This window comes from Nocardia sp. Marseille-Q1738 (genome assembly GCF_965283145.1).
Genome location: NZ_CBDIMS010000005.1, coordinates 57,672 through 113,366 on the forward strand (window position 1 = coordinate 57,672; position 55,695 = coordinate 113,366).

The 55,695-nt window shown below is 66.6% G+C and carries 54 protein-coding genes, 1 tRNA gene and 1 pseudogene (2 of these 56 running past the window's edge); 30 read left to right on the forward strand and 26 right to left on the reverse strand.

Annotation, left to right across the window (positions count from 1 at the left end; all coding sequences use genetic code 11):
- The 4 genes from ACWPXK_RS19725 to fabG form a co-directional block, all read right to left on the reverse strand.
- Positions 1–614, reverse strand: partial view of an extracellular solute-binding protein gene (locus ACWPXK_RS19725; protein ID WP_454197625.1) — the 5' portion only. Its footprint begins 658 nt before the window's first position; 614 of the gene's 1,272 nt are visible here — the first part of the coding sequence; its start codon is at positions 612–614; its stop codon lies beyond the left edge, outside the window.
- On the reverse strand, positions 611–1,432 hold the full coding sequence (locus ACWPXK_RS19730; protein WP_454197626.1) for a carbohydrate ABC transporter permease: 822 nt from the start codon (positions 1,430–1,432) through the stop codon (positions 611–613). The genes ACWPXK_RS19725 and ACWPXK_RS19730 overlap by 4 nt, the downstream gene beginning before the upstream one ends.
- On the reverse strand, positions 1,422–2,285 hold the full coding sequence (locus ACWPXK_RS19735; protein ID WP_454197627.1) for a carbohydrate ABC transporter permease: 864 nt from the start codon (positions 2,283–2,285) through the stop codon (positions 1,422–1,424). The genes ACWPXK_RS19730 and ACWPXK_RS19735 overlap by 11 nt, the downstream gene beginning before the upstream one ends.
- Positions 2,286–2,349: 64 nt before the next feature.
- A complete protein-coding gene (gene fabG / locus ACWPXK_RS19740) occupies positions 2,350–3,102 on the reverse strand; it encodes a 3-oxoacyl-ACP reductase FabG (RefSeq protein ID WP_454197628.1) in 753 nt (250 codons plus the stop codon).
- Positions 3,103–3,237: 135 nt separating this feature from the next.
- On the opposite strand from fabG, the gene ACWPXK_RS19745 reads away from it, so the two are divergent.
- Entirely contained in the window at positions 3,238–3,714 is a 477-nt protein-coding gene (locus ACWPXK_RS19745; RefSeq protein WP_454197629.1) for an SRPBCC family protein, read from the forward strand.
- Positions 3,715–3,862: 148 nt separating this feature from the next.
- Here ACWPXK_RS19745 and ACWPXK_RS19750 read toward each other — a convergent pair whose 3' ends face one another.
- Positions 3,863–4,045, reverse strand: coding sequence for a hypothetical protein (locus ACWPXK_RS19750; protein ID WP_454197630.1), 183 nt, complete (start codon positions 4,043–4,045; stop codon positions 3,863–3,865).
- 253 nt (positions 4,046–4,298) lie between these two features.
- Between ACWPXK_RS19750 and ACWPXK_RS19755 the strand changes: the two genes are divergently transcribed.
- The 3 genes from ACWPXK_RS19755 (at position 4,299) to ACWPXK_RS19765 (ending at position 6,055) form a co-directional block, all read left to right on the forward strand.
- Complete coding sequence (locus ACWPXK_RS19755) at positions 4,299–4,919, forward strand: TetR/AcrR family transcriptional regulator (protein ID WP_454197631.1); 621 nt, start codon at positions 4,299–4,301, stop codon at positions 4,917–4,919.
- The gene (locus ACWPXK_RS19760) at positions 4,916–5,719 is read left to right on the forward strand and encodes an SDR family oxidoreductase (protein WP_454197632.1); all 804 of its coding nucleotides are present in this window, start codon (positions 4,916–4,918) and stop codon (positions 5,717–5,719) included. The genes ACWPXK_RS19755 and ACWPXK_RS19760 overlap by 4 nt, the downstream gene beginning before the upstream one ends.
- Positions 5,720–5,827: 108 nt before the next feature.
- Positions 5,828–6,055 (forward strand): hypothetical protein, encoded by a 228-nt coding sequence (locus ACWPXK_RS19765; RefSeq protein ID WP_454197633.1) that lies wholly within the window; start codon positions 5,828–5,830, stop codon positions 6,053–6,055.
- 52 nt (positions 6,056–6,107) lie between these two features.
- On the opposite strand, the gene ACWPXK_RS19770 is transcribed toward ACWPXK_RS19765, so the two are convergent.
- Positions 6,108–6,575 carry a MarR family winged helix-turn-helix transcriptional regulator gene (locus tag ACWPXK_RS19770; RefSeq protein WP_454197634.1) on the reverse strand — a complete coding sequence of 156 codons (468 nt, stop codon included), beginning with the start codon at positions 6,573–6,575 and terminating at the stop codon, positions 6,108–6,110.
- Between the two features lie 133 nt (positions 6,576–6,708).
- On the opposite strand from ACWPXK_RS19770, the gene ACWPXK_RS19775 reads away from it, so the two are divergent.
- On the forward strand, positions 6,709–7,176 hold the full coding sequence (locus ACWPXK_RS19775) for an SPW repeat protein (RefSeq protein WP_454197635.1): 468 nt from the start codon (positions 6,709–6,711) through the stop codon (positions 7,174–7,176).
- Between the two features lie 211 nt (positions 7,177–7,387).
- Here ACWPXK_RS19775 and ACWPXK_RS19780 read toward each other — a convergent pair whose 3' ends face one another.
- A complete protein-coding gene (locus ACWPXK_RS19780) occupies positions 7,388–7,747 on the reverse strand; it encodes a cupin domain-containing protein (RefSeq protein WP_454197982.1) in 360 nt (119 codons plus the stop codon).
- Between ACWPXK_RS19780 and ACWPXK_RS19785 the strand changes: the two are divergent.
- Both ACWPXK_RS19785 and ACWPXK_RS19790 read left to right on the forward strand, forming a co-directional pair.
- Positions 7,683–8,030: pseudogene (locus ACWPXK_RS19785) on the forward strand (class II aldolase/adducin family protein); the annotation flags it as partial. The gene ACWPXK_RS19780 and the pseudogene ACWPXK_RS19785 overlap by 65 nt on opposite strands.
- A 26-nt stretch (positions 8,031–8,056) precedes the next feature.
- Positions 8,057–8,944: a dihydrodipicolinate synthase family protein gene (locus tag ACWPXK_RS19790; protein WP_454197636.1), complete on the forward strand. Its 888-nt coding sequence runs from the start codon at positions 8,057–8,059 to the stop codon at positions 8,942–8,944.
- Positions 8,945–9,287: 343 nt separating this feature from the next.
- Here ACWPXK_RS19790 and ACWPXK_RS19795 read toward each other — a convergent pair whose 3' ends face one another.
- Positions 9,288–9,836 (reverse strand): alpha/beta fold hydrolase, encoded by a 549-nt coding sequence (locus tag ACWPXK_RS19795; RefSeq protein WP_454197637.1) that lies wholly within the window; start codon positions 9,834–9,836, stop codon positions 9,288–9,290.
- A gap of 315 nt (positions 9,837–10,151) precedes the next feature.
- Between ACWPXK_RS19795 and ACWPXK_RS19800 the strand changes: the two genes are divergently transcribed.
- Positions 10,152–10,514: a cupin domain-containing protein gene (locus ACWPXK_RS19800; protein WP_454197638.1), complete on the forward strand. Its 363-nt coding sequence runs from the start codon at positions 10,152–10,154 to the stop codon at positions 10,512–10,514.
- Between the two features lie 53 nt (positions 10,515–10,567).
- Here ACWPXK_RS19800 and ACWPXK_RS19805 read toward each other — a convergent pair whose 3' ends face one another.
- Positions 10,568–11,746: a DUF3558 family protein gene (locus tag ACWPXK_RS19805; protein ID WP_454197639.1), complete on the reverse strand. Its 1,179-nt coding sequence runs from the start codon at positions 11,744–11,746 to the stop codon at positions 10,568–10,570.
- A gap of 531 nt (positions 11,747–12,277) precedes the next feature.
- On the opposite strand from ACWPXK_RS19805, the gene ACWPXK_RS19810 reads away from it, so the two are divergent.
- On the forward strand, positions 12,278–12,679 hold the full coding sequence (locus ACWPXK_RS19810; RefSeq protein WP_454197640.1) for a hypothetical protein: 402 nt from the start codon (positions 12,278–12,280) through the stop codon (positions 12,677–12,679).
- 191 nt (positions 12,680–12,870) lie between these two features.
- Here ACWPXK_RS19810 and ACWPXK_RS19815 read toward each other — a convergent pair whose 3' ends face one another.
- The 4 genes from ACWPXK_RS19815 to ACWPXK_RS19830 all read right to left on the reverse strand — a co-directional run bounded on the left by ACWPXK_RS19815 (position 12,871) and on the right by ACWPXK_RS19830 (position 15,364).
- On the reverse strand, positions 12,871–13,269 hold the full coding sequence (locus tag ACWPXK_RS19815; protein WP_454197641.1) for a hypothetical protein: 399 nt from the start codon (positions 13,267–13,269) through the stop codon (positions 12,871–12,873).
- 134 nt (positions 13,270–13,403) lie between these two features.
- Positions 13,404–13,775 (reverse strand): hypothetical protein, encoded by a 372-nt coding sequence (locus ACWPXK_RS19820; RefSeq protein WP_454197642.1) that lies wholly within the window; start codon positions 13,773–13,775, stop codon positions 13,404–13,406.
- Positions 13,772–14,692, reverse strand: a complete 921-nt coding sequence (locus tag ACWPXK_RS19825) for a carbon-nitrogen hydrolase family protein (RefSeq protein ID WP_454197643.1) — start codon at positions 14,690–14,692, stop codon at positions 13,772–13,774. Before ACWPXK_RS19825 ends, ACWPXK_RS19820 begins: the two co-directional genes overlap by 4 nt.
- 39 nt (positions 14,693–14,731) lie before the next feature.
- Positions 14,732–15,364, reverse strand: coding sequence for a TetR/AcrR family transcriptional regulator (locus ACWPXK_RS19830; RefSeq protein WP_454197644.1), 633 nt, complete (start codon positions 15,362–15,364; stop codon positions 14,732–14,734).
- Positions 15,365–15,592: 228 nt separating this feature from the next.
- Between ACWPXK_RS19830 and ACWPXK_RS19835 the strand changes: the two genes are divergently transcribed.
- From ACWPXK_RS19835 to ACWPXK_RS19845, 3 genes are all read left to right on the forward strand, one after another.
- Positions 15,593–16,747, forward strand: a complete 1,155-nt coding sequence (locus tag ACWPXK_RS19835) for an MFS transporter (protein ID WP_454197983.1) — start codon at positions 15,593–15,595, stop codon at positions 16,745–16,747.
- Between the two features lie 127 nt (positions 16,748–16,874).
- Positions 16,875–17,741, forward strand: a complete 867-nt coding sequence (locus ACWPXK_RS19840) for an alpha/beta fold hydrolase (RefSeq protein ID WP_454197645.1) — start codon at positions 16,875–16,877, stop codon at positions 17,739–17,741.
- Between the two features lie 569 nt (positions 17,742–18,310).
- Complete coding sequence (locus ACWPXK_RS19845) at positions 18,311–18,796, forward strand: hypothetical protein (RefSeq protein WP_454197646.1); 486 nt, start codon at positions 18,311–18,313, stop codon at positions 18,794–18,796.
- A gap of 168 nt (positions 18,797–18,964) precedes the next feature.
- Here the strand turns inward: ACWPXK_RS19845 and ACWPXK_RS19850 are convergent, their stop codons facing one another.
- Positions 18,965–24,622, reverse strand: coding sequence for an IPT/TIG domain-containing protein (locus ACWPXK_RS19850; protein ID WP_454197647.1), 5,658 nt, complete (start codon positions 24,620–24,622; stop codon positions 18,965–18,967).
- A gap of 63 nt (positions 24,623–24,685) precedes the next feature.
- Here ACWPXK_RS19850 and ACWPXK_RS19855 point away from each other — a divergent pair, with 63 nt between their 5' ends.
- Both ACWPXK_RS19855 and ACWPXK_RS19860 read left to right on the forward strand, forming a co-directional pair.
- Positions 24,686–25,195, forward strand: a complete 510-nt coding sequence (locus ACWPXK_RS19855) for a hypothetical protein (RefSeq protein WP_454197648.1) — start codon at positions 24,686–24,688, stop codon at positions 25,193–25,195.
- 33 nt (positions 25,196–25,228) lie between these two features.
- Positions 25,229–25,567, forward strand: coding sequence for a hypothetical protein (locus ACWPXK_RS19860; protein ID WP_454197649.1), 339 nt, complete (start codon positions 25,229–25,231; stop codon positions 25,565–25,567).
- Here the strand turns inward: ACWPXK_RS19860 and ACWPXK_RS19865 are convergent.
- Positions 25,531–25,872 (reverse strand): hypothetical protein, encoded by a 342-nt coding sequence (locus tag ACWPXK_RS19865; RefSeq protein WP_454197650.1) that lies wholly within the window; start codon positions 25,870–25,872, stop codon positions 25,531–25,533. The two genes, ACWPXK_RS19860 and ACWPXK_RS19865, sit on opposite strands and share 37 nt — an antisense overlap.
- 284 nt (positions 25,873–26,156) lie before the next feature.
- Positions 26,157–26,843, reverse strand: a complete 687-nt coding sequence (locus ACWPXK_RS19870; protein ID WP_454197984.1) for an alpha/beta fold hydrolase — start codon at positions 26,841–26,843, stop codon at positions 26,157–26,159.
- A gap of 344 nt (positions 26,844–27,187) precedes the next feature.
- Between ACWPXK_RS19870 and ACWPXK_RS19875 the strand changes: the two genes are divergently transcribed.
- Both ACWPXK_RS19875 and ACWPXK_RS19880 read left to right on the forward strand, forming a co-directional pair.
- Positions 27,188–27,559: a hypothetical protein gene (locus ACWPXK_RS19875; protein ID WP_454197651.1), complete on the forward strand. Its 372-nt coding sequence runs from the start codon at positions 27,188–27,190 to the stop codon at positions 27,557–27,559.
- A gap of 14 nt (positions 27,560–27,573) precedes the next feature.
- Positions 27,574–31,314, forward strand: a complete 3,741-nt coding sequence (locus ACWPXK_RS19880; protein ID WP_454197652.1) for an nSTAND1 domain-containing NTPase — start codon at positions 27,574–27,576, stop codon at positions 31,312–31,314.
- Positions 31,315–31,456: 142 nt separating this feature from the next.
- Here the strand turns inward: ACWPXK_RS19880 and ACWPXK_RS19885 are convergent, their stop codons facing one another.
- Together ACWPXK_RS19885 and ACWPXK_RS19890 are read right to left on the reverse strand one after the other, a co-directional pair.
- The gene (locus ACWPXK_RS19885) at positions 31,457–31,813 is read right to left on the reverse strand and encodes a hypothetical protein (RefSeq protein WP_454197653.1); all 357 of its coding nucleotides are present in this window, start codon (positions 31,811–31,813) and stop codon (positions 31,457–31,459) included.
- 255 nt (positions 31,814–32,068) lie between these two features.
- Positions 32,069–32,962, reverse strand: a complete 894-nt coding sequence (locus ACWPXK_RS19890; RefSeq protein WP_454197654.1) for a universal stress protein — start codon at positions 32,960–32,962, stop codon at positions 32,069–32,071.
- Between the two features lie 564 nt (positions 32,963–33,526).
- On the opposite strand from ACWPXK_RS19890, the gene ACWPXK_RS19895 reads away from it, so the two are divergent.
- Positions 33,527–34,210 (forward strand): DsbA family oxidoreductase, encoded by a 684-nt coding sequence (locus tag ACWPXK_RS19895; RefSeq protein WP_454197655.1) that lies wholly within the window; start codon positions 33,527–33,529, stop codon positions 34,208–34,210.
- Between the two features lie 38 nt (positions 34,211–34,248).
- On the opposite strand, the gene ACWPXK_RS19900 is transcribed toward ACWPXK_RS19895, so the two are convergent.
- Positions 34,249–34,974: an SDR family NAD(P)-dependent oxidoreductase gene (locus ACWPXK_RS19900; protein ID WP_454197656.1), complete on the reverse strand. Its 726-nt coding sequence runs from the start codon at positions 34,972–34,974 to the stop codon at positions 34,249–34,251.
- A gap of 48 nt (positions 34,975–35,022) precedes the next feature.
- Here ACWPXK_RS19900 and ACWPXK_RS19905 point away from each other — a divergent pair, with 48 nt between their 5' ends.
- Positions 35,023–35,919, forward strand: a complete 897-nt coding sequence (locus tag ACWPXK_RS19905; RefSeq protein ID WP_454197657.1) for a LysR family transcriptional regulator — start codon at positions 35,023–35,025, stop codon at positions 35,917–35,919.
- Here the strand turns inward: ACWPXK_RS19905 and ACWPXK_RS19910 are convergent.
- Positions 35,916–36,170, reverse strand: coding sequence for a site-specific integrase (locus ACWPXK_RS19910; protein ID WP_454197658.1), 255 nt, complete (start codon positions 36,168–36,170; stop codon positions 35,916–35,918). The two genes, ACWPXK_RS19905 and ACWPXK_RS19910, sit on opposite strands and share 4 nt — an antisense overlap.
- 231 nt (positions 36,171–36,401) lie before the next feature.
- Here ACWPXK_RS19910 and ACWPXK_RS19915 point away from each other — a divergent pair, with 231 nt between their 5' ends.
- A complete protein-coding gene (locus ACWPXK_RS19915) occupies positions 36,402–36,938 on the forward strand; it encodes a tyrosine-type recombinase/integrase (protein WP_454197659.1) in 537 nt (178 codons plus the stop codon).
- On the opposite strand, the gene ACWPXK_RS19920 is transcribed toward ACWPXK_RS19915, so the two are convergent.
- A tRNA-Pro gene (locus ACWPXK_RS19920) sits at positions 36,904–36,977 on the reverse strand. The genes ACWPXK_RS19915 and ACWPXK_RS19920 overlap by 35 nt on opposite strands.
- Before the next feature lie 309 nt (positions 36,978–37,286).
- Between ACWPXK_RS19920 and ACWPXK_RS19925 the strand changes: the two genes are divergently transcribed.
- The 7 genes from ACWPXK_RS19925 to ACWPXK_RS19955 all read left to right on the forward strand — a co-directional run bounded on the left by ACWPXK_RS19925 (position 37,287) and on the right by ACWPXK_RS19955 (position 48,711).
- Positions 37,287–38,939, forward strand: a complete 1,653-nt coding sequence (locus tag ACWPXK_RS19925) for a S8 family peptidase (protein WP_454197660.1) — start codon at positions 37,287–37,289, stop codon at positions 38,937–38,939.
- 172 nt (positions 38,940–39,111) lie between these two features.
- On the forward strand, positions 39,112–39,522 hold the full coding sequence (locus ACWPXK_RS19930; protein WP_454197661.1) for a hypothetical protein: 411 nt from the start codon (positions 39,112–39,114) through the stop codon (positions 39,520–39,522).
- Between the two features lie 159 nt (positions 39,523–39,681).
- A complete protein-coding gene (locus ACWPXK_RS19935) occupies positions 39,682–40,032 on the forward strand; it encodes a hypothetical protein (protein ID WP_454197662.1) in 351 nt (116 codons plus the stop codon).
- 521 nt (positions 40,033–40,553) lie between these two features.
- A complete protein-coding gene (locus ACWPXK_RS19940; protein WP_454197663.1) occupies positions 40,554–42,218 on the forward strand; it encodes a fatty acyl-AMP ligase in 1,665 nt (554 codons plus the stop codon).
- A 30-nt stretch (positions 42,219–42,248) separates the two neighbouring features.
- A complete protein-coding gene (locus tag ACWPXK_RS19945; RefSeq protein WP_454197664.1) occupies positions 42,249–42,515 on the forward strand; it encodes an acyl carrier protein in 267 nt (88 codons plus the stop codon).
- Positions 42,512–46,807 carry a type I polyketide synthase gene (locus ACWPXK_RS19950; protein ID WP_454197665.1) on the forward strand — a complete coding sequence of 1,432 codons (4,296 nt, stop codon included), beginning with the start codon at positions 42,512–42,514 and terminating at the stop codon, positions 46,805–46,807. The genes ACWPXK_RS19945 and ACWPXK_RS19950 overlap by 4 nt, the downstream gene beginning before the upstream one ends.
- A 317-nt stretch (positions 46,808–47,124) precedes the next feature.
- Positions 47,125–48,711, forward strand: a complete 1,587-nt coding sequence (locus ACWPXK_RS19955) for a carboxylesterase/lipase family protein (RefSeq protein ID WP_454197666.1) — start codon at positions 47,125–47,127, stop codon at positions 48,709–48,711.
- Between the two features lie 123 nt (positions 48,712–48,834).
- On the opposite strand, the gene ACWPXK_RS19960 is transcribed toward ACWPXK_RS19955, so the two are convergent.
- From ACWPXK_RS19960 to ACWPXK_RS19970, 3 genes are all read right to left on the reverse strand, one after another.
- Positions 48,835–49,251: a hypothetical protein gene (locus ACWPXK_RS19960; protein WP_454197667.1), complete on the reverse strand. Its 417-nt coding sequence runs from the start codon at positions 49,249–49,251 to the stop codon at positions 48,835–48,837.
- 31 nt (positions 49,252–49,282) lie between these two features.
- A complete protein-coding gene (locus tag ACWPXK_RS19965) occupies positions 49,283–49,795 on the reverse strand; it encodes a DUF2231 domain-containing protein (RefSeq protein WP_454197668.1) in 513 nt (170 codons plus the stop codon).
- 765 nt (positions 49,796–50,560) lie between these two features.
- On the reverse strand, positions 50,561–50,980 hold the full coding sequence (locus ACWPXK_RS19970; RefSeq protein WP_454197669.1) for an Hsp20/alpha crystallin family protein: 420 nt from the start codon (positions 50,978–50,980) through the stop codon (positions 50,561–50,563).
- Between the two features lie 173 nt (positions 50,981–51,153).
- Here ACWPXK_RS19970 and ACWPXK_RS19975 point away from each other — a divergent pair, with 173 nt between their 5' ends.
- Positions 51,154–51,981, forward strand: a complete 828-nt coding sequence (locus tag ACWPXK_RS19975) for an SDR family oxidoreductase (protein ID WP_454197670.1) — start codon at positions 51,154–51,156, stop codon at positions 51,979–51,981.
- 146 nt (positions 51,982–52,127) lie between these two features.
- Positions 52,128–52,814, forward strand: a complete 687-nt coding sequence (locus ACWPXK_RS19980; RefSeq protein ID WP_454197671.1) for a PAS and ANTAR domain-containing protein — start codon at positions 52,128–52,130, stop codon at positions 52,812–52,814.
- A gap of 30 nt (positions 52,815–52,844) precedes the next feature.
- Here ACWPXK_RS19980 and ACWPXK_RS19985 read toward each other — a convergent pair whose 3' ends face one another.
- Positions 52,845–53,921 (reverse strand): Rv2629 family ribosome hibernation factor, encoded by a 1,077-nt coding sequence (locus tag ACWPXK_RS19985; protein WP_454197672.1) that lies wholly within the window; start codon positions 53,919–53,921, stop codon positions 52,845–52,847.
- Positions 53,922–54,243: 322 nt separating this feature from the next.
- Between ACWPXK_RS19985 and ACWPXK_RS19990 the strand changes: the two genes are divergently transcribed.
- Both ACWPXK_RS19990 and ACWPXK_RS19995 read left to right on the forward strand, forming a co-directional pair.
- Entirely contained in the window at positions 54,244–54,444 is a 201-nt protein-coding gene (locus ACWPXK_RS19990; RefSeq protein WP_364329326.1) for a hypothetical protein, read from the forward strand.
- A 330-nt stretch (positions 54,445–54,774) separates the two neighbouring features.
- Positions 54,775–54,933, forward strand: coding sequence for a hypothetical protein (locus tag ACWPXK_RS19995; RefSeq protein ID WP_454197673.1), 159 nt, complete (start codon positions 54,775–54,777; stop codon positions 54,931–54,933).
- 24 nt (positions 54,934–54,957) lie between these two features.
- On the opposite strand, the gene ACWPXK_RS20000 is transcribed toward ACWPXK_RS19995, so the two are convergent.
- Positions 54,958–55,695: the 3' portion of a TetR/AcrR family transcriptional regulator gene (locus tag ACWPXK_RS20000; protein WP_454197674.1), read on the reverse strand. Its footprint extends 519 nt past the window's final position; the window shows 738 of its 1,257 coding nt (coding positions 520–1,257); its start codon lies beyond the right edge, outside the window; it ends in the stop codon at positions 54,958–54,960.

Consider the following 55,695-nt stretch of genomic DNA (forward strand, 5'->3'; position numbering starts at 1 on the left):
GGCAGCTCGATGGATTGGAAGTCGTGGCCCGCGTTGTAGGCCCAGGGTGCGACGGCGGCCAGACGGCGCAGCAGCGGGCGGAACGTGTCGCCGTCGCCCGGGCTCCACCGCAGCGCATTCAGTTCGGCGGGATCGATGTGTGCCGCGGCGAGCAAGTCGCGGTTGTAGTACACCGCCGTGCCCCCGTCCACGAATTGCGGTACGGCCCATAGAGTTCCGTGGCGTGTGTACTGCGCGACCGGCGACGGGTCCCAGGAGTTCGCGGCTTCGGGACCGAGTGCCGCGCCGACGTCGATCAACCGTCCGGCGTCGGCGTAGTCCTCGTACAGATTGGTCCAGAACAGGTCGTCGGCGGTGCCGCCGGCCACGTCCAGCCGCAGCTTCTGCTGATACGACGACCACGGCACGACGGTGATCCGCACCTCGACGTCCGGATTCCCGCGCTGGAACTCCTCCAGTGCGGCACGGTAGCGGGGAACGAACGACTCGTCCCAGATCCGCAGACTCACCACGGTGCGGCCGGACCCACCGGCGCGACCGAGCCACAGCACGGCCGCGACGAGCAGAACCGCCGCGATCCCGAGCGCGAGCACCGCACGGGTCGAGGTCTTCATTTCATCCCCGTCCGCGCGATCGAGCGCAGCACCTGCTTCTGGAAGACCACGAACAGCAGCACCAGCGGGGCGATGGCCAGGGTCGTCGCCGCCATCACCAGGGTCCACTGCGCGTTGTACCGGGTCTGCAGGTTCGCGGTCGCGACGGTCAGCACCTGCCACCGCTCGCCGCTGCTCGCGACCAGCGGCCACATGAAGTTGTTCCACTGCGAGACGATCGTGATGAGCGTCAGCGTGGCCAGGACCGGCCGGCTGATCGGCACCAGCACGTGCACGATGACATCCAGGGTGTTCGCGCCGTCGAGCCGCGCCGCGCCGATCAGCTCCTCCGGAATCGCCCGGAAGTACTGGCGCAGCAGGAAGATCGCGTACGGCGAGCCGAACACGAACGGCAGCACCAGCGCCCAGAAGGTGTTGAGCCAGCCCAGTGTCGCGAACATCAGATACAGCGGGATCAGTGTCACCATGGGCGGCACCATCATCGTGCCCAGGTAGACCCGGAACAGCGCTTCCCGGCCGGGAAACTCGGTGCGCGCGAACGCGTAGGCCGCCAGCACCGAGGTGACCAGCTGGCCGCCGGTGACGAACACCGTCATCAGCGCGGTGACCAGCACCGCTCGCCCGAGCCCATGGTCCAGCGCGGTCCGGAAGTTGTCCGCGGTCACCGGATGCGGCAGGGCCAGTGGCGATCCGGTGGCGAATTGGCCGGGCGTCGTCACCGCGGTGAGCGCGCCGAGCGCCAGTGGCGCCGCGGTCAGCACCGCTCCGGCCAGCAGTAACGCGTACGCCGCGGCCGAACGCAGGCGATCAGAATTCATAGGTGGTCCGATTCCGGAAGTAGCGGTGCTGCGCGATGGTGATCGTGACCATCACCGCAAACACGACGATCGCCATGACCGCGGCCCGGCCCGGCCGCGCGGCGTCGAATGCCTCGGAAAACATCCGCATCGCAATCACATCCGTGCGTTCGCCGGGTCCACCCTTGGTCAACGCGTACACGGTGTCGAAGGTCTGGAAGGCGGTCAGCACGCCGGTGACGAGGACGAAGAACATCGTCGGCCGCAGCAGCGGCAGAACCAGCCAGCGGATCCGGCGCCAGCCGGTGGCCCCGTCCAGCGCGCCCGCGTCCAGGATCTCGCGTGGAATCGCCCGGATCCCGGCCACGAAGAACAGCGCAACGTACCCGAAGTTCGCCCATACGCTCACGGCGGCCACCGACGGGAGCGCCAGCGCCGGATCGGACAGCCATTCGATGCGGCGGCCGAGCACGGCGTTCAACGCGCCGCCGGTCGGCGCGAACATCCACTGCCACACCACGCCCACCGCCACGGGCGCGCACATCCACGGCAGCGCGTACAGCACCCGTAGACCGTGCGCACCGCGCCGGGCCAGCAGCGCCGCGACCGCGAATCCCAGTACGGTCTGCATCGGCACGACGATCGCCGTCAACGCCGACGTCACCAGCAGCGCATGGCCGAACGCGGGATCGCCCAGCACCGAGCGCCAGTTCCGCAGTCCCACGAACTCCATGGGCCCCAGCAGGTTCCAGCTGTGCATACTGAGCCAGGCCACCACCAGGATCGGCAACAACAGGAACGCCCCGACTCCGACCAGGCTCGGCAGCAGCAGTACGTAACTCGTCACGGCACGACGAGCCCAACGCCGTCTCATGTCCTGCGACGCTACCGTCCCGATCCGTCACCACACGGGGACGGGCGTCGATGCGACCGCGCGGTCAGTTGGTGGGGCCGCCCGCCACGTAGATCACCTGTCCGGAAACGAAACCCGCGCCTTCGCTGACCAGGAACGACGCGGTGTGCGCGATGTCCTCGGGACGGCCGACGCGCTGCACCGGAATCTGCGCGGCGGCGGCCTTCTGGAAGTCCTCGAAGGAGACGCCGACGCGGGCGGCGGTGGCCGCGGTCATGTCCGTGACGATGAATCCGGGCGCGATGGCATTGGCGGTGACGCCGAACTTGCCCAGCTCGAACGCCAAGGTCTTGGTGAAGCCCTGGAGACCCGCCTTGGCCGCCGAGTAGTTGACCTGGCCGCGGTTGCCGAGCGCCGAGGTGCTCGACATGTTGACGATGCGCCCCCACTGCTGCTCGACCATGTATTTCTGGACCGCGCGGGTGAGCAGGAAGGCGCCGCGCAGGTGCACGTTCAGCACCGCGTCCCAGTCGTCGACGCTCATCTTGAACAGCAAGTTGTCGCGCAGGATGCCGGCGTTGTTGACCACGACGGTCGGTGCGCCGAGTTCGTTCTCCAGCTGCTGGACAGCAGCGGCGACCGACTCCTCGTTCGACACGTCGGCGCCGAGCGCGACTGCCTGCCCGCCCGCCTCGGTGATCGCTCGGACGGTGTCGGCGCAAGCCGCCGCGTCCAGATCCAGCACGCCGACTCGAAATCCGTCCGCCGCCAATCGCGTGGCGATCGCCGCACCGATTCCGCGCGCGGCGCCGGACACTACTGCAACTCGCTCGCCCATGAGCGCATCCCTTCGTCGATCTGATGTCGGGTTCAGTCATACCGCACCGGGTAGGTCGTGGCGGTGACGAGAGCAATTCCGGCAGTCTCGAGCAGAAGGCTTGCTCAGCGGTTGGCTCGATGTTTCGATCGGCACGTGACCGACCAGACCGAAGTTCCTCGCATTGTCAGCGCCAGCCGTGAAATCGCCGCGGGTGCGGCAGAAATCTTCGAGCTCATCGCGAATCCGTCCCAGCAGCCACGCTGGGACGGCAACGACAACCTCTCGGCGGCCGCGCCGGGGCAGCGGGTGCGGGCGGTGGGGGAGGTGTTCAGCACGACGCTGACCACCGGGGCCGTGCGCGACAACCACGTGGTGGAGTTCACGGAAGGCCGCCGCATCGCTTGGCGTCCGTCCGAACCGGGCAAGGAGCCGCCCGGTCACCTGTGGCGCTGGGAACTGGAACCGGTGGACGACGCTCGCACCCTGGTCACCCACACCTATGACTGGACTTTGCTGACCGACGAGAAGCGTCAGGTCCGCGCCCGCGCGACCACCTCCGAGAAACTGCTGGCATCCGTCGTCCGGCTCGCCGAACTCGCTGAAAGTCAGGCGATTTCATCGCGGCAGTGAACGATGTCGTCGCGGGGTCGTCGTGGGGGAGGCCCCGCGCACGAGGATGGCGCCGCTCAGCGCGCTGCTGAGCGGGCTCGCTATTGCCATCTATGACGCGATGAGCGGCATGTCCGACTGTGCGCGACTTTCCGCTTGATCGGCAACCTCAGATGCAGAAGCTGACACCGACCGACCCCAGCGGGACGTTGAGGCATATCACCACCGGGCCCAACGCGTTGGTGGTCGGTGCGGATGAGGCCGGAGCGGCCGATGCTGCCGGAGCGACGAGGGCGCCGACGAACAGGGTGATGGCGGTTGCGGCAATCGCCTGAGCGGCTTTGGTAAACATGATGACGTTCCTTGGCTGAGCGATTAGTGCGACCGAGTCAGTGGTGACTCTTCTCCGATCATCCGCCGATGTGGTGGCGTAAACAAGGCCGTGGCCGGTGCGAACCGCTCCCTTCGCAACTCTCCAGCGATGGTCTCCATAGCTGGCAGAGGCACACTGTCCACAAAATAAGCGGGGATGGCGAATTTGTAGCAAGTCATCCATTCGCCTAAAACAATTAGCCGGTTGTAAAATTATGGCCTAGTGTGTGCTGGTGCCCGCTCACCGAACCCCCGATCCCGACCATCGCGTCCGTGATGCCGATCGAACGAAACGCTGCCTGCTCGAGGCTGCTTTGGAGGAGTTCGCCGCACGGGGTTACGCGGGCGCTCGGGTCGGCGATATCGCCGAGCGCGCGGGCGTCAACAAGCAGCTGATCACCTACTACTTCGGCGGCAAAGAAGGCCTTTACCAGGCGGTGCGGCAACGCTGGCTGGAGCGGGAGTCCGCGATCAGCGACCCGGCGCTGCCGCTGGCGGAGGTGGTCACCAACTATCTGCGCGAAGCGCTGCACGACCCGCGCGGCGTTCGATTGCTCATGTGGCGGGCACTGTCCGATGTCAGCCCCTCCGTCGACCAGCCGCTGACCGCGGACGACATCGCCGACACCAGGCGCCGCCAAGAGCGCGGCGAGATCGCCGCCGATCTCGACCCGGCTGCCCTTCGCCTGGCTTTGCTCGGGATGGTCGCCGTACCGGTGCTGCTATCCGGCCAGGTTCGCGAGTTGTTCGGCATGGATGCGCGGTCGGCGGAGTTCGAGCGGCATTACGGCGAACAGTTACGCCGCATTCTTGCCCACCTCAGCGATTCCCGTTCCGAAGGAGAAACGTCATGACTTACCTGGTCACCGGTGCCCGCGGCATTGTCGGTCGCACCGTCGTCGATCAGCTGCTCGCGGCCGGAAAGCCGGTGCGGGCGGCCAGTTCTCGACCTGACCGCGCGGCCGCCCCCGCCGGGGTCGAACTGGTCGGACTCGACCTGACCGATCCACACTCGGTCTCCGCCGCGCTCGACGGGGTGGACAAGATCTTCTACTACGCCGCGCGCGAGGGCCTGGACACCTTCATCGACGCCGCGAAGTCGGCCGGTGTCGCGCACATCGTGCTGCTGTCCTCGCTCGCGGCGGTCAGTGACCAGAACCCGATCGGCGCAATGCATCTCGCGGTGGAGAACCCGCTGCGCGAGTCGGGTCTGCCGCTCACCATCCTGCGGCCGGGCGCCTTCGCGGCCAATGCCCGCACCTGGTTTTCCAGTATCAGATCCGAGCGCGTTGTCCGTGTGCCTTTCCCGGGCCTGCAGTTGACTCCGATCCACGAAGCCGACCTTGCCGCCGCGGCCATCACCGCACTCGACGTCCCCGGCCACGCGGGCAAGATCTACCCGCTCACCGGACCCGAGTCCCTCTCGCACCGGCAGCAGGTCGACGCCATCGCCGCCGCCCTCGGAGAACCCGTCGACCTGGTCGAGCTGACCCACGAGGAGGCGGCCGATTTCTACTACCGCCCGGTGCTCGATCTCTGGGCCGCGGCCGGAACCGAACCGAGCCCGGTCGGCCCCACCTCCGAATCGGTGACCGGCACCCCCGCCCGCACCTTCGCGCAGTGGGCCGTCGACCACCTGGACGACTACCGCTGACGGCCGCCGCGGCACGCCGGAGCGACCGAGCGGCCGCACCGGCGAGGCCGCGCGTGCGGCCCGTATCGGCGGGTACCCCGGCGTCACAGGGACTCGAGGAGGGCCACCATGTCAGCGCAACACCGCAGATATCTCATCCTTCTGGATCCAGGGTCCAGCGGCGGCGACGCCACCCCGACGGCCATTCGGAGGAACTTCTTCGAGTGGCTGGAAACCACCGATGCCCAGGTCGACCAGGACGGCGGCGCCAATCGGCTGGTCATCTCCGCTGCGCTGGAAGTAGCCGAACGAATCAAAGACCTCGACTACGTCCTCCGTGTCGAGCCGTACGCGTAGCGGCGGGGTGCGCCTGCACGGATCCCGCCGCCCAGCAGCGCGAACACCCGGCCTATGCCCGAACCGGGCAATACTCACCCGCCTGCGGTACCGCTGGGGGATCGATCAGCGCGCTGATGAGAGGCACCAGCCGCTGAAGCTCTTCCAGGTGTGTGGCGCTGAGCCGGGCCAGGATTTCCTGGCCCGCCTCGGTCAGGGTGAGGTGGACGACCCGGCGGTCCTTGCCCTGCCCTCGGTTGCGGGCGACGAGGCCGAGTTGCTCGGTGCGATCGATCAGTTGCACCACGCTGTGGTGCCGGATGTCCAAATATCCAGCGACTTCTCCGATGCTGGGCCCGTCCGGGCCGGAATGCCCTCGGATCGCCAGCAGCAGCTGGTGCTGAGTGTCGGTAAGTCCAGCCACGGCTGCCCGCCGCTCACTCCCGCGCAGGAACTGGCGAAGCCCGGCTCGGAACGCCAGCAGCCTCGAATACTCCTGGTTGGTGAGGTGTTCCGGCGATGACATGGACCCATGTGTCATAGAGTGATAATATCACAGAATGATATATATCCGAGGTGGTGACAAGGATCGGCGCAGCGTTCCGCCGTGACCGATCGCAGGCCGCCCCGGCTCGAGAGTCTCGATTCGTGCACTTGTCCGAAGGGTGGAAACCATGACCAGTGAGACCGTGAGCATGAGCCGGCATCCCGACATCGTGGAGTTGCGGGAGAAGTACGAGCTCGCCTCGGAGGCGCCGGCCGCCCAGGTGGTTGCCGGCTGCATGTTCCTGACCGGGCTCTACATCGCGATTTCTCCATGGGTAGTCGGATTCAACGGGTTCCCGACCTTGACCGGGAACAACCTCATCGTCGGCATCGCCCTCGCGATGCTGGCTCTCGGGTTCGCCTCGGTGTACGGACGGACCCACGGCATCGTCTGGGCTGCTCCGCTGATCGGCGTGTGGACGATCGTCGCTCCCTGGGTCGTCAGCGGCGATGTCGACACCGCATCGACGATCTGGAGCAATGTCGTCGCCGGCGCAGTCGCCGTACTGCTCGGTCTCGGCTCGATGCTCCTCGGGATGAGGCGGACCGGACGACTGATGGGCCAAGGGCCTTCCGCAGGGGCGACTCGGCCGTAGCAACAGTCCAGGCTTGCGTCGGAGGCTCCCGCAGCGAGATGGGCAGGCTTTTGGATCACCACGCCCACCACGCGAATCCCGGGAGCCGGAAGCCCCACGTGGCGGCCAACCCAGTCCGGGATCAGGTGGCGGCGAACCAGTGTTGTTCGCGGCCACCGGCGACCCGGGACCTCCGGGTTCGGAATCATATGCTCCGGAGAGACTGACCTCCTCATTCGGCGACGACGACCACCAATTGCGCTCGTTCGGGTGAGACCGACCGGATCCGGTGCGGGGTGGTGGCGGCGAAGTAGAGGCTGTCGCCTTCGGTCAGGGTGATGACCTCACCCGGCACCGTGACCTCGACCGTGCCTCTGTGCACGAAGACGAACTCGTCACCGGTGTGCGTCAGATAGTCTGCGCCCTGCTCGGTGGTCGGCCGGACGAGGAAGGGCTGCATGGCCTTCCCGGCTACCCGGGTTGCCAGAGCATGGTAGTTCGCGGCCGGCGAGGACAGGTCGGGCAACGACGACTGCGCGTTCCTGCCGGACTGGCCGGGTGTCCCGATCGGCAACGAGGAGGGCGAGATCATCTCCGCCGCGCTCGGCGACAAACGGGCGATTCTGCTGGCGCATCACGGGCAGCTGGTCGTCGGCTCGACCATCGAGGAAGCGTGCACACTGGCACACCTCATCGAGCGTGCCGCCCGTCTGCAGCTGCTGGCGATGGCCGCGGGCGAGATCAAACCGCTGCCGCCGCAACTGGCCGCGGAGGCGCACGACTGGACGCTCACGCCCCGGCGCAGCCAAGCGAACTTCGCCTACTACGCACGCAAAGCCCTGCGTAATCACCCCGACGCGGTCGAATCCGCCTGAGGCCACAGAAAAAGGACTCGAAACCCATGACCGACACCACCATTTCCGGCATCGTCGCCTACCCGGTGACGCCCTATTCCGCCACCGGTCAGGTGGACACCGCCAGGCTGCGAGCACTGCTCGACCGGATGATCGCCGCCGGTGTCGACGCGATCGCCCCGCTCGGCAGCACCGGTGAAAGCGCCTACCTCGACCGGGCCGAATGGCAAGCTGTCGCCGGCACCTCGGTAGAGCACACCGCGGGGCGGGTGCCGACCGTCGTCGGCGTCTCCGATCTGACCACCGACGGCACGATCGAACGTGCGCGCTACGCGGAGGCGGCCGGAGCCACCGCGATCATGGTCCTGCCCATTTCCTACTGGCCGCTCACCGAGAACGAGCTGCGCACGCACTTCACCGCCGTCGCCGCATCGGTGCGCATCCCGGTGATGGTCTACAACAACCCGGCCACCACCGGCATCGACATGTCACCGGAGTTCCTGGTCGGCCTCGTCGGGCACACCGGCAACATCCGGATGATCAAGGAATCCAGCGGCGACATCGAGCGCATGCACCGAATCCGCGAACTCGGCGGCGGCGCCATCCCGTTCTTCAACGGCAGCAACCCCTTGGCGCTGCGCGCATTCCAGGCAGGCGCGGCCGGATGGTGCACCGCGGCACCATGTCTGGTACCCGGCCAGGTCGTCGACCTCTGGCGACACCTACGCGCCGGCGAAGCGGATCAGGCCGCAGAGCTGTTCACGCGCCTGCAACCCCTCCTGACCATGCTGGTCAGCAGGGGCCTGCCCAGCACCGTCAAAGCAGGTCTGCGTTCCCTCGGGCTGGAAGCGGGTGACCCCCGCAGACCGCTACTGCCCCTGGAACCCGACGCGACACGAGAACTGACCGCCCTGATCGACCGCGTGCGCGGCTGAGGCGCGGGGAAACCGAGCTGCTTCTCGAATCGGTGGGGTGGCTGCGGACAGATACAGGTGTTCGTCTGGCAGCGAATGGGAATTCAAATCTCAGAGGACCTTCCCGTGCGGAGACTCGAGGAGAACGACCATGAACGAGCTGGTGTGCATCGATTGCTGGCGCCGTGACAACCTCAGCTTCGCGCAACGACTGGACCCCGCATTTGTCACTCCCGGTCCTGTGCACCGGTGCGCCATGCACCGGACCCTCCGGGACGATCTTCTCCGCGGACCCGGGAACATGTCGCAGGCCGCGTAGCCGCCGGTCGGCCGCCCACGTTCGCAATGACCCGGCGGTCGGCCGTCATATCTCCGTCGCCAGGAGCTCGCCAAGGTGCTGGTCGATCTGCGGCATGTAGGTTGGCGAGACCGCAAACAGGCCGAGGTGTCCCATGACGTCCTCGACCACGCGCAGCTCGCTGCCGGACACCATCTGCTGACGCGTGAGGTCGGCGACCACGTCGGTTTGTGACTTGTACTCGCCGTTCGACCAGCCAGGATCGGACCAGATGGCCTCGTTCAGCGTCTCAGTGAAGAGACAGTTGTGGGGCGTGTTTCGGGCGGTGCCGGCGATCGGTGCCGCGCGCAGCACCTTGTCGGGAAACCGTACCGCCCACTCGTAGGCTTGTTGCGCGCCCATCGACCCCCCGACGACCAGTGCGAGCGTCTCGATACCGAAGTGCTCGCGCAGCAGCTGTTCTTGGGCTGCGACGTCGTCGCTGATGCGTACCTTTGGGAACTTCGACATCGCGATGTCAGAGCTGGGCCCGTCGGCGTTGTGCGGTGAGGTCGACAGGCCGTTGCCGATCTGGTTGACCCCAGACGATGAAGTACTTGGCCGGGTCCAGAGCATGGTCCACGCCGATGTAAGCATCGCGGAAGGTCTGATGCGTGCCGGAATACCAGGTTGGCACGAGGATCGCGTTGTTGCACCGCGGCCCGGCGGGCATGTATGTCCGGCGCACCGGACGAACACCCACGAAGTGTCCGGCGGGAAGTGGTTCAGGATCGGTCCCGTGCCACGTCACGGTGGAAGTCGTCGAAGCCGCGCGGTGCGACACATCTGCTGGTATCCGAGAACGTGACGTTTGCCGTCGGCCATGAGTGCTATCCGGTAACTGCAGCAGGAGAAAGGGGGTCCGATGGTCCATATCAAAGGAGAACAGCCATGTCTGATCTGGTGCGGCAGAGTTTCGAATCACCCGAGGAGACCAGGCCTTTCGAGCAGGACAAAGGCAGAGTCGATCTCGTCAACCTGGACCGCGGCCCGGTGGGCCGGGCGATCTTCGAACCCGGTTGGCGGTGGTCGGTTCATGTCAAGCCGATAGCCCAGACCGACAGCTGTCAAGCGGCCCACATCGGCTACTGCATCTCGGGTCGGATGGTGGTAGCCATGGACAACGGCGAGCAACAGGAATACGGGCCCGGCGACTTCATGATCGTCCCACCCGGCCACGACGCATGGACCGTCGGAAATGAACCCTGCGTCATGCTCGACTGGCAGGGCTTCGCCGACTACGCCAAGCGGTAGGCGGGCCAGCGATCGAGAAGTGTCGGGTTGGCCTGGGACGCCGGGGAGCGCGGTCAGTCCGCGGCACGCACTGCGGCGGTACTGAAATCATCGACGTCGGCGCAGGCATCGAACGGAAGCGGCGGCCAGCTGCCGTCCGTCGGGTGATCGGGATCGCCGTACTGAGCGAGAGGGACCGCGGTCCAATCGATCGCAAGCCCGATGAGATGACCGTTCATGAGGCCGTCGCTACTCGGCCGGTACGTCAGGCTGACGCCGCAACGCGACGGGACAGGACCGTACACGTTCGAACGGAGAATAATCCCGTTCAGGCCCGCAGCCTGGTAGGGGCCGTTGCCCGGTCCTGGCGATGCCTTCTGCTCCACGTCCAAGCGAAACCGCAGCTCGACCTGCAGGTTGTATTTCGCGCCTGGTTTGCCGAAACCCAACTGGCAGTGATACGGGCCGACCCACCTGACCGAGTTCAAGGTCCAATCGCTGTATCGGGTTTCTACCGCGTCTCTGGCCGCACACGGATCCTTGCCATACAGCACCTTCCCGTCGGCCGGTTTATCGCGGGGCGTAAGGTTGTCCAGCCGATCGACGATCTTGCTGACGTAATTCTTTTCTACATCGCATTTTTCAGGCCACGGCGTATTCTTCGGCGCACCGTCGGGCGGGACCTTGCGCAGCCGCAACCGGTGCGCGTAGCCGGTGTGCCCGGCAGGCACGTAGTAATAGCATGTGTCGGCGAAAGTAGGATCATCAGCCAGGTGGGAGCGGTAGATCGTATGACCGTTGACCGTTTCGGCCTTGTCCCGCGCACGGTCATCGTCGTCGTATACCTCGCCAAGTGACAGTTCGAACAGGTAGAACGGATCCTTCGAGGCGGGTTCGCCAACGTGATCGCCTACCCTGAGTTGGCACCCGGCGAGCCCGCGCCCCTCACGTATTACCGACTTCGCTCCAAGATTCATCGACTTCAACGGCTCATGGTCCAACATCGAGCACGGATCGGTGGCGCGGATCCTGGCCATCAGTGGCTCAGCGTCGGGACTTGTGACGATACTGTCGTGCTTGCCCACCGAACTGCCGGTGGTGGATGGCGTGGAAGTCGTCATTTCGGCTGGCTTTGTACTGGTGCTGCTCGCCGTTACCGGGTTCCCGGTGGCGTTCTTCCCGCAGCCGGTCGCCGCGCCCACCGCACAGACGATTGCCAGCACGGTTGCTGCGGCCAAGGTACGGAGTGTCATTACGTCCTGTCGCAATCTCGCCCGGCTTGGAGCTTTTCAGTTCTACAGTGTGGGTCTGTAGGGCACTGCACACCGGCAGACGCAGCCATCCAACCGCACATGTTGTTGTCGAACAACCGAATCGCCAAATGTCTGCCCATCGGCAGGCGCAGACCGGCGTTGCGAAGCAGCGGGTTTCTGCCAAGGCGGTGTAGTCCGTGGCGAGGCCACGGGCCGAGCGGAGTTGGGTAGGCGGCCAGCAGCCTGTTCGATGCGGCCCTACACTCGACGCACACGCACGCTTCAGACGGAGGTGATCGGCGGTTGAATCCCATGGATCCGCGCGACCAGCACACCACACGTTATGAATCCGGTTATCAACCGGGGAATTACCGTGATCCTGGGTACGGCCAAGATCGCGGGTACAGCCAAGATCACGGATACAGCCACGGCTCCGGATACGGCCAAGGTCACGGATACAGCGCATATCAGCAGTCCGATCCTCCGGACCGGCAGTCTCGGCCACATCAGGGCCCAGATGTCAACATCGGCATGTTCGTCGGTGGTGTGATCGCGGCGGCCGTGGTGACCGCCCTGGCGGCCTGGCTGTGCGCCTGGATCATCGAAATCATCGCCACCCGGGTCACCGAGACCGGCGAGTTCGGGGTGTGGAACCCGATGGCGCAAGATGCGTACTGGTTCGCGGTGGTGGCCTTCATCTGCGCACTGTTGGCCGGGGTGCTCTGGTTTCTGCTTCGCCTGGGCACTCCGTCACCGGAATTGTTCTTCGGCTGGATCGTGGGAATCCTCACCGCCGCGGCGGTGATCATTCCACTGGCACTGTCCAGTCACCTCTGGGTGGGTATCTCCACCGGGATCGAACACCTGGTGATCGGGCTCCCGATCCTCAGCCTGGTGCGCATGGTGGGCGCCAAGAGCATCGTGCCCGAGTGATGCACGGTCAGCGGAGCACTAGCAAGCGTTGGGCGTGATGGCCGCGGTGACGACGTTCCCGCGACGGCCCGCCGGGCAGTACGAGACGCAGTCACTCCGGCCGCCTGCTCGAACGCTGCTGCAACCACATCAACGCTCTGCTGCTGTGCCCCCGGAGGTCCGGACGGCCGGACGAACCCTCAGGATCGATGTCAGGGGCTGCGCGACGGCCGTTCCGGGTCAGCACCCTGCTGCGTCTCACCTGACTTCGAGTCCGGATCGACCTTATCCGCGCGCTTCCACTCCTTGTCCAACTCGGTGCGCGAATCCGCCGCCTCGCTGTGATGCATGTGCGCCTGCTGGGCAAGCTGCTCGGCTTGCGCCACCTTGGCCTCGCCTTCCGCCTTTGCCGCCCGGCTCCTCGCGGCAGTCTCGTCAGCCCGCGCCTTCCGCTGAGCGACCTCGACTTCCCGTTCCGCCGCGCGGTCACGGATACTCTGAGCCTCGATCCGCTGGCGTTCGCGCCGTTTGCGCATCAACACCCACACGGTGGCCAGCAAGATAACCAATGCGGCGACGATAATGATCACGATCAGAATGGTGGTGCTCATCTTTCGACTCCTCGCACTCTCCCCCCTTTACCCTAACGCCACTCGATCGCCCCCGAACTGCGAAAATGCACGGGCCCGCCGGGCAACCAGCCGGCCGGGCGGTACCCCCAGGCACGGTGCGGTGTCGCGGGTGGTCAGCCGATGATGGCAACCGCTGTCAGGCCGCCACTCGTTGCGAGGAAGGCGATCATGCTGGTCGCTCGGTAGCCGAGGGTCCGGGTGAGGTCCTCGCGCCAGGCGAGTGGAAGGAATAGGGCTGGATTCAGCCAGGTGCCGAAGACGACGACCGCCGCTGTCCAGGTGGGTAGCTCGGGAGCGGCGAGGCCGATCGCGACGAGTATCAAGCCCATCATGATGAAGTCGATGTGTGCCTGGAGCAGTCGTCGCGGCGCGATGATTCCGAGCCGTCGTGCCAGATCGGGTCCGGCCAGCTGGATGACCACGATCCATCCCAGCATGGCTCCGAATGCCAGTTCTATCAGTCCGATCCGGGCGAGGGTGTTCATCGGGTGCCGCCATGGCGCGCGTACCAGCGGTGGCCGTGTGTGCGTTGGTAGGTCCATGCCAATGCGGGAAGTGGTCCGCGGCGATGGAGCCAGAAGCGGTTCGGCGGCTGCTGTTGCGGTGGTTGGGCGCCGGGAACGATGTCACCGATCACGTATCCTTCTCCCTGGCTGTGGTGCCGTTGTGCGATGACGTGACCGTGGGTGTCGGTGATGGCGGTGCTGCCCTCGAAATGGCCGCGGTAGCGCAGCGGGAACCAGGGGGTGGGGCAGTCGAGTGGGCCCGCGTGCGCGGCGTGTACGACCGGTGCTCCGACGTAGCGTGCGAAGCTGATGGCGGCGGTCCGCGCCGTTGCCTCGTTGCGTGCTTCCATCAATCGGAACAGCGGTGCGGGCTGCCAGGCGGGAATCGACCACCAGCCCGAGCCTGCGAGCACCAAATCCACCCGGCCACGCAGTCGGTGCGCGGTCTGCGTGCGCATCAATTCCCAGCACAGTGCGACCCCGATGCGATATCCGGGGGCGGTGAGCACGCCATCGTCGGTGCCGCCGATGTAGAAGCTGTTCTCCCACATGGTCGGCAGATCCTTGTCGTGGCGGCCGAGGATGCCGTCGGGTCCGGCGAGCAGGTAGGCGTTGCGGACGTGGCCGTCGCGGTCGCGACACAGAAACGATCCGCCGATGAGGATGTCGTGTCGGGCAGCGAGGTCACACAGCAGCTTGGTGGCCACACCGTCCGGTGGTAACGCCGCAGCCGGCAACCGGTCGTCGAACCCGATGCCGGTGGTGAAGAACTCCGGCAGCGCGACGATTTCGGCGCCGTCACCGACCGCGGCCGTCGCCAGCCGTTCGCAGGCGGCCAGATTGGCGTCGATGTCGGCCGGCACGGCCGTCAGTTGAACTGCTGCTACACGTACCATTCTTGAACGGTACTACAAAACTGAACGAGACTACAAGAATTATGTGGTGAGGCCGCGCAGGAGGATCTCGCGTCCGATCGCCAGCACTCGACGGAGCTCGTCGGTGTCCAGGGCCAGTCGATCCGGCCGCATGTGCAAGGCGAGGACACCGTTCCACGAACCCCAGAGGAAGATCGCGGTGCGCTGTGGGTCAGGGCAGGCAATGGCTCCGGTCGCGGCGGCGCGCACCAGAGCGTCCGCCACATCACCGACCAAGGCTTCGACCTTGTCGGCAATGCGTCCTTCGACCTCGCTGGCGATATCGCCGGGAGGAACATCGAGCACCCGCAGTGCGATCATGCGGAAGTACCCGGGGTTCTCCAGGTGGAAGCGGCAGTAGGCGTCACTGGCTGCGAGTAGTTCCTCGATGGGACTTCGCCCTTGGCCGTATGCCTGGGCCATCGCCTGTTCGTTCACCGTCAACGCGCGTTCCACCAGCGCCAAGTAGAGGCGTTCCTTGTTTCCGTAGTGGTGGTAGATCGACCCGACCGCGATGTCTGCCTCGGCGGCGATGGCGTCCATGCTGACGGCGTGGTAATTGCCCTCGGTAAACAGTTTCTCCGCGGCATCCAGAATGGCTGCGGTGGTGCGCGCAGTCCGCCGATCCATGCGACGCTGCCCAGGTTCTGCCATCCGGTCAGGGTATCGACCCCTCGGCGACCCGGAGTTCGTGCGTGCCGCGGCGGAACCGCAGGCCGGAGCCCGTCGCCTTTCAGGGCGAGGCATCGCGTAGTGATGCTGGCGGCGGGCACTGACTATATTCCCGCATGTCTAACCATTTATATCACATTGACAGGTTAGTTCCACGGCGGCCAGTCTTTAACCATCAAAATCTATTTTGACAGTTAGAGAGTGGTGAGTATGCGGCGCGAGCAGATTGCCTGGGCGGGCTTGGCGGCCATGACGGTGTCGTTCGGGCTGAACTTCTCCATGGGAGTGTTCTTCGCGCCCACCGCCGCCTCGTATGGGGTGAGTGCGACGGCGTTGGCCGTCGCCGCCGCTCTCGGCACGACGGTGACCGGGCTGGCGCAGCCGCTGGTCGGCGGCCTGCTGGATCGGGTCGGTGCGAAGCGGGTGCTGATCGGCGGTCTGACGCTGATCTCGGCAAGTTATCTTGTGCTGGCGGTGGTGCGTACGACGTGGGAATTCGTCACGGCCTACGTGCTTCTCGGTGGGATCGGGTTCGCATCGTCGTCCACGCTCACGGTCACCACCCTGATCGGGCGGACGCTCGACAATCAGGTCGGTCCGGCGCTTGCCAGGGCGGCTGTGGGAATCAACCTGGGGCAGCTGATCGCGCCATGGGTTGCCACAGCTCTGTTCGAGCCCGTAGGTGTTCGCGTCACCTATGCGCTCCTCGGCGGTGTCGGGCTGGTGGTCACTGGTGTGCTGTGGTGGGTGTTGCCTGCCGATCACATCGCCGGCGTCGCACGCCGAGCCGAGTCATTGGCCGGTCGGGGGCGGGTGCTGATCTCCTTCGGTTTGCATTCAGCGACCCTCTACGTGGTAATCCTGATGCTGCCCGAACACGCGGTCGAGACCGACTGGTCGATCGCCGGGGCCGGTCGCCTGGTGGCCGTCGCGGCATTGGCGGCGGGTCTGACATCGGCGGCGATGGCGCGACTGCAGCGCTGGTACCGACCTGAGGCCCTGCTGCGGATCCTCTATGGGATGCGGATAGTCGCGCTGACCCTTGCCGTGTGCGTTCCCGGCCCAGGCGTGCTCATCGCGGTCGCGGCCGTGTTCGGCGCGGCCTCGTTCCCGGTCGTCCCCTTGACCATGGCGATCATTTCCCGCGGCCTCGACCCAGCCCGGATGGGCCGGACCTTGGCTCCCGCATGGGTGATCCATCAGCTCGCCGCGGCCGCCGGTCTGGCGGCCGCCAGTGCGATCCATGCCCGAACAGACAGCTACCGAGGCTATTTCGCACTCGGTCTCGCCTTCAGTATCGCCGCCGCGCTGTTGATCGTCCCGGTGCGCAAACCCGCAACCGGGCTCGTCACCAGTGCGGCGTGACCGTCCATGATTCCTGCTCGGCCGATTCGTACTCGGCACTCCTGCCACGCCGTCCTCGTCGAGGTCATCCGCTGACCTGCGATCGAACCCAAATGTCCGTTCCATCAACATAACTAGGAGAATCCCAATGAACGTAGTGCGTCACAACACCGTCGAGATCCAGGGTCTGCCGGTCTTCTATCGCGAGGCGGGAAATCCGGACAAGCCGACACTCGTCCTACTGCACGGCTTTCCGACCAGTTCGGCGATGTTCCGCCAGCTGCTGCCGCAGCTGGCCGCGGATTTCCATCTGATCGCACCGGACCATATCGGTTTCGGGCAGTCGGCCATGCCGTCCGTGCTCGCCTTCGACTACAGCTTCGAGAAGCTCACCGAGATCACCCTGGAACTGTTGGACACCTTGGGCATCCACCGGTTCGCCCTCTACATTCAGGATTACGGCGCGCCGATCGGGCTGCGCATCGCCTCCCGCAATCCGGACCGCATCACTGCGATCATCACCCAGAGCGGCAACGCCTACCTGGAGGGCTTCACCCCGTTCTGGGAGGTACTGTTCGCACACGCCAACGACCGTGCGGCGCACGAGCCCGAGGTGCGCAAGCTGCTCGAACTCGACGCCACGAAATGGCAGTACACACACGGCGTTCCGGCCGATCGGCTGGCGCAGGTCAGCCCCGACACCTGGACCTTGGATCAGCACTACCTGGATCGTCCGGGTAACAAGGAGATCCAGCTCCAGCTCTTCGCCGACTACAAGCTGAACCTCGACCGCTACCCGGAGTTCCAGAAGTACTTCGCTGAGCACCGGCCCCCGGTCCTGATCACCTGGGGCGAGCACGACGAGATCTTCGGCGCCGACGGCGCCCGCGCCTACCTGCGCGATCTGCCGGACGCCGAACTGCACCTGCTGGATACGGGCCACTTCGCCCTGGAAACGCACGGCTCCGAAATCGCCGCACTGATCCGCGACTTCCTGGGCCGCAAGCTCGCCTGACCGACGCAGAGCGAGCCGGCCGACATCGCGCTGGGGCGAAACCGCGCTGGGCGCACAATAGAGACGGGGCATGCTCAGGGATGGGCATGCCCCGCTTCGGCGCCTGGGTCCACGTCCAGCTCGTCGAGCCGGTGCGGATTATCGGCTGCCCGATCCTGTCGATCCTGGCCAGACGATAACGGTCGAGCGAACCGGGCAGCAGATGTCAGCACAGCATGGACCGAGATCGCCCCACGACGTCGGACTTCAGTCCTTGACGCCGACCGGGCAAGCCTCGCGTTCCCGCTCCAGAGCCGGTGTCACCGTCGCGCTGTGCGTGCGGCTGCTGGTGCTGATAGCGATTGCGGTCGTACTCCTCGCGATGTGAGTTCGCCCAGCGACGGGATCTCGGCGGGCTGGAACAGTTGCCGTTGCCGCCGGATCAGCGGTAGAGCTGAGATCCTCAGAGCTGTAACGACTTTCGGTCCCGGCCGAGGAGATCATCAACAGCATTTATTCCGGATGTTACAGTGATTTCACTAACGCACTACTGTGGTAACAACGGCTGCTGGTGGCCCGACAAACCGGACATGACTTTCAATCGGAAACAGCTGCAACAGTTTTCGGCCCGCGCCGGTGTCATCGCAGCGGTGACCGCCGCCGGGATGGTCGGGCTCGCAGCGCCATCTACCGCCATTCCGCATGACCCAGGCTTTCCGTTCTCGCCGACCCTGACTCGCCTGGTTCCGACCAGCTGCTCCGCGATCATCGACGCCGTCACCGTGCGGCAGGAGAAGCCCGGCACGTTCGGCGTGCGGGTGAAGGTCACCCAGACCGGGGACAGCTGCTCGGACTGGAAGGTCGCTGTGCGCTTCAAGAACCTGGATACCGGGTACGCGGACGGGCAGCAGCACCGCGTCGTGAACGGTGTCGTCCAGAACACGGCGGACGGCGTGATCGTCGGTTTCGGCACGGCGCCGGGCGTCGGCCGGGTGGAGGCTCGGATCGTCGCGCTGGACTCGAACGACAGGGAGATGGAGCAGATCTCGGGTACGGCGACATTCACACTGAGCTGAGAGCGGGTGCCGTGTCCAGTGATCGCTGGACACGGCACACTCGGCGGTCGGTTACCGTGCAGGATCAGCATGGGACGGGATGCGCGCCATTTGCCGTGTGGCCCACGGCCGGGTTGAGAAAACTGGGCCGTCGGCAATACCTGCCGACGGCCCAGTTCGCATCACGCGTTAGACATAGATGAAGCTGAGTCCATTACTCGTTCCTCCTGAGGTCGTGACGGTGACTTGCACGGTTCCCGTCCCTGCGGGCGAGACGGCCGTGATCTGCGTGTCGGAGTCGACGGTGAACGAGGCTGCCGGTGTGGCGCCGAAGTCCACCGCGGTCGCTCCGGTCAGGTTCGTTCCGGTGATAACGACTGTCGTGCCGCCTGCTTGCGGGCCGGTGTTGGGTGCCAGCGAGGTGAGCGCGGGCGCCGGGGTGTAGGTGAAGGCGATGCCGTTGCTGGTTCCTCCTGGGGTTGTGGTGGTGATCAGCACGGTTCCGGTTCCTGCCGGTGCGACTGCGGTGATCTGGGTGGGTGAGTCGACGGTGAACGACGTCGCTGGTGTGGCGCCGAAGTCCACTGCTGTGGCTCCGGTCAGGTTCGTGCCGGTGATGGTGACGGTGGTTCCGCCTGCTTCCGGTTCGGTGGTGGGTGCCGCTGTGGTGAGGGCCGGTGCCGGGGTGTAGGTGTAGGCGATGCCGTTGCTGGTTCCTCCTGGGGTTGTGGTGGTGATCAGCACGGTTCCGGTTCCTGCCGGTGCGACTGCGGTGATCTGGGTGGCGGAGTCGACGGTGAACGACGTCGCTGGTGTGGCGCCGAAGTCCACTGCTGTGGCTCCGGTCAGGTTCGTTCCGGTGATGGTGACGGTGGTTCCGCCTGCTTCCGGTCCGGTGGTGGGTGCCGCCGTGGTGAGGGCCGGTGCCGGGGTGTAGGTGAACGCGATGCCGTTGCTGGTTCCTCCTGGGGTTGTGGTGGTGATCAGCACGGTTCCGGTTCCTGCCGGTGCGACTGCGGTGATCTGGGTGGCGGAGTCGACGGTGAACGAGGTTGCCGGTGTGGCGCCGAAGTTGACCGCTGTGGCTCCCGCCAGACTCGTGCCGGTGATGACGACTGTCGTGCCGCCTGCTTCCGGGCCAGTGGTGGGTGCCGCCGTGGTGAGCGCGGGAGCCGCAATGTAGGTGAACGCGACGCCGTTGCTGGTTCCACCCGCTGTCGTGGTAGTGATTTGCACGGTTCCCGTCCCCGCCGGTGCGACTGCCGTGATCTGGGTGGCGGAGTCGACGGTGAACGAGGTTGCCGGTGTGGCACCGAAGTTGACCGCTGTGGCTCCCGTCAGGCCCGTGCCCGTGAGCACGACTGTCGTGCCGCCTGCCGCCGGGCCGGTGTTGGGTACCGCCGTGGTCAGGGCGGGCGCCGCGATATAGGTGAACGCGACACCGTTACTGGTTCCACCCGCGGTGGTCACCGTAGCCTGAACGGTTCCGGTCCCCGCCGGGGACACTGCCGTGACCTGGGTGGCCGAGTCGACGGTGAACGAGGTTGCCGGTGTGGCACCGAAGTTCACCGCGGTGACGCCGGTCAATGCCGTGCCGGTGAGCACGACGGTCGTGCCGCCCGATTCGGGGCCGGTGTTGGGCACCGCCGTGGTGAGGGTGGGCACGTCGACGAAGGTGTAGATGACGCCGTTGGTGGTTCCACCCGGGGTGGTGGCGGTGATCGCCACGGTTCCGGTCCCCGCTGGTGCGACGGCCGTGATCTGAGTGGCCGAGTCGACGGTGAACGAGGTTGCCGGTGTGGCACCGAAGTTCACCGCTGTGGCTCCGGTCAGGTTCGTGCCCGTGAGCACGACTGTCGTCCCGCCGGACACCGAGCCGAGATTCGGCGCCGCCGTGGTCAGGGTGGGCGCCGCGAAGTAGCTGAACGCGACGCCGTTGCTGGTTCCACCCGCGGTCGTGGCAGTGACCTGCACCGTGCCGGTCCCGGCCGGGGAGACGGCGGTGATCTGGGTGTCGGAGTCGACGGTGAACGAGGTGGCCGGTGTGGCACCGAAGTTCACCGCGGAGGTCGTGGACAGCCCTGTTCCGGTGAGGACCACGATCGTGCCGCCCGATTCCGGACCCTGATTCGGAACCACCGTGGTGAGGGCGGGTGCCGGAATATAGGTGAAGGCCAGGCCGTTGCTGGTTCCACCCGGTGTCGTGGCGGTGACCTGCACGGTCCCCGTCCCGGCGGGCGAGACGGCGGTGATCTGGGTGGCGGAGTCGACGGTGAACGACGCTGCTGGTGTGGCACCGAAGCTCACCGCGGTGGTTCCGGTCAGTCCCGTGCCCGTGAGGACCACCGTGGTGCCGCCTGCGGCTGGGCCTATGTTCGGTACCAGTGCGGTGAGGGCGGGTACCGGGATGTAGGTGTAGGCGACGCCGCTGCTGGTTCCGCCTGGGGTGGTGACCGTGAGTTGCACGGTTCCGGTGCCTGCGGGGGCGAGGGCGGTGATCTGGGTGGCGGAGTCGACGGTGAACGAGGTGGCCGGTGTGGCACCGAAGTTCACTGCTGTCGTTCCGGTCAGACCAGTTCCGGTGATGATCACCGTCGTTCCACCGGTTGCCGGGCCGGTATTCGGAACCACCGTGGTCACGGCGGGTACCGGAATGTAGGTGAAGGCCAGGCCGTTGCTGGTTCCGCCCGCGGTGGTGGCGGTGACTTGCACGGTCCCGGTCCCGGCCGGGGAGACGGCGGTGATCTGGGTGGCGGAGTCGACGGTGAACGAGGTTGCCGGTGTGGCACCGAAGTTCACTGCTGTCGTTCCGGTCAGACCGGTGCCGGTGAGGACGACTGTCGTTCCACCCGCTTCCACACCGGAATTCGGTACCAGCGTGGTGAGGGTAGGCACCGCGACGTAGGTGTAGGCGACCCCGTTGGTGGTTCCACCGGGGGTTGTTGCGGTGACCTGCACGGTCCCGGTTCCCGCGGGGGCGACGGCGGTGATCTGGGTGGCGGAGTTGACGGTGAACGAGGTTGCCGGTGTGGCACCGAAGTTCACCGCGGTGGTTCCGGTCAATCCGGTGCCGGTGAGCACGACTGTGGTGCCGCCGGTGACCGGTCCGGCGTTCGGAACCACCGTGGTGAGGGTAGGCACCGCCACATAGGTGTAGGCGACACCATTAGTGGTTCCACCGGGGGTCGTGGCGGTAACCTGCACCGTCCCGGTCCCCGCCGGCGCCACAGCGGTGACCTGGGTATCCGAGTTGACGGTGAACGAGGTTGCCGGTGTGGCACCGAAGTTCACCGCACTGGTTCCAGTCAGCCCCGTGCCGGTGAGCACGACCGTGGTGCCGCCGGTGACCGGTCCGGCGTTCGGAACCACCGTGGTGAGGGTAGGCACCGCCACATAGGTGTAGGCGACACCGTTGCTGGTTCCACCCGCTGTCGTGGCGGTGACCTGAACAGTTCCCGTACCCGCCGGTGCGACTGCGGTGATCTGGGTGGCGGAGTTGACGGTGAACGAGGTTGCCGGTGTGGCACCGAAGTTCACCGCTGTCGTTCCGGTCAATCCGGTGCCGGTGAGCACGACCGTGGTCCCACCGGTGACCGGCCCGGCGCTCGGTACCACCGTGGTGAGGGCAGGCACCGCCACATAGGTGAAGGCGACCCCGTTACTGGTTCCACCCGCTGTCGTGGCAGTGACCTGAACAGTTCCCGTACCCGCCGGGGAGACGGCGGTGATCTGGGTGGCGGAGTTGACGGTGAACGAGGTCGCTGGTGTCGCGCCGAAGTTCACCGCAGTCGCTCCGGTCAGATTCGTACCGGTGAGGACGACCGTCGTGCCGCCGGTCACCGGGCCCACATTCGGCACGACCGTGGTCAGAGCGGGCGCCGCAATGTAGGTGAACGCCACGCCGCTACTGGTTCCACCCGCAGTGGTCACCGTCAGTTGCACGGTTCCCGTCCCCACCGGAGAGACAGCGGTGATCTGGGTGTCGGAGTTGACGGTGAACGAGGTCGCCGGTGTGGCACCGAAGTTCACCGCGGTGGCTCCGGTCAGACCGGTTCCGGTGATGACGACTGTCGTGCCGCCGGTCGCCGGGCCCGTGTTCGGCACCACTGTGGTGACGGCGGGTACCGGAATGTAGGTGAAGGCCAAGCCGTTGGTGGTTCCACCGGGGGTTGTTGCGGTGACCTGTACGGTTCCGGTCCCGGCGGGGGCGATGGCGGTGATCTGGGTGGCGGAGTTGACGGTGAACGAGGTTGCTGGTGTGGCACCGAAGTTCACCGCAGTCGCTCCGGTCAATCCGGTGCCGGTGAGCACGACTGTGGTGCCGCCGGTGACTGGTCCGACGTTCGGTACCAGTGAGGTGAGAGTAGGCACCGCGACGTAGGTGTAGGCGAGACCGTTGCTGGTTCCGCCTGCGGTGGTGGCGGTGACTTGCACGGTTCCCGTTCCAGCGGGAGCGATGGCGGTGATCTGGGTGGCGGAGTTGACGACGAACGACGCTGCCGGTGTGGCACCGAAGTTCACTGCTGTCGTTCCGGTCAATCCCGTGCCGGTGAGCACGACTGTGGTGCCGCCCGTCACCGGACCGACGTTCGGTACCAGGGTGGTCAGGGCAGGTACGGCGACGTAGGTGAAGCCGACGCCGTTGCTGGTTCCGCCGGGCGTGGTGGCGGTGATCTGGACTGTCCCGGCCGCGCCCGCGGGAGCGAGGGCGGTGATCTGGGTGGCGGAGTTGACGGTGAACGAGGTCGCTGGTGTGGCACCGAAATTGACCGCGGTGGTTCCGGTCAGGTTCGTGCCGGTGAGCACGACGGTGGTGCCTCCGGTCACCGGGCCGAGGTTCGGCACCGCTGTGGTCAGGGTCGGTGTCGCGACGTAGGTCAGGGGCAGAGCGTTGGTGGTTCCTCCGGCGGTGGTGACGGTGACCTGCACGGTGCCGGTCCCGGCGGGGACGACGGCGGTGATCTGGGTGTCGGAGTTGACGGTGAACGAGGTCGCTGGTGTGGCACCGAAGTTGACCGCGGTGGCGGTGGACAAACCGGTTCCGGTGAGCACGACCGTGGTGCCGCCGGTGGTCGGGGCGGTGTTGGGGGAGAGGCTGGTCAGGCTCGGGACTCCGGCGTAGGTGTAGGAGACGCCGTTGCTGGTTCCACCCGAACCGGTGACCGTGACCTGGACCGTCCCGGACCCGGAGGGTGCGATGGCGGTGATCTGGGTGGGGGAGTTGACGGTGAAAATGGTGGCGGTGTTACCGAACCGTACCGTCAATGGACCGGTGAACCCGCTGCCGGTGATGACGACATTGTTGCCGCCCGCCGCCGGGCCCGCGGTCGGGGAGATCGAGGTGATGGTCGGGACCACCACGTAGACGAAGGTGACCGGGTTGCTGGTGCCGCCCGGGCCGGTGACGGTGATCGACACGATCCCGCTGCCGGGAGGCGATACCGCGGTGATCTGGCTGTCGGAGTTGACCGTGAACGAAGCCGCCGGTGTGGCACCGAAATTCACCGAGGTGACACCGGTCAGACCCGATCCGGTCAACGTGACCGTGGTCCCGCCCGCGGTGGAGCCTTGGCTGGGGCTGACGCTGCTCAACGAGGGAACAGCGACATAGGTGAACGGAACCCCGTTGCTGGTGCCAGTCGTGGAGGTGGTCACGGTGACCAACACCGTCCCGGACAAATTGGCCGGAGCGATCGCGGTGATCTGCGTGGGCGAGTCCACCGTGAAAGAGGTTGCCACATTACCGAACTTCACGCTCGTGACAATCGGGACGAACCCCGTACCGGTGATCGTCACAGTCGTATTGGCGGGCCCTGATGTGGGGGAGATGGAAGTGATGGTAGGCATCGCGCTGCCTCCTCGTTGCCGTGGTGATGGATCTTCTGCACCGGGGGGTGCCCGACTCGCTCAATGGCCCGGCTACTTTCCATTAACATTCCGGGACCGACGCCGTGGCAACGAATCTCGACTCCGATTTCGTCCGTTTTCGGATCGACCACGATCAAGACCGAGAATTCGGTTGGAACCCTGCAGGTCTGGCAGGCCAACGCCGGTGAGCTGGACCGCCACCTCAAACGACTCATCGCGTTGGGCCTGCGACGAAAAACCAAGCGGCACAAGATAATCCTGCGCGCGATGATGCAGATCGCGGTTCGCCACGGCGCGGTGGAGACCAACCCCGTCGACCGGGTCAGCCCTTTCGGGCGGCGCCGCAACCCCGCCCGCGGCAAGGTGCAAGACCAGGACACCTTGCCGGCCTTCCGCGCCCAGATCCGAGCATGGGCCAACGGCGAGGCGATACCCGGCACCCCCGCCTACACCTGCGGACGGCCCGCGAGACTGGACCGTGGTCTAGGTCGTCGACGTGATCACCGGCACCGGGATGCGCCCGCACGAGGTCTTCGCCCTGCTTCTCGATGACATCAATCTCGAGCCCCCGAGCTCTACGTCGACGTGACCGGGACCTTGGTCGAGGTGAAAGGGAAGTGGGTACGCAAACCCGCGCCGAAGTCCAACAACGGCTGGCGACGCATCCTGCTACCGGCCCATACTGTCGAGGCGATCCGCGAGGCGATCAAGGACCTGGAGACGTCTGGCTGCGGCAACCTTATGGGACTGCTGTTTCCTGCCCGCAACGGCTCGGTGCGCAACCCGAACAACTTCGGGCGCACCTGGCGTGCCGCGCGCGGGGAGAACTTCGCCTGGGTGAATCCCCGGACCTTCCGCAAAGGCGCGGCCACCGCCGTCGACCACGCCTACGGCGACCCCGAGATCGACCTGCGGAAACGGTGATGATAGAAGCAAAGGGCCGGTTCGAGTTCAGCACCACCACCGTTTGCGGCAGAACCGACCTGTCCGCCGTTGCGATCACCGAGTCGGTGAAGCGCTATCTCAACGATCGGCAAGCGATCATCGCGTGGGAAACCATGCGTCACAACGACATCGAGGCGCTGCGCCAGCAGATCGGCGCGATCGAAACACGGGCCGCGGAAGAGATCGCCCGCCATCGCGCCGATCAAGCCGCTGAACTGCTCGAGATCAGCACGAAGCAAGCCCGGCAGCTGATCAACGCCGCACGCGCAACCGGCGCTCGACACGTGCCGAGCGCATCAGCGAAGAACACCGCCACACCGAACGTGCAGCAACAGGATTCTCAACAGGCCGCTGCGAACCCCGATCCGAAACCGCCCACCCGCCAGGCCGCCGAACACATCCACGCTAACCCGACCATTACGCTGCAGATCCCGACCCGACAACCCTGGCCCGCGAATCCCGCCGGATGGCGGCATACAGCTCCTTCACCAGCAAGCCGAGTGCCGGAATCGGATCTGTCGGATGGGCATGCTGCTCGAATCCAGCGACAGAAGTTCGCGGCAGGGGTTCAGGCCCCGGCCGCGAACTCTTGGAGGATCTGCGTCAGCGACGCTGAATCCTGCATCATCGGCAGGTGCCCGGTCGGCACCTCACGGCGGAATTTGGGGTCGAGTTGGGCGGCATACTTTCGTTGCGACGCGATGGGGAACTCCCGGTCGACCGTGGTCGTGACGTATCCGCTGCGGGCCGGGAGCGTGCGCGGCGACACACCGTCCCGATAGAGGCGCTGCGATTCCGGTTCAAATTCCGAAACGATGCGCGCGATGTCGGCGTCGCCGAGCCCCGCGCACAACCCGGAGCGGATCATCTTCTCGGGAGGTCGGGTTCCGGCGAGCCGCATGATCAGGCCGACGATATAGCGTTGTGGCGCAGGCAGTGCACCGAGGAATGACGTCCCGGCGGCGGGCACTGCAGCGGCGACGCCGATCAGGCCGTCGACGCGCTCAGGTGCTATCGCAGTGATCTCGCTGGCCACGACGCCGCCGATAGAGTGAGCCACGATCGTGAATGGCCCATCGGGCGCTTGTGCCAGAGCGGTGTCGGCGTAGTCGCGGAGGGTCGCGTCGCCCCGCTTCGGGTAGACAGCGACTACCGATTCGATGGGCAGGGAAGCTCGAACGTCGTCCCAGATCCAGGCTGGAAGCCCGGCACCGCTGAGGAAAAGGATCGGTGTTGTTTGCGGTCTTGTGCTCATCTGCGCTCCTTGGACGGCTCGGCTGCGCTCGCAACAGTAAACAGCTGGTCCGACACACACGGCGGTCCTGTATCGGTGGGCGAGAGCGGTGGTGCTCGTCGATGACGGTTTGCAATAGCCCGGCTCGAGCTGCAGCGCGATCCCGTAGGGGTTGTGGCGAGCGTGGATTGTCGGTGTGAGCTGCAAGTTCGGCGACTCGATCGACTCGAGCCCCGCCCGAGGTTCGGCACTTACCACCTCGCGGCGGGCATCTGAATTCGTGGCACATCGACTGCAGGAAGATCGGCTCCGGATGCGGAGACCTGTGTTAGCTTGTGCTGCAGAGTGTTCGGGAGGGATTGGTTGTGGATCCGCTGACCGTCATAACCACCGCATTGATTGCGGGAGCTGCTGCGGGGGGTACTGAGGCCGCATCCATGGCTGTGCGCGATGCATATACCGCGTTACGTGATCGCCTCAGCGGCGGCGCTGATTCCCGAACCATCACGGTGATCGAGGCGAACGAGGCAGCGCCGGGTAGCAATATCGGTGAGCTCGAAGAGACGCTGAGCCGTCATCGTTCGATGGAAGATCGTGAACTGCAGGCCGCCGCGCAAACTCTGCTGTCGCGGCTGCCTTCCGATCGCGTCGACCATGCTCGGACCCGGATCGACTTGCGTCGTGCCCGGGGTGTGCAGATCGGCGACCACAGCACCCAACACAACACCTTCGGCTGACACCGAGCTCCGCTGTGGAGGGAGGCAACATCGAGGAGGTACCCGCCGAGGGCGCTGGTCGTGACGGGTTCGTGGACGCTCGCGAGGCGCGGGGCGTGCAGATCGGTGATCACAACACCCAGGTGATCTACAGCTATCACGGGACGTGGACCGACGGAGTAGCGCCGGCCCCGTTGATCGGTGTCGCGGGCGAGGTGGAGTCGCCGTATCGGGGGTTGGGCTGGTTCTCCGAGCGTGACGCCCCGTTCTTCTTCGGCCGCGATTCCGCGATTGACGCACTGCTGCAACGGCTCTCACATCGGATTCGGCAGCCGGGGATCTTGATGGTGTCCGGGGTGTCGGGTGCGGGGAAGTCGTCGCTGCTACGCGCCGGAGTCCTGCCGCGGATCCGTGGGCAGGGTTTGGCGGATATGCCGCAGGCCCACTCGTGGCCGTGCTTGGTCTTCACCCCGGGGCATGCTCCGCTCGACGAACTGGCCTTGTCCACGGCTCAGGTGGCAGGGTCGGATGCGGCGGTGGCGCGCCGTGAGCTACGCGAGGACCCGTCCGGTTTCGCGGTGCTCGCCGCGCAGGCCGCGCACGCGGGGCCTGCGGCGGAGCAGGGTGGTGCGCGTGGGCTGTTGCTGGTCGTGGACCAGTTCGAGCAACTTTTCACCCAGTGTCCGGACGAGTCACAACGCCAGGCGTTCGTCGCCGCGTTGCACGCGGCGGCGACGACTCGCCATGCCGGTGCCGTGATATTGGTGGTGTTGGTGGTGCGCGCGGATTTCGAGGCTCGCTGCGCCGATTACGAATCGTTGGTCGACGCGATCCAGCATCACTACCTGGTGACCGCAATGACCGAGCGGCAACTGCGCATGGCGATCACCGAACCGGCCAAACAGGCCGGTGCGCGCGTCGACGACGACCTCGTCGAACAGTTGTTGCGAGAGACCCGTGCCCGTAGACATGATTCGGTGTCGGCGGTGTCGGCGGCCGGGGTGCTGCCGCTTCTGTCGCATGCACTTGATCGGACCTGGCGGCTGCGGGCAGGCGACACCGTTACCGTCGCCGATTTCGAACGCACCGGTGGATTGGAAGGCGCGGTCGCCGACAGTGCGCAGCGGGCATACGATTCGCTGACCCTGCCCCAGCAGCGGACCGCGCGGCGCGTCTTCACCAGGCTGGTCATCAGCGGCAGCGACGGCACCGATACGGCCGACCGAGTACATCGTGACGACCTGGTCTGGGAGGGCGTCGAGAGCGATGATGTCGACGCGGTGCTGGCGGCGTTCACCGACGAACGTCTGCTCACCGTGGGCGCGCAAACCGTCGAGATCAGCCATGAGGTGCTGTTGTCGACCTGGCCACTGCTGCGGGACACCTGGATGGCCGACACTCGCGAGAACCGCGCCGTATGCGCGCGGCTGCGCGCCGCGGCGGCCGAATGGGAACGCCATCTTCGTGACCCCGCGTATCTCTACTCCGGTAGCGTCCTCGATACCGCCGCCGCGGCCGCTGAACAGATCGCCGCGGATCCGGCGCGGTACCCACCGCTCGGGGATACCGAAACGCAGTTCCTCACCGCCGGCATCCGGGCGCAACACCGCCGCACCCGGCAACGCAGAGCCGCCGTCGGGGTGTTGATGGTGCTCGTCGTCGCTTTGGCGGCCGCTACACTCGGCCTGTTCCGTGCCGGTCAAACTTCTGCTGAGCAACGCGATAACGCCGTGTCACGTGAGTTGGCCGGCCGAAGCGAGCGCCTGGCCCCCTCGGATCCGTTCGGCTCCCGGGTGTCGGCGTTGGCGGCATGGCGAATCGCCCCGACGCCGGAAGCCCGGTACGCCGTGCTCGCCGCTATCCGCAACCCTGCGATAGCAATACTCACCCACGTCGATGTGCTGAGATCGATGGCGGTCAGGCCGAAGAGCAACATCCTCGCCACCGCCACCGCCGCCGACCCCGTCGACGGCACAGTCCGATTGTGGGACGTGGCAAACAATCGGCCGCTCGGCGAGCCGCTGCACAGCTCTTGGCCGATAAGCGAAGTGGCATTGAGTCCGGACGGCAAAACCCTCGCCATCGGCGGCGACAACAAGCTTCAGTTCTGGGACATGGAAAACAACCGGCCACTCGGCGAGCCGTTTACCGGCCTTGTCGGGCTCGTGGGGTCGATGGCGTTCAGCCCGGATGGCAAAACCCTCGCCATCGCCTCCCTGAGTAGCGCCGCCCGGTTGTGGGATGTGGCAAGCAATCGGCCGCGCGGCGAACCGATCAGGGGGCACACCGGGTTGGTGCGGTCGGTGGCGTTCAGCCCGGATGGCACAACCCTCGCCACCGTCGGCAATGACCCCACCGCCCGGCTGTGGGACGTGGAAACCGGCCGGCCGCTCGGTGAGCTTACGGACCATGACGGGTTCGTGCGGTCGGTGGCGTTCAGCCCGGACGGCAAGATCCTCGCCACCGCCGGCGACGACGGCACCACCCGGCTGTGGGACGTAGAACATCACCGCGCCCTCGACAAACCCCTCACCGGCCACGACGGCCCAGTGAACTCGATAACGTTCAGCCCGGACGGCACAACCCTCGCCACCGTCGGCGACGACGGCACCGCCCGGCTGTGGGACGTAGAACATCACCGCGCTCTCGGCGAACCCCTCACCGGCCACGACGGGCCAGTGAAATGGGTGGCGTTCGGCCTCGACGGCACAACCCTCACCACCGGCGGCCAAGACAGCACGATCCGATTGTGGGATGCAACCGGCCGCCGACCGCTCGGCGAACCGCTGACCAGTGAGAACACGGTGATAGGTGCAGCCGCTTTCAGCCCCGACGGCACAATCCTCGCCACCGGCAGCAGCAGGGGCACAGTCCAGCTGTGGGACGTGGAACATAACCGACCCCTCGGCGAACCACTGACCGGTCACAACAACTCGGTGTACTCGGTGGCGTTCAGCCCGGACGGCAAAACCCTCGCCACCGGCAGCGAAGACGGCACAGCCAGGCTGTGGGACGTAGCAGGCAACCGGCCCTCCGGCGAGCCACTGACCGGCCACAAATCCGGCATAGCCTCGGTGGCGTTCAGCCCGGACGGCAAAACCCTCGCCACCGCCAGCTACGACTCGATCCGGTGGTGGAACGTTGAAGACCACCGGCCACTCGGCGAACCGAGTACCGGCCACAAATCCAGAGCAAGGATGGCGTTCAGTCCCGACGGGAATACCTTCGCCGTCGCCACCGGCGACACGGTCCGGTTGTGGGACGTACAAGGCAACCGGCCGCTCGGCGACCCACGCACCTACGCCACCCCGGCGGCGGGATCCATGGCGTTCAGCCCCGACAGCGCGACCCTCGCCACCGGCAGCTTCGACGGCACCGTCCAGTTGTGGGATGTAACACACAATCGAGCCCTCGGCGAACCACGCACCGAACACCGCTCCAACATCACCTCGTTGGCGTTCAGCCCCGACGGCAAATCCCTCGCCAGCGCCAGCGACGACGGCACCGTCCGGCTGTGGGACGTACAAGACAACCGGCCGCTCGGCGAACCACTGGACGGCCACAATGGATTGGTGCAGACGGTGGCGTTCGGTCCGGACGGAAGAATACTGGCCGAGGTCACCAACGGCCCCAAGGTACTGCTGCATGACGTCGGCTTCACGGTCGACCCCGCAGCATCGCTGTGCTCGGGAACCCCGAACTGGTTCACTCGAGAGCAGTGGGACCAGTACGTGCCATCCGATTTCAGTCCGGGGTACCGGGCACTTTGCCCCTGACCGGTGTCAGCGATGCCACGGAATACCCGGGTACAACGGGGGGCTTTGGAGCAGAAGCCGCAGACGATGCTGTATTCGCCGGGCACGGCGAGCGAGGTGGCCAACCAGAACGACAGTGCCAGGCAGCAGGGGGTGATTTCAGCTAGTCCTTCTGGATCCGGCGATGGCCGAGCCGTAGGTGCAGCTTATCGACGGACTGGGGGCGCGATCCCGCTTCGAGCAGCATTCGGTCGTAGTCGAGGAGGAATGCGGCCAGCAACGCCCGCAGCTGCGCCGGGGCGCTCGGTTCGAACGCGAGCCGATGCCCGCCGATGGCGAGAATGAAAGGGGCGTAGGAGATTCCGTCACTGCCGACGACCGCCCAGGCCGAATCGGCGATGCTGGTGCTGACGATGCGAGCACAGGCGACGCCTCTAGCGTCGTACGCCGTGAAGCCGAGGCGTGATCCGAAACTGCGATCGGCCTCGATCCGCCGGGAGCCTACGCCGAGTCGTGCCAACCGTGTCCGCGTACCTGGTCTGATCGAGGACAGACGACCGGTCGCGGACGCGTTGCACGGCAAGACCATCGACAGCTGCTGCCGGAGCCGAAGCCGATCCTGCCGGTAGCGCGGACGAGACCGTCGTAGAAGTCGCGGCATTCAACCGTCAAAGTTGGGGGAGCGGTCGGCTTTCGGGAAGGCCGGGACCGGAATCGTGGGCGACGTTGACCATTGCGTGGTGGCCGTCCCGGTCGCTCTGTCACCCGTCAGTCGCTAGGTGATCGGGGCTTCTAACTTGGAGCGGACGACGATCATCGGGATGTCCACCGAATGCAGCAGGGCGTTGCTGGTGGAGCCGAGGAGCATGCTGGCGAAGCCGCCGCGGCCGTGGCTGCCGACGATGATGAGTTGGGCGTTCCCGGATTCTTCGAGGAGGGCGCGGACGGGCCGATCGACGACAACGATACGACGGACCGGAACGTCGGGGTATTTGTCGGTGTAGCCTGCCAGGCTTTCGGCCAGTACGACCTGCTCCTGCCGATGTAAGTCGGCCCAGTCACCGATCGGCAGATCCAGGCCGGTGACGTCGCTCCAGGCATGCACGGCGACAACGCCGACGCCGCGCAGCGAGGCCTCCTCGAAGGCCAGTTCGACGGCGGGAACGCTGTTGTCGGTACCGTCGACGCCGACCAGAATCGGCTTGGTCGCAGACACCGCGTCGATCGCGGACATCCCGTGGATCACCGCGACCGGGCAACGGGCGTGCTGGGTGGTGGCCGCGCTGACCGAGCCGAGCAGCCCACGCCGGAAGGCGCCCAGGCCGCGGCTGCCGACGACCAGCATTCTGGTGTGTTGGGAGCGCTCGATCAGCGTGGGAATGATCGGCTCGAACGTCACCTCGGTGCTGATGTCCGGCTCCGCGCCGGGCGCCGCCGTGCGGGCCACACGCATTGCCTCGGTCAGGATCCGGTCGCCGTCGCGGCGCAATGACTCCAGGTCCGCTTCCCCCAGGGACATGCCCGGACCGAAGCCGGTCGGGATCGCCATCGCGGTGAGGAGGTGCAACGGGCTGCCGTGCAGGGTGGCTTCTACCGCCGCCCACGCGACGGCATGATAAGAGCTGGCCGAGCCGTCCGCGGCGGCGAGAATCGGTGAATTGCCTACCATGCGCTTTCCTTTTCGCTCCGGAGATCACTACTGATCCGCACGGAGATACCCGGTTTCGGTTGCGCGACACCCGAGAGCAGCGCCACCGCACGCCCCGCTATTCCCGTTCCCGAAGTGCTGAGACCTTCGACAGGACCGAACCGTTCTTCGCATCGCATTACCCCAGCCTCGAACGCACACGCCGGAGCCGACCTGCGCCAGTGCACTGCGGCCGCCCACCGAAACTGGATTCTGGTTCGGTTTTGCGACACCGCGTTCGGGTAGCACCTCGAACGAACGCAGAATATCGAGCCCCCCGGGAGGTATGGGTAATGACTCTGGAGGAGACGGGCACCGTCACCACCTCCTGCGCAAGATGGAGACTGCAATCTCCGCTATCTGCGTGTCGTGCTGAACAAGACGGCGCACGTATACATCGACTCGACTCAGGTCTGCGACTCAGCACGCGGAATCACTCTCGACGATGACGCTGATGAAGCCAACGGCCGGCGGGTGGGATCGCTTGCTCGGGACCGCCGTATCTCAGGTAAGGAGTTCCTCCGTGCGGAGAAAGGGCAGCTCGAGATGGTCGACGTACCCGCAGGCATGATCGTCGTGTACACCGACGTAGCGTGTGGCTGGTCCACCATTGCGTTGGACCGCTTCTATCGAGAAAGGGCTCGCATCGGCGCCGAGGACAAGCTACGGATCGACCTGCGACTGTTCGCACTCGAAGACGTCAACCGGTTCCCGATCCCGAAACGCTACCTGGACGCCGAGATCCCCGTCATCGGCGCACTGGATCCGGATTTCGGGTGGAAGCCCTGGCAGAACGACACATCGACCTGGCCTAACTCCACCCTGCTCGCCAACGAGGCCGTCCACGCCGCCAAACAGCAGTCGTTGCGAGCTGCCGAGGAACTGGACATGGCGATCCGGCGAGCCTTGTTCTGCGACAGCCGTCCCATCGACCTGCTGCACGAACTGATCGACATCGCCGCCCTCTGTCCCGGCGTCGACGGCGAACACCTGGCCGCAGCATTGGAGACCGGCGCTGCCCGCGCGGGCATGATGCGCGACTACCGCGCACATCGCGACCAGGTCCAGGGCAGCCCACACTTCTTCCTCGCCGACGGCAGCGACATCCACAACCCCGGCATCCAACTGCACTGGGTCGGCGAACCCGGGGCAGGATTTCCCGTCATAGACTCCGACGACCCACTGGCCATCAACCGGCTTCTCGATCACGCGCTGACCAGCGCTCACTGACCAATACCCCTCGCCTGGGGTGGCCACCGGTGCGCCGGTCACCAGGGCACCGTTCCGGCGTCGTCGAAGAATCCGCCGGTCGGGCCGTCGTCGGGCAGGGTCGCGAGGCGAATCGCGATGGCAGCACCCTGTTGCGGTGTACGGACGCCGCGAAAACCGGTGAGGTCGGTGGCGGTGAAACCGGGACAGCCGGAGTTGATCAAGATGTTGGTATCACCCAGTTCCTTGACGTACTGGAGAGTGAGGGCGTTGAGGAAGGTCTTCGAGGCCAAGTAGGCGGCGGGAACCGGGCCCATGTCGATGCCGGGTGTGGTTTGCAGGGCGAGCGAGCCGACGCTGCTGGACATGTTGACGATTCGCGGTGAGGCCGAGGCGCGCAGCATCGGCAGCATCGCGTTGGTGACCCGGATGACCCCGATCACGTTGGTTTCCACGACGATTCGCACAGTCGCGGGATCGACCGTGGTCGGTGTCTGCGGCATACCGCCGGTGATCGCGGCGTTGTTGACCAGGACGTCGAGTCCTCCGGTATGGTCGGCGATCAATTCGGCCGCAGCGGCCACACTTGCGTCGTCGGTCACGTCGAGCGGCACATCGAACGCATCGGTCCCGGCCGCGCGCAGCTTCTCCACCGCGGTGTCGCGGCGTTGTTGATCCCGCGCGCCCACACCGATTCGCCAGCCGAGAGCGCCTAGGCCTGCGGCGATCTCGTATCCGATTCCTTTGTTCGCGCCGGTCACCAGCGCAATCGTCTGTTCACTCACACCGCCGATCCTGCTGCGATTCCGGGTGTAGCGTCCAAGACCGATCGGGTGGGCGGCGATACCGCACGGGTATTGGTCGTGGTCATCGCCGGTTACCATGACCTGGTGGAGACGCGGGAGTTGCGATATTTCGTCGCCGTCGCCGAGGAGTTGCACTTCGGGCGGGCGGCACAACGGCTCTCCATGGCGCAACCACCGCTGTCGCGGGCGATCCAGCAACTCGAACGGCGGCTCGGAGTCGTTCTGCTGCACCGCGCTGCTCGCGCAATCACTTTGACCAAGGCCGGGTCGGTGCTTCTGCGGGAGGCCCGGCTCGCCCTCGAAGCGGTCGAAGCCGCCGAGCGCCGCACCCGCCGCGCCGCTGCCGACCGGCCCGGCGTGCTGCTGGCCACCAAGGCAGGAGCGTCCAGAGAACTGTTGTCGAAGTTGCTGGACGCCTACGCCGCCGACCCCTCCGCTGTCGCAGTCGAGGTGATGCTCTGCGGGCCCGGCGAACCGGAAGGTCTACTACGCAACGGGCGTGCCGACGTTGCTCTGCTCCACCGGCCCTACGAGACGACGGCCGGATTCGACACCGAGGACCTGCACACCGAACAGCAGGTCGTGGTCCTGCCCGCGGGGCACCCCCTCGCCAAGCGACCCCACATGTCGATGGCCGAGGTCAACGCCCTGACGGACCTGCCCCTTCCACGCTGGCCTCGACGGGATGGGAGTTATCCCGACGGCCCCGGCCCGCAGGTTCGCGACCATACCCAATTGACCCAGCTGATCACGCTCGGCCGGGCCTGCGCGCTCATGCCCGAGTCGCTCCGAGCCCAGCTACGCGACGATCACGCCATCGTGCCCGTACCGGACGCACCGGCCGTCACGACCGTCATCGCCTGGCCACCACACAGCAGATCCCAAGCCGTCGCCGACCTTGTCCGTACGGCGACACGCCTCTAGCCGATAACATCCGCAAATGCCGCATATCGGACGGCCGGCCGAGTCGCGAGATCCTGCCAATCACGTGGGTCGCTGGTGCTCGACGGCGCGCGGTGGTGACGCGGGACGTCGTCGTTGTAGACGGCGACGTAGGTCTGGGTCGTGGTGATGTCGTTGTGGCCGAGGAGTTTCGCGGCGATGTGCACCGGCAGGCCGTTGGAGACGGCTTCTGTGGCGAAGATCCTGCGGAAGTCGTGCGGCGTGTAGCGCAAGCAACTGGCCGTCGGGACCGACGAGTTCGGCGCGTTGGATGGCGAGCCGCAGAAGACGGTGGGTGACCGCTGTGCTCATGACTCGAATCTCGGCTCCGTAGCGACGCTGGAACAGGTGCGGTAGTGGCGCGCCAGTCAGCCGTTCGTAGGAGTCGTAGCGGGCGACGAGCGGGATGTGCTGATTCCCGCCGCGCACCCGGTGATATCGACATCGATACCTGGACCTGGCGAGTGCGGCGGCAGACCACGCCATCACCGGGCGGTATGGAAGACAAAGGCACCAAGGGCAACCGGGCGCGGTACGTGCCATTGATCGAAGAAGTTCGGCAACTGGTAACCCGGCGCATCGCGATCGTCGGCACCGACAACCCTGACGCGCGACTGTTCCGCGGTCCGCGCGGTGGACGGATCGCTACCGGCGTGCTGCGGGATGCCACGCACTGGGACGAGGTCGTCACCAAGCTCGGCTACGAACACCTGCGTCGGCACGATCTGCGGCACACCGGGCTGACCTGGATGGCGGACGCTGGGGTGAGCCTGCACGTGCTCCAGAAGATCGCCGGACACGCCGACAGCCGGACAACTGAGCGGTACATCCATCCGGATCGTCGGGAGATCACTGGGGCTGGTGACAAGCTGTCGAAGCACCTGCGGTCCGTTCTGGTCCCGCTCTTCGGGTGGTCGGCCAATGAAGAAAGCCCCCCGACGCTGGTCAGAGGGGCTTTCTCGTCTGTCGGGCTGACAGGATTTGAACCTGCGACCACTTGACCCCCAGTCAAGTGCGCTACCAAACTGCGCCACAGCCCGTTGCGTCCGCTTCGCGGGTGCTCGAAGGAGATTACCGCACGAGCCGGGGAGGGGGCTAATCGCCTAGTCAGAGTGGGTTCGGGTCGGTCGTTCCGATGTCACGCGTCGGGGGAGGGGGAGAAGGGCGGGAAGATGGCGCGGGCGGGTCGGCGGGCCTGGTGCCGCAACGCCTGCGAGATGTGTCGGTGGGGGCACCATCCGAGGGGTGAACCGAGCACGAATAGCGAGTACCGCGCTACTCGGGATTTGGGTGGTTCGCGGGGGCTAGGTTCATGCTGGTGCTCGGTCCGCACGGGGAAGGAGATCACTGTGCCTACAGCTAATTTCGGTACGAAGGACGATCCTGGTTTCGAGCTCGAGCAGAGTCCGGATCTGATCGTGGTACGGACCTACAGCGGGCGCGGGGTCCGGCAGAAAACCGGATCGGTGCGGACGCCGCTAGCCGGTCAGCTCGATGACGCGACGTTGGTGCAGGCCTACCCGGAGGCGGGGGTCGAGGTGTATCGGCTGCCTGCCGGGGAGTCGGTGGAGCGACGCAAACCGGTGCTGAATGCCGCGCCGGAGGTTCGGTTCGCCGGGCATGTGCTGGTGGATCCCGGCACTGAGGAGCCGGTGCTCTACACCGAGAACGTCTTCGTGAGGTTCGTCGACCGGGTCGATCACGAGCATTGTCTCGACGTCTTGGCGTCGGCGGGCCTGCGAGTGAAAGAGGTGGTCACGTATGCGACCAACGCGTATTTCACCGCGGCGCCGGAGGGGACCGGTCAGCGGGTGTTCGATATCGCGAATGAGCTGTTGAGCCGCGACGACGTGGAGTACTGCCACCCCGAGCTGATCCGTCGCCGTTCCCGCAAGGCGATCTTCCCGCAGCAGTGGCATCTGAAGAAGACGGTGATCGGCGGAAAGCCGGTGGACGCGCACGCCGCGGTGGAAGCGGCCCACGCCGTCACACGCGGTGCGGGGGTGACGATCGCCATCATCGATGACGGTGTCGACATCGACCATCCCGAGTTCACCGGTGGCAGGAAGGTGGTCGCGCCGCGCGACGTCACCTTGCAGATCAACGATCCGCGGCCCAAGGACATGTTCGGCACCGGCCCGGACCGCGGCGAGAACCACGGCACGGCGTGCGCGGGTGTGGCGTGCGCGAACGGCAAGGCAGGGGCGTCGGGAGTGGCGCCGGAGGCCGCGTTGATGCCGATCCGGCTCGCCTCGGGCCTCGGATCGCAAGCTGAGGCGCGTGCCTTCGTGTGGGCCGCCGATCACGGTGCCGACGTCATCTCGTGCAGTTGGGGTCCGCCGGACGGCGCTTGGTTCCGGCCGAATGACCCGCTGCACAACAAGGTGGTGCGGCTGCCCGCCAGCACACGGTTGGCGATCGAACACGCCGTCACCACCGGACGCGGCGGTAAGGGTTGTGTGGTGCTGTTCGCGGCGGGCAACGGCAACGAGTCCGTCGACAACGACGGCTACGCCAGTTTCGCCAAGGTCATCGCCGTCGCCGCCTGTAACGACACCGGGAAACGCAGCGTCTACAGCGATTTCGGAAAAGCGGTGTGGTGTGCGTTCCCCAGCAGCGACTTCGGGCACAAACCTTTCGGACATCCCGCCCCGATCACTCCGGGCATCTGGACCGTCGACCGGCGCGGCCGGGACGGCTACAACCCGGGCGATCCCCAGTCGGGTGATGGAGCGGGCAACTACACCGACGACTTCGGCGGCACCTCCAGCGCTTGCCCGGGAGCTGCCGGCGTGGTGGCTCTGGTGTTGTCGGTGAACCCGAATCTGACCTGGCGCGAGGTCAAGGACCTGCTGAAAGGAGCGTGCGACAAGATCGATCCGCAAGGCGGCCGCTACGGCGCGGACGGGCGCAGCGACAAGTACGGGTACGGCCGACTCAACGCGCTCGCCGCGGTTCGAGCGGCCCGGCCCGCGGCGCCCAGTCCGCTGCCGGTGCTCTGACACACCGGACGATGATGTGACTACGTTGAGCGCCGATCCGGCCAGATGACCGGATCGGCGCTCGACGTCGGGGAGGCCTCGCTCGAGTAACACGGCGGCGGGGGCGTCCCACGTCGTGATCGGGTCGCGGTGTATGTCCGCGTTCTATGGCGGGCGGGGAGAGACTGAGTATGTGACGAAGGACAGCGATCAGCTGATCGTGGTGGACGCCGCGAATGTCGTCGGCTCGCTCCCCGATGGTTGGTGGCGCGATCGTTCCGGTGCGGCACGGCGACTGCTCGCGAAAATGTCCCGGCTCGATGAGCACCTGGAGCGACCGGCCGAGTTGATTGTCGTGCTGGAATGGGCGGCGAAGGCCGCGGTCGCCGGTGCGTCGGATCCGGAGTTCGCCGGCGTGCGTGTCGTGCACGCGGACGGTTCGGGAGATGACGCCATAGTCGGTGTGGTGGCCGCGGCCATCGCGGAGGGCGGCAATCGTCCGGTCACTGTCGTGACGGCGGATCGGGGTCTCCGTGACCGTGTCGAGGCGATCGGGGCGAATACGGTCGGTCCGCGCTGGCTCCTGGACCGCATCGGGTCGTAGCGGTCAGGGTGGCAGCATTCGGAGCGCAAACGTGAGCGCTGGTGGACCTGCGGCAAGTCCGACGCCAGCTGGTTCTCGACCGGACCGACAGGTAGCGTCTCAGTACACCTCCGGCGTTTCACCTGTCCGGCCAGTCCGTTTTGGTGCAGTCTGTGCGGTATGACCGCCTCCGACGCCGTGGGGATGCCTCTGCTGTACCTGGTCGAGATCTCCGAACCAGGGTATTTCAGTCGGCCGTGGTGGAAGATCGCCAGCATCGGCGAGCCGAGCCAGGTCACTGCCGCGCTGCTCGAACTGGCCGTCCGAACCGAACGCGATATCCAGCGCGGTCGAAGCGGCGGACGCTGCTGGTACCGCTACGACGTCCGGTGGTCCGACGGCGCCATGCTGGAGTGTTTTCAGGGCGCCATTCGATCGGTGCTGATCCCCGGCGAGTTGCGCTGTCTGGCTATAGCCATTGCCTCGGCCTCGGGTGCCAACCTGCGTTCCGCTGAGCGGCCGCCGCAGTAAAGCGTCGTCAGCTCGGGAACCGGGCGATGCCATGTTGTCGCGGTAGCTCGGCGCACCATGGCTCGATCCATGCCCGCGACGAAGGCCGGATTCTCGCCCACCCGGTCTGCGAAGCCGTCGGCCTTGCCGCCGTCGTTCGACCGAACAGTGCCGGTTCTTGCCCCCGCTGCGCAAGCTTTCCAGGGGTGATTGCAGACGTGTGCCGATGTCGGCGCGGGTGAGACCGCAGCGGGCCCGCGCCAACGGGGCGGTGAGTGCGCGGGCGGCTCGAGCGGGTTGCGAACAGGCTCATACATCGGCTGTCGGCACGCCCCGCGCTCCAGGTAGCGAGGTGCCAAGCCGATGGCAGGCCGGTGGACGTCGCTGCGCAGCGACGTGACGCGGGCCCACGCACACCAAGGGTGGGATTCTGCCCACCCCTGGGGTTTGCTGGATGATCCCTGAGGTCCCTGGTTCCGAGGTCGTGGACGGCCGAGAGTAGTAACCGACACCGATGCCGATCCCTACCGAGGAACCACGAGATGCAGCCGAGTTACGTTCACCACGTAAGGCAGCAAGTTTTCGAATACGGGGAGACCAGGTCCTACACCTACCTTCGTGAGGCCGGGCGAGAGCTCGGCGAGGAAGTCGTCACCTACCGCGAACTCGACCGCGACGCCAGGGCTGTCGCCGCCTGGCTCGCGGACCGTCCGGAATCGGTGCGGCCGGTCGTGCTCCTCTATCACGACGGGCTGGCGTTCCTGCGGGCATTTCTCGGGTGCCTGTATGCGGGCGTGATCGCCGTTCCCGCGCCTTTGCCGCACGATGACCGCAGCACCCAGCGGTTAGCAGGCATGATCGCGGATTCCGGGGCGCGACTGATTCTCACGACCAGCGACGTCCAGCCCCTTGTCGCGGCCGCGACAAGCGAGATCGTCACCGCGACCGACGGTCCGCTCGGCGACCCGGACGCGTGGCGGATGCCCGCCATCGACTCGGGGACCATCGCCTTCCTCCAGTACACGTCGGGCTCGACGGGTACCCCCAAGGGCGTCGTCGTGACGCATGGCAACCTCATGCACAACGAATCCGCCATCGCCTCGATCGGGCTGAACGATGCCGGGACCGGGGTCAGCTGGATCCCGCACTTCCACGACATGGGCCTGATCGGCTCGCTGCTCGGGGCGTTGTACGCCGGAGCGAACCTGGTGTTCATGGCGCCGACGACCTTTCTGAAGCGTCCGGTGCGCTGGCTGCAGGCCATCGACGGATACCGCGCCACCTTTACCGCCGCACCGAACTTCGCCTACGACCTGATCGCCCGCCGGGTGACCGACGAGCAGGTGGCAGAGCTCGATCTCAGCACCCTCGAAGTCGCGCTCAGCGGCGCGGAACCGGTGCGCGAACGGACGATCGCGGCCGTGCTCGAACGTTTCGCGCCCGCCGGCCTGCGACCCACCGCCTTCCTGCCTGCCTATGGGCTGGCCGAGGTGACGCTGCTGGCCAGCGCCGGATCCATCGCCGAAGCGCCGGTTCACCTGGACCTCGGCCGCGATACCCGGCTGGTCAGTTGTGGTCGGGCGGCCCGCGGTCTGGACATCCGCATCGTCGACCCGCGCACGCGGCAGCGCCTTCCGGAGAACCAGGTCGGCGAGATCTGGATTCGCGGCGACAGCGTGGCGGCGGGCTACTGGAATCGTCCCGAGGCGACCCGCGAAACATTCGCCGCGTATCTCGGCGCCGAGGGGCCGTTCCTGCGCACCGGCGATCTCGGCCTGCTGCACGAGGACGAGCTGTTCGTCACCGGCCGCAGCAAAGATCTGCTGATCATCAACGGCCGCAACATCTATCCCCAGGACATCGAAGACCTGGTACGCGAACTGCACCCGGCGCTGGCCGCCGCCGGTGTCGCCGTATCCGTCGACGCGGAAGGCCGGGAGCGACTCGTCGTGCTGCAGGGTGTGAAGACGGCCCTGCAAGACGGCACGACGCTCGCCGAGCTGTCCTCGGCGATCAAGCACACCGTCGCCCGCGGATTAGACGTGGCCGCACCGAATGTCGTTCTGCTGGAACCCCGATCGGTGCATCGCACCACCAGCGGCAAGGTCCAACGTGGCTCGATGCGGGAAGCGTTCCTGTCGCACCGCGTCGGCGGTGTCCTGCACCAAGATCTCGAACCGGCGCTGAGCCGATCTCTGACCGCCTGACCGACCCGTACCCCGTCGAGGAGCCGAAACATGTTCAGTACCGCCGTCACCTGCCCGGCAACCATCCAGGGATGGCTGGTGGAGCGCGTGGCCGACTACACCGAACGCGCACCCCACCAGGTCGATCCCGCGGTCCCGCTCGCCGAGCTCGGCCTGGACTCCGTGTCGGCGATCAACCTGTGCGGCGAGATCGAGGACCAGTGGTCGCTGGAAGTGGATCCGACCCTGGTCTTCGATCACCCCACCATCACTGACATCGCCGCTCATATCGCGGCCGAATTCGCCCTCGCCGCATGACCGATATCGCCATCGTCGGCCTCGACTGCCGATTCCCGCAGGCACCCGATCCAGCAGCGCTGTGGCAACTGCTGATCGACGGAGGCGACGTGATCTCCGAGGTTCCGGCGAACCGCTGGAACGCCGACGACTTCCACGACCCGGCCGGTGCGCCCGGCACGATCAACACCCGCAGCGGCGGATTCATCGACGATGCCGACGCGTTCGACGACGAGTTCTTCGGTATCACTCCGCGAGAAGCCGAGGCGATGGACCCGCAACAGCGGTTGCTCTTGCAGGCCACCTGGCGGGCTTTCGAGGATGCCACCCTCGATCCTCGCGCCGAGGCCGGCTCGCGGACCGGGGTTTTCGTCGGGGTGATGGCCAACGAATGGGCCAACCTGCAGATGAGCGACTATGCGGCGATCACGCCGCAGCACGGCTCGGGCAACGGATACTTCATGACCGCCAACCGGCTGTCCTACCAGTTCGACCTGAAGGGTCCGAGCATGGCGGTCGACACCGCCTGCTCGTCCTCGCTGGTGGCGATCCATCTCGCCTGCGCCGCATTGACTTCCGGAGAATGCGACCAGGCGATCGCCGGTGGCGTGAACCTGGTGCTGACCCCGGCTGTCGGGGTGTTCTACACCCGAGCCGGGCTCTCCGCGCCGGACGCGCGGTGCAAACCGTTCAGCGGCAATGCCGACGGAATCGTCCGCGGCGAGGGCGTAGCCGTGCTCGTGCTGCGGCGGCTCGCCGACGCGCAGGCCGCGGGCCTGCCCATCTACGCGGTGATCAAGGGCAGCGCGGTCAATTCCGACGGGCGAAGCAACGGCATCACCGCACCGAACCGCTGGGCGCAGCAGCAGGTGATCGGCGCGGCGTGCGAACGGGCCGGAGTCCAGCCGGAGGACGTCGATTTCCTCGAGGCGCACGGCACCGGCACAGTGCTCGGCGACATGATCGAAGTCAAGGCGCTGGGGCAGTGGCACGCGAAGAACCGCGTGCGTCCCTGCGGAATCGGTTCGATCAAAGGCAATCTCGGCCACACCGAGGGAGCAGCCGGCGTCGCGGGCTTGATGAAGGTCGCACTCGCTCTGCACCACGGTGTCGTTCCGCCGTCGAGGTTCGCCGACCAGGAGAACCCGCGGCTGCGGATGGCGCAGCACGGCTTGCGACTGCTCGCCGAACCGATGCCGCTGGACCGGCCCGCGCACGGCGGTGTCAGCAGCTTCGGCATCGGTGGCACGAACGCCCACATCGTGCTCGGTAGCGCACCCGCGGCGGAACCTCCCTCGGCGTCCGGCGGCGGCGTGCTCACTCTGTCGTCGAACGGCGCGGCGGGGCTGCGGCGCAACGCGCATCGCATGGCGGAGTCATTGGCGGCGGTGCCGCGGGATCGCTTCGCGCAGCTCTGCTGGACGAGCAATCGCGCCAAGGCGTCGGGCCCACACCGGCTCGCGATCGTCGCCGCCGACCGCGACGAGGCGATCGCTCGTCTGCGTGGCGACCTGGAATATGGTGTCGCGCAACCGCTGCGCATCGGCTGGATGTTCACCGGCCAAGGCTCGCAATTCGCGGGAATGGCCAGGGCGTTGGACGCGGCGAGCCCATCGTTCCGGCGCGCCCTCGCGACGGTGGATCAGGCCATGACGGCCCACCTCGGCCGTTCGGTGCGCGAGCTGCTGCTCGACCAGCGCGTCGACATCGACCGGACCGAACTCGCGCAACCCGCGATCTTCGCGATGGAGTACGCGCTCGCCAAGTCGCTTGCCGACGCAGGCGTCCGGCCCGCCTGGCTGATCGGTCACAGCATCGGCGAATTCGCGGCCGCCGCGGTGGCCGGGGTGTTCGACCTGGACGACGCCTGCCGACTGGTCGTCGCGCGCGGCGCGCTGATGCAACGATTGCCGGACGACGGCGCGATGCTCGCCGTGCGGGCAACCACCGAACAGATCGCCGAGCTGATCGCGAACGAACCGGACGTCGCGCTCGCGGCGGTCAACGGACCCGGAGAACTCGTGCTCTCCGGTGCGGCCGCCGCGCTGGACCGGGTTCGGGATGTGCTCGCCACGCGTGCGGTGAGCATCAAGGAGCTCAACGTTTCCCACGCATTCCACAGTCCGCTGATGGCGCCGATGCTGGAGCGGTTCGAGGCCATCGCCCGCGAATGCACCTATCGGGCACCGGTTCTTCCGATCTACTCGACCGTGCGTGGCCGTCTGCTCGGCGAGCACGAGGCGATGGACGCCGCGTATTGGACCGAGCACGTCCGTGCCACCGTCCGGTTCGGCGATGCCATCGAGGCCGCTCTCGGCACCGGTCCCACGCACATGATCGAAGTCGGTCCGCGCCGCGTGCTCGCGGCTCTGGTCGGCCGGATTCGTCCCGGCCTGGCGGCGCGTTGCCTGGTACCCAGCCCGGGGCCCGCCGCGACCGGCAGCGAATTGGCCGAGACGCTGGCCGCGCTGTACCGCGACGGATCCAACCCGAACTGGGACGAGCTCTACGAACCGGCCCAGCGGGTGCGCCGTCGCCTGCCGGTGTACGAGTTCGCCACCGAGCACCGGTTCTGGGTCGAACCGCCCACCGTCCCTTCGACTTCCACCCATACCGAGGAAACGACCATGGATCAGGTGATTTCGTTCTTCCGCGAGCAGAACGCGGTGCTGGCGAGCCTGGTGGCAGGCACAGGGCACAGCGGCGCTCCGCAACCGGCCGTCCCACCGATGGCGGCGCCCCAGTCGGTCGCCCCGCAGACGGCGGCCGGGCACACCGCCCTCGCCGCGGACACGGCCGCCGGTGTGGTCCGCGCGGAACTGGCCAGGGTGAGCGGATTCCCGATCGATCGACTCCGCGACGCGCAAACGCTCAGCGACGACCTCGGATTCGATTCGCTCATGCTGACCGACCTGTTCGCCGGACTCATCCGCAAGCTGCCCGGACTGACCATCGACCCCGCCTGGTTCACGCGGACCACGACGCTCGGCGACATGATCGGTTACGTCACCGGTCGGGTCGGCGGACCCGGTTCGGGCGTGCCCGCTTCCAGCCCGGGTGCGACGGCTGCGAGCGCCTCCGAACCCAGATCCGCCGCCGTCGAGGCGGAGTACCGGATCGCCGACTTCCCGGAGGTGAAGGCGATCGCCGACCGACTCTCCGGCGCGGAAGCACTCGGTCTGCCCAATCCCTACTTCCTCGTCAACGACGGGGTCACCAGCGACACCTCGGTGATCGACGGGGAACCGGTGACCAATTTCTCCAGCTACAACTACCTGGGCCTGTCCGGCCATCCGGCGGTCGTCGCGGCCGTCCAGGACGCCGTGGCGCGCTACGGGAGTTCGTGCTCGGCCAGCCGGATACTCTCCGGCGAGAAGCCGGTGCACCGCGAGCTGGAGGCCGAACTCGCCGCCCTGCTCGGCACCGAGGACGCCATCGCGCTCGTGGGCGGCCACTCCACCAACGTCACGATCATCGGGCATGTGGCGGGACCGGAAGACCTCGTGATCCACGACGCCCTGGCGCACGACAGCATCCTGCAAGGCTGCAAGCTGTCCGGCGCGACGCGGCGGCCGTTCCCGCACAACGACCACGCCGCGCTCGACCGGCTGCTCACCGAGATCCGGCACCAATACCGGCGAGTTCTCATTCTGATCGAGGGCGTGTACAGCCAGGACGGCGATATTCCCGATCTGCCCGCGATCATCGCGATCAAGAAGAAGCACAAGGCGCTGCTGATGATCGACGAGGCGCACAGCGTCGGCGTGCTCGGCGAGGGCGGCGGCGGAATCGGCGAATACTTCGGCGTCGACCGCGACGATGTCGAATTGTGGTCCGGCACCATGTCGAAGGCGCTCGCCGGCTGCGGAGGCTATGTGGCGGGCAGTGCGGAGCTGATCCGCTTCTTGAAATACACCACGCCCGGATTCGTCTACAGCGTCGGCATGACGCCGATGAACGCGGCCGCCTCGGCGGCGGCGATCCGGCAGCTGCGAGCCGACCGCGAGCCGCTGGAACGTCTGCGGCGCAACGCCCGGCTGTTCCTGCACCTGGCCCGCGAAGCGGGGATCGACACGGGCGACAGCCACGACACGCCCGTCATTCCGTGCATCGTGGGCGACTCGCTGAAGACATTGCAGTTGTCCAACGCACTGCTGCGCCGAGGCGTGAACGTCAACCCGATCCTGCATCCGGCGGTACCGGAAGGTCTTGCGCGCCTTCGGTTCTTCGTCACCGCCTGCCATACCGAAGACCAGATTCGCGATACCGTCAAGATCCTAGCCGAGGAACTCGCTCTGCTTTCTGGAAGTTGATCCGGGCCGGTCGGCCGCGAGTGTTACCGAGGCTTGCGCCGTGCGCGTCGACGCGCTGCGGGCCGCTGTAGCATCTGTCCGAGATGCCATGTGCCTGGCTGGTCGAGGGCTTGTGGTTGGGCTGATGGCCGCGGGCGATGAGGGCGGATCATGCTGGCCGCTGCCCATCCGGTCAGGGTTGGATCCGTATGTCCGGTGGTGCGGGTAACCCGATAGCCGACGGTGTTGTCGTGGGTGTGTGGCGGCCTGATGAAGGTCATTGCTGCCGACCTCAGCGACCGCATCGGAGGTATGGGGCAGCAATGATTCGCTCGATCATGCGATCCGCGATCTCCGGAATGGCGGCGATCGGCCTCCCGTTCACGAGCGCTCCGGCGCTCGCGTCACCGCCACCTACCGTGTTCGTGACCGGCGGCGAAATCTCCGGGTTCGCCGCGGACGGAATCGTCAAATACCTGGGCATCCCGTTTGCCGCACCCACCGGCGGCGACGCGCGTTTTCGCCCCCCTCGGCCCGCGGAACCGTGGCCCGGCGTCCGGCCGGCGCTCACCCACGGTCCGCTGTGTCCGCAGAACGGATATCTGCCCGGCACCCCACCGACCGGCCCTACCAGCGAAGACTGCCTGACCATCGACCTCTACGTGCCCGGGGGCGCACGCGACAGAAACCTGCCGGTCATGGTGTTCTTCCACGGCGGCGGTTACGTCACCGGTTCCAACAGCCAATACGACGCCCCTTCCCGGATTGTCGCCGAAGGCGACGTCATCGTGGTGGTCCCCAATTACCGCCTCGGGCCGTTCGGATTCATGTCCTTACCCGACCTGGCCGCCGAGTCGGGTGGACCCACCGGAACAGTCGGTATCCAGGACCAACAAGCCGCGCTGCGGTGGGTGCACGACAACGCCTCCGCCTTCGGGGGCGATCCCGCCAACGTCACGATCTTCGGTGAATCGGCCGGTGGTGGAAGCGTCTGTACCCACCTGGCCGCACCCGGCTCCGACGGCCTGTACCACAAAGCCATCGTCCAAAGCGGATCCTGCGCACAGTCGTTTTTGGTTCCCGGCAACCGCGAGGATGCCTTCGCGCGCTCGCAGCGCTACGCCGAAAGCGTCGGATGCGGCGATCCCGCGACACAATTGGCGTGCTTGCGGACGCTGCCCGCGGCGAAACTCCTGGAGTCGCCGACCGTCCAATTCGACGGGCCGGTGCCCATCTGGGTGCCCAGCATCGACGGTGTCGTCGTCACGCGCCCACTCGCCGTCGCACTCGAGGTCGACGACCGGAAAATTCCCCTCATCGTCGGAAGCAACAGCAACGAAGGGGCGCTGTTCGTCGCCGAATCCGACTACGCGCGAGGTCATGCACCGGATGCCGCGAGCTACGAACGCTACGTGCGCCAATCATTCGGCACCTACGCCGATCGAGTGCTCGCCGAGTACCCCCTCGATAACTATCCCGCACCCGCGGCCGCTCAATCCGCGGTCATCACCGACGGTCTGTTCGCGTGCCCGGCACTCCTCACCAGCCGCGTTGCGCGCGACACCGGACATCCCCTGTGGCAGTACGAATTCGACCAGGCGCCATTCGGCGACACCAATCCCGTGCTGCCGGGCGCCTTCCATTCCGCCGAACTGCCCTACCTGTTCACCAGCCTGATGGGCGTGCCGATCCCGTGGACCGGCGCGTCCGATGCCTTCGCCCGGCAGATGCAGCGATGGTGGACCACCTTCGCTCACACCGGCGACCCGAACGGACCGGGCTTGCCCCCATGGTCCGCCTGGCCCGAGCGCAGCCGTCAGGCCCCCGACGGTCCAGTGCTGATCATGCGCGCGACCGGCAGCACCATGTCCAACGACTTCGCTGTCCGACACAGATGCGGATTCTGGTCCGAACGCCCGCGTTGAATCCGTGCGGTTCGTGATGCCCCAAGACGTCGCGGGGCTCCTGGCGCTCGCCATGGGGACCGCGCTTTTGACGTTGAGCAATCGCCGGGACACCGGCAGCGCTCAGCGGTCGGCCCGGTAGCGTCAGCTTCCACCGACGCCGAGAGCGGTCAGTAACACCAAAACTACTGTCGTGACCGCGAATACGCCGTGACCCGCGACGACCGCCACGGGAAAGTGGCTTTCGGCGGCCTCCTGCGTGCCGGATGCGGCCCGTGCGCGGTAGACGGGGAGCCAGCGGGCGAACATGAACAAACCCAGCAAGGCCACAGGGAGGAGCAGAATGAACGCCGTCCACGCGAGGGCGTCTTTGTCGGCGAAGAGATAGATGATCCAGACGATCAAACCGGCGACGGCGAGGATGAAGTGACCGAAGACGGCCGGCGGCGGCAGCTGGGTCGTGTCGGGTTGCCGGGTGGCGCCTTTCGAGATCCAGGTGCTGAGCAGGACGAAACCGCCTGCCGCGGTCAGCAGCCAGGTGATCAATGCCGCGATGGCCATGACGATTCCTTTCGATGCGAAGGAATGGGGATCAGCGCTGGAAGCCGGCGGCCTGGCTGGCCTCGTCGGCCACTCGGACGCCGTAGTGGTAGGCGAGCTTTCCACCGAGGAAGCCCGAGACACCCAGCGCGGCGAGGCTCGCCGCGGACAGCAGCAGCGGGCCGAGGGCGACCGGGCCGTGCGCCCCATCGCCCGCCCGTCGCCACAGGAAACCGATCGCGAAGGCGACCGTGACGGCGAGGTTCAGACTCATGTGCAGCAGACCGGTCCGGAACGCTGGGGTGCCGCTCGGGATGGCCAGCAAATCCAGGAACCCGATCGCGGCCGCGGCCAGTGCGCCCAGCACGCCGATCGCGATCAGCCACAGCGCGCCTTCGGCGAGAAAATCCGGATCGTCCACGACCCGGGAGCCGATGTCGAACACCAGGCTGGCCACCCACGCGCCGATCGGAACGGTCACCAGGATCGGATGGAACGGGTGCCCGTATGGGCCGGCCAGCAGCGCGCTCACCGGGCGCTTCGCCTGTTGTGGATCGCTGGTCACGACAACCTCCGAACTGGGCGGAATGGTGCCTTGCGGTGTCACCGCGGTGCGGGAGCAACTACTCGGCAATACCCACTGCACCGCCGATATCACGATCGGCGTGCGAGAAAGGACTGCTCGATGCGGTCGGCGGCTTCGGCGGAGTCGAACGCGTCGCGGATGCGTACGGCCAGCGGTGTGAGCGCTGTGGTGCTGTCGCTGCTGATCGGCCGGGGATACCAGGCCGGGGAAGGGGCCTGTTACCCCCTCCCCGGCGGAGAACGGCGTACCTCTGCATAGGAGCCCGCGTAGTGCCGTCATCCCTGCAATGCCACGGGCGTGGCGGTGCGCGTAGAGCGGGTCGCACGCTGTGCTCGAATGCGCCGAGTGCAGGGTCGGCGACGGCATTTCGCGGAGCTGGTGTCTAACGGTCGAATACGGGCATCACCTCGCTTTCACTTCGTCGCTTTTGTAGTTCGCAGCGCGATTGCGTACTACGCCTCTGCGGAGGACCACGCTGGGTGGCGCGTCCGGTCTCGGGTCGTCGGTCACGCGACCCCAGCGGGTCCTGGACGGATTGCAGGCCTCCCGCGTGACGCGACCTCGGCGCCGGGATCCACCGGTACGCGGGTCCGCGCATGCGGTCACGGGCTTCGCACAGGATCGCATCGACCTCGGCGAACAACTGTTCGAGGTCGGGGTCGAGCAACCAGACGTCCAGGTCGTCGGGCGACTGCGAGCACGGAACGAGACCGGTCATGACCTGCCTCCCACTCGAGCGACGGGTCAGGCGTCGATCGCCTGGTGCCCGGCGCCGCGGGCGATTTCGATCCTGCGCGGCTTGGCCTTCTCCGCGAGCGGAATCGCCAGACGCAGGACGCCGTCGCGGTAGTCGGCGCGGACGTGCTCGGTGTCGACATTGTCGCCCAGGAACAGCTCGCGGCTGAACTCACCGCGCGGGCGTTCCGTGGCGACCATCTCCCGATTGGCGTCGAGCTCCGGGCGGCGCGCCCGGACCGTCACGACGCCTCCTTCGACCTCCAGACCGAGGGAATCCCGGTCGATGCCGGGGGCGTCGATCTCGACCACGAACTGGTCACCCTCACGCCAAACGTCCATCGGCAGCACCGTCGGCCCTGCGGCCGTGCCGAACACCTGCTGCGTCAAGCGTTCCAGGTCGCGGAACGGATCGGTGCGCATCAGCATGGTCGTCACCTCCAACTCACTCTATTCTGCATAGAACGAATCAGAAAACCTGTGCCAAGTGACACAGATTTCTTATAGCACCAACTTTCGTCTCGCGCAAGGGTCTGGGCGGGGGAAAATATGGCGGCACCGCGACGGGGTGTGAGCCGAGGACGACCGGGTAGCCGCAGACCATGCGTACTACAGCTCCGCTACCGGAGGATCGCGCGGGTGCGCCGCTGCGCGCCGTGGTGACCGGGAGTGACTCCGGCATCGGTGCGGCGGTCGCGGTCGCCCTCGCGGGCGGAGGAACCGATGTCGGGCTCACATTCCACAGCGACCGGCCGGGTGTCGAGAACACCGCCGCGCAGGTGCGCGAACGGGGCATGACCGCCGCGATCCGCCGGCTCGATCTGGCGGATCTGCCGACTGCCGCCGCGGTGATCGATGAATTGGCCGACGAGCTCGGCGGCCTCGATGTCTTGGTGAACTGTGCCGGTACCGGGTCGGCCCAGAAGGTCATGGACATGGACTTCGATACCTGGCGGCACGTCCTGTCGGTCGACCTCGATGGTGCGTTCCTCTGCGCGCAGCGCGCCGCCCGGCACATGATCGCGGCGGGCAGAGGCGGGCGGATCATCAACATCACCAGCGTGCACGAGCACGCGCCCCGGGTCGGCGCCGCGCCGTACTGCGCGGCCAAGGCGGGCCTCGGGGCGTTGACGAAAGTGCTGGCGCTGGAACTGGCCGAACACGACATCACCGTGAACTCGGTGGCGCCGGGCGAGATCTCGACACCGATGACCGGTCAAGAAGACGTCGATCCGCGCGAGCAGTACCGGCCGGGAGTGCCGTTGGGACGTACCGGTCACGCCAAGGAGGTCGCCGCGGTGGTGGCCTTCCTCGCGACACCGGCGGCGGGCTACGTCACCGGCGCCTCGTACGTCGTCGACGGAGGAATGCTCCTGATGGGCCCGCAGGCCAGCACTCTGTTGCCGGACGAGAAGTGGCGCACGCCTTAGCTTTGTAGAACCGCCTCGTCGCACCTCGGTCCGGACGATCCGATGGCATGATCGTGATACCGGGCCGAGCGGCAGCGTGTGCCCAGCGCACCGCGGATGCGGGACTAGACTGAAGCCCCAGTAGGAGCTAGGAGCACACTCACGCGATGAACGAGTCGGGCGACCCGATCGTGGACACGGCCGAAGGAGCGGTAGCCCGGGTGGTGGGAGCGGGCACGCCCCAAACTACGGGGAGTTTCCGGTTCTGGTTCGGCGATCAGCGGTGGGAATGGTCGGATGAAGTCGCCGCGATGCACGGCTACGCGCCGGACACGGTGACGCCGACTACGGAGTTGTTGCTCGCGCACAAGCATCCCGAGGATCGGGAGCATGTCGCCGAGGCGATCGAGAAGTCGGTCCGCAACGCCCAACCGTTCTGCAGCCGCCACCGCATCATCGACACCGCCGGGTCGGTGCACCACGTCATCGTGCTCGGCGACACCCTGACCGACAAAGACGGCACCGTGGTCGGCACCGCGGGTTACTACATCGATCTGACCGCCACCATCGCCGAGGAACGGCAGGACCTGCTCGACGACACGCTGCCGAAACTGGTCGAGTCGCGTGCGGTGATCGAGCAAGCCAAGGGCGTGCTGATGCACGTGTACCGGATCAATGCCGACCAGGCATTTCACGTATTGCAATGGCGCTCGCAGGAAACCAACGTCAAGCTTCGTGACCTGGCCGCACATCTCCTCGCCGAAATCGACCGGGTGCCCCCGGCGCCACCGCAGGTGCAGACCGCCTTCGACCACCTGCTGCTGACCGTCCACGAGCGCGTTCCGAAGCGGTGATGCTCGGCGGTCCGATCCGGATCGCCGGACTCAACAGTGCCGCAGCAGGGCGCCGACGCCGTCGCGCAGCGCTGTCGCGTCGTCCACCACGGTGATCGCGGCGTCGATCGCCAGCGCGGCCACCGGCAGCGCCTCGTCGGCCCGGCGCATCTCGCCTGCCATGCCGTTCGCGACGGTGCCGAGCAACGGGTTCGGGGTGGCTCCGGCCACCACCAGCCGGTCGCCCAGCGCCCTGGGGTTGAGCAGCAGCCGTTCCACATTGGCGGCGCGGAGGGCATGGGAGGTCTCCGCGAGCCCGGTCACCGCCAAGCCGTCGGGACGCCCGAGTTCCGCGGCGAAGCGGTCGAGCACCTGCCGGCACCGGTCGGTCGCGACCCCGTGCAGGATCTCGCGTACTTCGGCGTCGAGCGCTTTGGGATCCGAATTCGGCGCCAGTGTGCCGGATTCGGCCTCGATGACCTCCCGCCCCTTCAAGCCGATCTCCGCGCGCAACTCCGAGCGGGCCTGCACCTCTCCGGCCAGCACGATGACGTCCGCGTGCACCGTGTCGGCCAGACGGTCCACTTCGCGGGCGAATTCGCGGATATTGCGCCGGGTGGTGTTCTCCACCCGCTGCTGAATCGTGCGATGGGACCAGCCGCCGCGGCGCACCTTGTGCACCGGATGATCCGCTCCGCGCAGGGCCTCGTCGAATTCGGCGCCGTGCTCGTCGAGCGAGTAGAGCTCCGAGCCCACCCGGTCCACGACGGCGACCACGTGCGGTATCTGCTCGGACTCCGTCTCGATCAGCGGCAGCAGATAGGGCAGCGGCGACACTCGGACCGTCTCGGCGTCCGGCGGGCTCGGCAGTCGCTCGTCGGCGAGCACCTCGGTCTCATCGGCGATGAGCAGTCTGCCGCACCGCCCCTGCGTCGGGGGATGCCGTTCGATCTCCTGGGCGAGCAGCCGGCGTATCCGCGGCCGCGCCCCGCTGCTTTCCAGTTTGGCGTCGATCGAATTCCACCGCAGTTCGAGTTGATGCGCCGCGTCTTCGGTGTCGTGTGAACTGTCGAAACAGACCGATGCGAAGGGGCCGTGCTTTTCGATTATCCGCCGAAGGTCGGCCATCGGTATCACCTGGTTTCCCATAGCGCACGAATATCCTCGCCGCTGATCCGCGTCTGCGAACGCGCGGCTGGCGCCGCGGTGGGTTCGGACCAGCGGGACGCTGGACGAGTACCCGCGGATACCGTTCCGAATCACCACACACCTGTGCCCGCACGAGCGTGTTCTGTGCCACTCTTACGCTGCCGTACCGGTTGTGCGCGAACGCTTTTCGGAAATTTTTGGCGGTGCGCCGATTGCTCCGGATCGCTTCGGGTAGCACTTCGGTGTGGCCGTTGCCGACGGTCACCGATTTGGTTCCAACGCACCGAAGGAGGATCCGCGAATGCCTGATCCGAAGAACCCAGGTCAGTTCGGCAACCGTTCGGACACCGAGGAGCAGGCGCGTCGTGGCGGCAGGGCCAGCACCGGTAGTTTCGGCGAGAGCAACTCAGCCGATCCGAGTGCGGCCGGGCGTAAGGGCGCGGAAGCACAGCCGACCGAGGCGAAGGTCCGCGGAGGCGAACACAGCCGCGGCGGCCGCTGACGCCAAGAGCTCGAAGGGCCGGGTGGCGAGTGGCCGCCCGGCCCTTCGCTGTGTGGGCGCTGACCGGGGCGAGTGACGATTTCCGCTGGTCGAGTGGCCCGGGGGTGTGACGAGGCGCCGCGGGCCGAAAACCGTAAAGATCAGTTCGTTCTGCGTTCCGCGTGGTATTGGTGGTATATATCGGACCGACAGCGTGGTCGTCCGACCCACGGGCGAGGAACCTGCGCTGCTCGACGACCAGCCGATTCGAAGCGATTCGTCGCGAACCACCGGCGCCGCGCGAACACGAGGGCCCTCCGCACCTACAGCTCAGCGCAGAGGAACGTCATCGTGATCGAGAAACCCAAAGCGCACGTCGCAGACGACGACGATCGAGATCGAATCGTGTGGCCCGACCCCAGCCCATTGAGCGGTTGGTGGGCCGAGGTCATGGCCCATCGCCGCAGCACCCGCCCGCAAATCTCCACCCCGGACCCGAGCCGCAACTGACGGGCGCGACCCTGAATGCGCTGTTCAGCGGGCTGCCGACGCATTGGCCAGTCCATCGAGCGTCAATCTGAAGACGAAAGACGCGTTCTCTTCCGGACTGGCCGCCCGACGAGTGAAGCAACGCAGTAGCAGCGCGTTGGTCAGCAGGTCGGCAAGGTCCGCGGCGGGCTGGTCGTCGGCGAACGTGCCGTCGCGCTGTCCGTGTTCGATCACGGGAACCAGCAGGGCGGGAAAGTTCAACTCGCGTTGCACCGAAATGAGTCCGTCCGGCTCTGCGTACGTGTCGTGGGCGACGAGCGCCACCAGCGCGTCCATGAACGCACGTTCGTCGGCGACCAGGCGCGCGAAACGCCGGAAATGGTGCTCCACAACGGAGACGACGTCCTGGTCCAGCGCGATGTCGTCGGCGATGCCTCGGCCCAGCTTCTCGTGGGCCGGCTCGAGCGCGTCCACGATGACGTGCGCCTTGGTCGGGAAGATTCGCAGGGCCGCGTCCAGCGGAACGCCTGCCTCGGCGGCGATCACGGCGATGCTCGCCATGAAGTAGCCGCGTTTGGTGAATTCGTTCCTGGCCGCGGTCAGCAGGGCGGCCCGCGGCTCGTTCGGCAGGCTCGACGGATCGCTGCGGGGAGCCTCGATCGCCGTCATCGCGTCGTCGATGTGCCCGTGCCGTTGCGCACTGTCGACGGCCACGTTGAGCACCGCCAGGATGGCGTCGGCGACCAGTTCGGCCGTCACCGCCTCCGGTTCGGCGCGGTGGCG

What these genes read in the sequence shown, in the direction of transcription:
- ACWPXK_RS19850 (WP_454197647.1), bottom strand. Translation starts at nt 24,622, where the DNA reads ATGCCTACCATCACTTCCATCTCCCCCACATCAGGGCCCGCCAATACG.
- ACWPXK_RS19825 (WP_454197643.1), bottom strand. Translation starts at nt 14,692, where the DNA reads ATGGTACGTGTAGCAGCAGTTCAACTGACGGCCGTGCCGGCCGACATC.
- ACWPXK_RS19845 (WP_454197646.1), top strand. Translation starts at nt 18,311, where the DNA reads ATGACTTTCAATCGGAAACAGCTGCAACAGTTTTCGGCCCGCGCCGGT.
- ACWPXK_RS19835 (WP_454197983.1), top strand. Translation starts at nt 15,593, where the DNA reads ATGCGGCGCGAGCAGATTGCCTGGGCGGGCTTGGCGGCCATGACGGTG.
- ACWPXK_RS19895 (WP_454197655.1), top strand. Translation starts at nt 33,527, where the DNA reads ATGGTCGACGTACCCGCAGGCATGATCGTCGTGTACACCGACGTAGCG.
- ACWPXK_RS19870 (WP_454197984.1), bottom strand. Translation starts at nt 26,843, where the DNA reads ATGAGCACAAGACCGCAAACAACACCGATCCTTTTCCTCAGCGGTGCC.
- ACWPXK_RS19975 (WP_454197670.1), top strand. Translation starts at nt 51,154, where the DNA reads ATGCGTACTACAGCTCCGCTACCGGAGGATCGCGCGGGTGCGCCGCTG.
- ACWPXK_RS19950 (WP_454197665.1), top strand. Translation starts at nt 42,512, where the DNA reads ATGACCGATATCGCCATCGTCGGCCTCGACTGCCGATTCCCGCAGGCA.
- fabG (WP_454197628.1), bottom strand. Translation starts at nt 3,102, where the DNA reads ATGGGCGAGCGAGTTGCAGTAGTGTCCGGCGCCGCGCGCGGAATCGGT.
- ACWPXK_RS19970 (WP_454197669.1), bottom strand. Translation starts at nt 50,980, where the DNA reads ATGCTGATGCGCACCGATCCGTTCCGCGACCTGGAACGCTTGACGCAG.
- ACWPXK_RS19765 (WP_454197633.1), top strand. Translation starts at nt 5,828, where the DNA reads ATGTCAGCGCAACACCGCAGATATCTCATCCTTCTGGATCCAGGGTCC.
- ACWPXK_RS19990 (WP_364329326.1), top strand. Translation starts at nt 54,244, where the DNA reads ATGCCTGATCCGAAGAACCCAGGTCAGTTCGGCAACCGTTCGGACACC.
- ACWPXK_RS19840 (WP_454197645.1), top strand. Translation starts at nt 16,875, where the DNA reads ATGAACGTAGTGCGTCACAACACCGTCGAGATCCAGGGTCTGCCGGTC.
- ACWPXK_RS19790 (WP_454197636.1), top strand. Translation starts at nt 8,057, where the DNA reads ATGACCGACACCACCATTTCCGGCATCGTCGCCTACCCGGTGACGCCC.
- ACWPXK_RS19735 (WP_454197627.1), bottom strand. Translation starts at nt 2,285, where the DNA reads ATGAGACGGCGTTGGGCTCGTCGTGCCGTGACGAGTTACGTACTGCTG.
- ACWPXK_RS19945 (WP_454197664.1), top strand. Translation starts at nt 42,249, where the DNA reads ATGTTCAGTACCGCCGTCACCTGCCCGGCAACCATCCAGGGATGGCTG.
- ACWPXK_RS19955 (WP_454197666.1), top strand. Translation starts at nt 47,125, where the DNA reads ATGCGATCCGCGATCTCCGGAATGGCGGCGATCGGCCTCCCGTTCACG.
- ACWPXK_RS19855 (WP_454197648.1), top strand. Translation starts at nt 24,686, where the DNA reads ATGGCCCGGCTACTTTCCATTAACATTCCGGGACCGACGCCGTGGCAA.
- ACWPXK_RS19770 (WP_454197634.1), bottom strand. Translation starts at nt 6,575, where the DNA reads ATGACACATGGGTCCATGTCATCGCCGGAACACCTCACCAACCAGGAG.
- ACWPXK_RS19760 (WP_454197632.1), top strand. Translation starts at nt 4,916, where the DNA reads ATGACTTACCTGGTCACCGGTGCCCGCGGCATTGTCGGTCGCACCGTC.
- ACWPXK_RS19750 (WP_454197630.1), bottom strand. Translation starts at nt 4,045, where the DNA reads ATGTTTACCAAAGCCGCTCAGGCGATTGCCGCAACCGCCATCACCCTG.
- ACWPXK_RS19775 (WP_454197635.1), top strand. Translation starts at nt 6,709, where the DNA reads ATGACCAGTGAGACCGTGAGCATGAGCCGGCATCCCGACATCGTGGAG.
- ACWPXK_RS19730 (WP_454197626.1), bottom strand. Translation starts at nt 1,432, where the DNA reads ATGAATTCTGATCGCCTGCGTTCGGCCGCGGCGTACGCGTTACTGCTG.
- ACWPXK_RS19820 (WP_454197642.1), bottom strand. Translation starts at nt 13,775, where the DNA reads ATGAACACCCTCGCCCGGATCGGACTGATAGAACTGGCATTCGGAGCC.
- ACWPXK_RS19940 (WP_454197663.1), top strand. Translation starts at nt 40,554, where the DNA reads ATGCAGCCGAGTTACGTTCACCACGTAAGGCAGCAAGTTTTCGAATAC.
- ACWPXK_RS19810 (WP_454197640.1), top strand. Translation starts at nt 12,278, where the DNA reads ATGTTCGTCGGTGGTGTGATCGCGGCGGCCGTGGTGACCGCCCTGGCG.
- ACWPXK_RS19800 (WP_454197638.1), top strand. Translation starts at nt 10,152, where the DNA reads ATGTCTGATCTGGTGCGGCAGAGTTTCGAATCACCCGAGGAGACCAGG.
- ACWPXK_RS19815 (WP_454197641.1), bottom strand. Translation starts at nt 13,269, where the DNA reads ATGAGCACCACCATTCTGATCGTGATCATTATCGTCGCCGCATTGGTT.
- ACWPXK_RS19805 (WP_454197639.1), bottom strand. Translation starts at nt 11,746, where the DNA reads ATGACACTCCGTACCTTGGCCGCAGCAACCGTGCTGGCAATCGTCTGT.
- ACWPXK_RS19780 (WP_454197982.1), bottom strand. Translation starts at nt 7,747, where the DNA reads ATGATCTCGCCCTCCTCGTTGCCGATCGGGACACCCGGCCAGTCCGGC.
- ACWPXK_RS19960 (WP_454197667.1), bottom strand. Translation starts at nt 49,251, where the DNA reads ATGGCCATCGCGGCATTGATCACCTGGCTGCTGACCGCGGCAGGCGGT.
- ACWPXK_RS19795 (WP_454197637.1), bottom strand. Translation starts at nt 9,836, where the DNA reads ATGCTCTGGACCCGGCCAAGTACTTCATCGTCTGGGGTCAACCAGATC.
- ACWPXK_RS19890 (WP_454197654.1), bottom strand. Translation starts at nt 32,962, where the DNA reads ATGGTAGGCAATTCACCGATTCTCGCCGCCGCGGACGGCTCGGCCAGC.
- ACWPXK_RS19935 (WP_454197662.1), top strand. Translation starts at nt 39,682, where the DNA reads ATGACCGCCTCCGACGCCGTGGGGATGCCTCTGCTGTACCTGGTCGAG.
- ACWPXK_RS19830 (WP_454197644.1), bottom strand. Translation starts at nt 15,364, where the DNA reads ATGGCAGAACCTGGGCAGCGTCGCATGGATCGGCGGACTGCGCGCACC.
- ACWPXK_RS19985 (WP_454197672.1), bottom strand. Translation starts at nt 53,921, where the DNA reads ATGGCCGACCTTCGGCGGATAATCGAAAAGCACGGCCCCTTCGCATCG.
- ACWPXK_RS19980 (WP_454197671.1), top strand. Translation starts at nt 52,128, where the DNA reads ATGAACGAGTCGGGCGACCCGATCGTGGACACGGCCGAAGGAGCGGTA.